At 69.0% G+C, this 57,671-nt stretch carries 55 protein-coding genes and 1 pseudogene (1 of these 56 running past the window's edge); 28 read left to right on the top strand and 28 right to left on the bottom strand.

Annotated features, from left to right (window positions below):
* The 9 genes from TY25_RS18950 to TY25_RS18990 form a co-directional block, all read right to left on the bottom strand.
* A partial coding sequence (locus TY25_RS18950; protein WP_042258090.1) for a TfoX/Sxy family protein occupies nt 1-258 on the bottom strand: 258 nt, incomplete at its 3' end.
* A gap of 36 nt (nt 259-294) precedes the next feature.
* Nucleotides 295-1,272, bottom strand: a complete 978-nt coding sequence (locus TY25_RS18955) for an alpha/beta hydrolase (protein ID WP_042258092.1) — start codon at nt 1,270-1,272, stop codon at nt 295-297.
* A gap of 40 nt (nt 1,273-1,312) precedes the next feature.
* Nucleotides 1,313-2,020, bottom strand: a complete 708-nt coding sequence (locus TY25_RS18960) for a DUF6875 domain-containing protein (RefSeq protein ID WP_042258094.1) — start codon at nt 2,018-2,020, stop codon at nt 1,313-1,315.
* Between the two features lie 58 nt (nt 2,021-2,078).
* A complete protein-coding gene (locus TY25_RS18965) occupies nt 2,079-6,230 on the bottom strand; it encodes a non-ribosomal peptide synthetase (RefSeq protein ID WP_226887190.1) in 4,152 nt (1,383 codons plus the stop codon).
* Nucleotides 6,231-6,445: 215 nt separating this feature from the next.
* A complete protein-coding gene (locus tag TY25_RS18970) occupies nt 6,446-7,249 on the bottom strand; it encodes a sirohydrochlorin chelatase (protein ID WP_042258164.1) in 804 nt (267 codons plus the stop codon).
* The gene (locus TY25_RS18975) at nt 7,246-8,502 is read right to left on the bottom strand and encodes a uroporphyrinogen-III synthase (protein WP_042258098.1); all 1,257 of its coding nucleotides are present in this window, start codon (nt 8,500-8,502) and stop codon (nt 7,246-7,248) included. The genes TY25_RS18970 and TY25_RS18975 overlap by 4 nt, the downstream gene beginning before the upstream one ends.
* A 31-nt stretch (nt 8,503-8,533) precedes the next feature.
* Nucleotides 8,534-8,935: a nitrite reductase small subunit NirD gene (gene nirD / locus TY25_RS18980; protein WP_014987763.1), complete on the bottom strand. Its 402-nt coding sequence runs from the start codon at nt 8,933-8,935 to the stop codon at nt 8,534-8,536.
* A 64-nt stretch (nt 8,936-8,999) separates the two neighbouring features.
* Nucleotides 9,000-11,534, bottom strand: coding sequence for a nitrite reductase large subunit NirB (gene nirB / locus TY25_RS18985; protein ID WP_042258100.1), 2,535 nt, complete (start codon nt 11,532-11,534; stop codon nt 9,000-9,002).
* 306 nt (nt 11,535-11,840) lie between these two features.
* Nucleotides 11,841-13,097, bottom strand: coding sequence for an MFS transporter (locus TY25_RS18990; RefSeq protein ID WP_081868959.1), 1,257 nt, complete (start codon nt 13,095-13,097; stop codon nt 11,841-11,843).
* A 65-nt stretch (nt 13,098-13,162) separates the two neighbouring features.
* On the opposite strand from TY25_RS18990, the gene TY25_RS18995 reads away from it, so the two are divergent.
* Entirely contained in the window at nt 13,163-13,870 is a 708-nt protein-coding gene (locus tag TY25_RS18995) for a FadR/GntR family transcriptional regulator (RefSeq protein ID WP_042258101.1), read from the top strand.
* Between the two features lie 177 nt (nt 13,871-14,047).
* Nucleotides 14,048-15,526, top strand: a complete 1,479-nt coding sequence (locus tag TY25_RS19000; RefSeq protein ID WP_042258103.1) for an MFS transporter — start codon at nt 14,048-14,050, stop codon at nt 15,524-15,526.
* A gap of 76 nt (nt 15,527-15,602) precedes the next feature.
* Here the strand turns inward: TY25_RS19000 and TY25_RS19005 are convergent, their stop codons facing one another.
* From TY25_RS19005 to TY25_RS19015, 3 genes are all read right to left on the bottom strand, one after another.
* On the bottom strand, nt 15,603-16,457 hold the full coding sequence (locus tag TY25_RS19005; protein ID WP_029897303.1) for a TIGR02569 family protein: 855 nt from the start codon (nt 16,455-16,457) through the stop codon (nt 15,603-15,605).
* A gap of 96 nt (nt 16,458-16,553) precedes the next feature.
* Nucleotides 16,554-17,720, bottom strand: a complete 1,167-nt coding sequence (moeZ, locus tag TY25_RS19010; protein WP_264294579.1) for an adenylyltransferase/sulfurtransferase MoeZ — start codon at nt 17,718-17,720, stop codon at nt 16,554-16,556.
* Nucleotides 17,721-17,834: 114 nt separating this feature from the next.
* The gene (locus TY25_RS19015; protein ID WP_370466204.1) at nt 17,835-18,884 is read right to left on the bottom strand and encodes a DUF3152 domain-containing protein; all 1,050 of its coding nucleotides are present in this window, start codon (nt 18,882-18,884) and stop codon (nt 17,835-17,837) included.
* 447 nt (nt 18,885-19,331) lie between these two features.
* Between TY25_RS19015 and fasR the strand changes: the two genes are divergently transcribed.
* Nucleotides 19,332-19,988: an HTH-type transcriptional activator FasR gene (gene fasR / locus TY25_RS19020; RefSeq protein WP_014987771.1), complete on the top strand. Its 657-nt coding sequence runs from the start codon at nt 19,332-19,334 to the stop codon at nt 19,986-19,988.
* A 77-nt stretch (nt 19,989-20,065) separates the two neighbouring features.
* Here fasR and TY25_RS19025 read toward each other — a convergent pair whose 3' ends face one another.
* Both TY25_RS19025 and TY25_RS19030 read right to left on the bottom strand, forming a co-directional pair.
* Nucleotides 20,066-20,293, bottom strand: a complete 228-nt coding sequence (locus TY25_RS19025; protein WP_014987772.1) for a DUF3107 domain-containing protein — start codon at nt 20,291-20,293, stop codon at nt 20,066-20,068.
* Nucleotides 20,294-20,437: 144 nt separating this feature from the next.
* The gene (locus TY25_RS19030) at nt 20,438-20,983 is read right to left on the bottom strand and encodes a YceI family protein (RefSeq protein ID WP_042258106.1); all 546 of its coding nucleotides are present in this window, start codon (nt 20,981-20,983) and stop codon (nt 20,438-20,440) included.
* Nucleotides 20,984-21,085: 102 nt separating this feature from the next.
* Between TY25_RS19030 and TY25_RS19035 the strand changes: the two genes are divergently transcribed.
* Nucleotides 21,086-21,919 carry a helix-turn-helix transcriptional regulator gene (locus TY25_RS19035; RefSeq protein ID WP_042258109.1) on the top strand — a complete coding sequence of 278 codons (834 nt, stop codon included), beginning with the start codon at nt 21,086-21,088 and terminating at the stop codon, nt 21,917-21,919.
* Between the two features lies 1 nt (nt 21,920).
* Here TY25_RS19035 and TY25_RS19040 read toward each other — a convergent pair whose 3' ends face one another.
* The 3 genes from TY25_RS19040 to TY25_RS19050 all read right to left on the bottom strand — a co-directional run bounded on the left by TY25_RS19040 (nt 21,921) and on the right by TY25_RS19050 (nt 24,676).
* Entirely contained in the window at nt 21,921-22,610 is a 690-nt protein-coding gene (locus tag TY25_RS19040) for a ferritin-like fold-containing protein (RefSeq protein WP_042258111.1), read from the bottom strand.
* Between the two features lie 71 nt (nt 22,611-22,681).
* A complete protein-coding gene (locus TY25_RS19045) occupies nt 22,682-23,749 on the bottom strand; it encodes an alpha/beta fold hydrolase (protein WP_042258113.1) in 1,068 nt (355 codons plus the stop codon).
* A 69-nt stretch (nt 23,750-23,818) separates the two neighbouring features.
* On the bottom strand, nt 23,819-24,676 hold the full coding sequence (locus TY25_RS19050; RefSeq protein ID WP_042258167.1) for an SCO6745 family protein: 858 nt from the start codon (nt 24,674-24,676) through the stop codon (nt 23,819-23,821).
* 449 nt (nt 24,677-25,125) lie between these two features.
* Between TY25_RS19050 and TY25_RS19055 the strand changes: the two genes are divergently transcribed.
* The 6 genes from TY25_RS19055 to TY25_RS19080 all read left to right on the top strand — a co-directional run bounded on the left by TY25_RS19055 (nt 25,126) and on the right by TY25_RS19080 (nt 30,543).
* Nucleotides 25,126-26,808, top strand: coding sequence for a DEAD/DEAH box helicase (locus TY25_RS19055; protein WP_042258115.1), 1,683 nt, complete (start codon nt 25,126-25,128; stop codon nt 26,806-26,808).
* A gap of 27 nt (nt 26,809-26,835) precedes the next feature.
* Nucleotides 26,836-28,071, top strand: a complete 1,236-nt coding sequence (locus TY25_RS19060; protein WP_042258118.1) for an Rv3212 family protein — start codon at nt 26,836-26,838, stop codon at nt 28,069-28,071.
* A 102-nt stretch (nt 28,072-28,173) separates the two neighbouring features.
* Complete coding sequence (locus TY25_RS19065) at nt 28,174-28,680, top strand: nitroreductase/quinone reductase family protein (RefSeq protein WP_042258120.1); 507 nt, start codon at nt 28,174-28,176, stop codon at nt 28,678-28,680.
* Between the two features lie 67 nt (nt 28,681-28,747).
* Complete coding sequence (locus tag TY25_RS19070) at nt 28,748-29,359, top strand: acid phosphatase (RefSeq protein WP_042258121.1); 612 nt, start codon at nt 28,748-28,750, stop codon at nt 29,357-29,359.
* Nucleotides 29,356-29,841 carry a GNAT family N-acetyltransferase gene (locus tag TY25_RS19075; protein ID WP_029897327.1) on the top strand — a complete coding sequence of 162 codons (486 nt, stop codon included), beginning with the start codon at nt 29,356-29,358 and terminating at the stop codon, nt 29,839-29,841. Before TY25_RS19070 ends, TY25_RS19075 begins: the two co-directional genes overlap by 4 nt.
* A 9-nt stretch (nt 29,842-29,850) precedes the next feature.
* Complete coding sequence (locus tag TY25_RS19080; protein ID WP_042258123.1) at nt 29,851-30,543, top strand: endonuclease V; 693 nt, start codon at nt 29,851-29,853, stop codon at nt 30,541-30,543.
* A gap of 18 nt (nt 30,544-30,561) precedes the next feature.
* Here the strand turns inward: TY25_RS19080 and TY25_RS19085 are convergent, their stop codons facing one another.
* A complete protein-coding gene (locus TY25_RS19085) occupies nt 30,562-30,978 on the bottom strand; it encodes a hypothetical protein (protein ID WP_042258168.1) in 417 nt (138 codons plus the stop codon).
* Nucleotides 30,979-31,084: 106 nt separating this feature from the next.
* Between TY25_RS19085 and TY25_RS19090 the strand changes: the two genes are divergently transcribed.
* Nucleotides 31,085-32,029 (top strand): diacylglycerol/lipid kinase family protein, encoded by a 945-nt coding sequence (locus TY25_RS19090; RefSeq protein ID WP_042258125.1) that lies wholly within the window; start codon nt 31,085-31,087, stop codon nt 32,027-32,029.
* A gap of 252 nt (nt 32,030-32,281) precedes the next feature.
* The gene (locus tag TY25_RS19095) at nt 32,282-32,536 is read left to right on the top strand and encodes a WhiB family transcriptional regulator (RefSeq protein WP_011211115.1); all 255 of its coding nucleotides are present in this window, start codon (nt 32,282-32,284) and stop codon (nt 32,534-32,536) included.
* A 113-nt stretch (nt 32,537-32,649) separates the two neighbouring features.
* Here TY25_RS19095 and TY25_RS19100 read toward each other — a convergent pair whose 3' ends face one another.
* The gene (locus TY25_RS19100) at nt 32,650-34,164 is read right to left on the bottom strand and encodes a sensor histidine kinase (RefSeq protein WP_042258126.1); all 1,515 of its coding nucleotides are present in this window, start codon (nt 34,162-34,164) and stop codon (nt 32,650-32,652) included.
* 22 nt (nt 34,165-34,186) lie between these two features.
* Complete coding sequence (locus tag TY25_RS19105; protein ID WP_014987787.1) at nt 34,187-34,402, bottom strand: biotin/lipoyl-binding carrier protein; 216 nt, start codon at nt 34,400-34,402, stop codon at nt 34,187-34,189.
* Nucleotides 34,403-34,537: 135 nt separating this feature from the next.
* Here TY25_RS19105 and TY25_RS44780 point away from each other — a divergent pair, with 135 nt between their 5' ends.
* Nucleotides 34,538-34,612: a 50S ribosomal protein bL37 gene (locus TY25_RS44780; protein ID WP_022597109.1), complete on the top strand. Its 75-nt coding sequence runs from the start codon at nt 34,538-34,540 to the stop codon at nt 34,610-34,612.
* A gap of 88 nt (nt 34,613-34,700) precedes the next feature.
* Here TY25_RS44780 and rsrA read toward each other — a convergent pair whose 3' ends face one another.
* Entirely contained in the window at nt 34,701-34,997 is a 297-nt protein-coding gene (gene rsrA, locus TY25_RS19110; protein ID WP_014987788.1) for a mycothiol system anti-sigma-R factor, read from the bottom strand.
* Nucleotides 34,994-35,704 carry a sigma-70 family RNA polymerase sigma factor gene (locus tag TY25_RS19115; protein WP_280443126.1) on the bottom strand — a complete coding sequence of 237 codons (711 nt, stop codon included), beginning with the start codon at nt 35,702-35,704 and terminating at the stop codon, nt 34,994-34,996. Before TY25_RS19115 ends, rsrA begins: the two co-directional genes overlap by 4 nt.
* 225 nt (nt 35,705-35,929) lie before the next feature.
* Here TY25_RS19115 and ybaK point away from each other — a divergent pair, with 225 nt between their 5' ends.
* On the top strand, nt 35,930-36,424 hold the full coding sequence (gene ybaK / locus TY25_RS19120; protein ID WP_042258129.1) for a Cys-tRNA(Pro) deacylase: 495 nt from the start codon (nt 35,930-35,932) through the stop codon (nt 36,422-36,424).
* 72 nt (nt 36,425-36,496) lie between these two features.
* Nucleotides 36,497-36,772 (top strand): hypothetical protein, encoded by a 276-nt coding sequence (locus TY25_RS19125; protein WP_042258131.1) that lies wholly within the window; start codon nt 36,497-36,499, stop codon nt 36,770-36,772.
* A gap of 38 nt (nt 36,773-36,810) precedes the next feature.
* Here TY25_RS19125 and TY25_RS19130 read toward each other — a convergent pair whose 3' ends face one another.
* Nucleotides 36,811-37,587 carry an SOS response-associated peptidase gene (locus TY25_RS19130; protein ID WP_042258133.1) on the bottom strand — a complete coding sequence of 259 codons (777 nt, stop codon included), beginning with the start codon at nt 37,585-37,587 and terminating at the stop codon, nt 36,811-36,813.
* 205 nt (nt 37,588-37,792) lie between these two features.
* Between TY25_RS19130 and TY25_RS19135 the strand changes: the two genes are divergently transcribed.
* From TY25_RS19135 to TY25_RS19150, 4 genes are read left to right on the top strand one after another with little or no spacing between them, the layout of a single operon-like run.
* Complete coding sequence (locus tag TY25_RS19135) at nt 37,793-39,301, top strand: aldehyde dehydrogenase family protein (protein WP_042258135.1); 1,509 nt, start codon at nt 37,793-37,795, stop codon at nt 39,299-39,301.
* Nucleotides 39,302-39,340: 39 nt separating this feature from the next.
* Nucleotides 39,341-40,642: a 3-phosphoshikimate 1-carboxyvinyltransferase gene (gene aroA, locus TY25_RS44140; protein ID WP_042258136.1), complete on the top strand. Its 1,302-nt coding sequence runs from the start codon at nt 39,341-39,343 to the stop codon at nt 40,640-40,642.
* Nucleotides 40,639-41,625 carry a ribosome small subunit-dependent GTPase A gene (gene rsgA / locus TY25_RS44145; protein ID WP_042258170.1) on the top strand — a complete coding sequence of 329 codons (987 nt, stop codon included), beginning with the start codon at nt 40,639-40,641 and terminating at the stop codon, nt 41,623-41,625. The genes aroA and rsgA overlap by 4 nt, the downstream gene beginning before the upstream one ends.
* Nucleotides 41,626-41,658: 33 nt before the next feature.
* A complete protein-coding gene (locus TY25_RS19150; RefSeq protein WP_042258137.1) occupies nt 41,659-42,135 on the top strand; it encodes a hypothetical protein in 477 nt (158 codons plus the stop codon).
* A gap of 31 nt (nt 42,136-42,166) precedes the next feature.
* On the opposite strand, the gene TY25_RS19155 is transcribed toward TY25_RS19150, so the two are convergent.
* The 3 genes from TY25_RS19155 to TY25_RS44685 all read right to left on the bottom strand — a co-directional run bounded on the left by TY25_RS19155 (nt 42,167) and on the right by TY25_RS44685 (nt 46,723).
* A complete protein-coding gene (locus TY25_RS19155; protein WP_042258140.1) occupies nt 42,167-42,568 on the bottom strand; it encodes a nuclear transport factor 2 family protein in 402 nt (133 codons plus the stop codon).
* Nucleotides 42,569-42,834: 266 nt separating this feature from the next.
* Complete coding sequence (secA, locus tag TY25_RS19160) at nt 42,835-45,699, bottom strand: preprotein translocase subunit SecA (protein WP_081868963.1); 2,865 nt, start codon at nt 45,697-45,699, stop codon at nt 42,835-42,837.
* A 235-nt stretch (nt 45,700-45,934) separates the two neighbouring features.
* The gene (locus TY25_RS44685) at nt 45,935-46,723 is read right to left on the bottom strand and encodes an Rv3235 family protein (RefSeq protein ID WP_369405386.1); all 789 of its coding nucleotides are present in this window, start codon (nt 46,721-46,723) and stop codon (nt 45,935-45,937) included.
* Here TY25_RS44685 and TY25_RS19170 point away from each other — a divergent pair.
* The 7 genes from TY25_RS19170 to TY25_RS19200 all read left to right on the top strand — a co-directional run bounded on the left by TY25_RS19170 (nt 46,655) and on the right by TY25_RS19200 (nt 54,209).
* Complete coding sequence (locus TY25_RS19170; RefSeq protein ID WP_042258143.1) at nt 46,655-48,070, top strand: WS/DGAT/MGAT family O-acyltransferase; 1,416 nt, start codon at nt 46,655-46,657, stop codon at nt 48,068-48,070. The two genes, TY25_RS44685 and TY25_RS19170, sit on opposite strands and share 69 nt — an antisense overlap.
* Before the next feature lie 10 nt (nt 48,071-48,080).
* Nucleotides 48,081-48,620 (top strand): DUF6912 family protein, encoded by a 540-nt coding sequence (locus TY25_RS19175; protein WP_014987801.1) that lies wholly within the window; start codon nt 48,081-48,083, stop codon nt 48,618-48,620.
* A gap of 112 nt (nt 48,621-48,732) precedes the next feature.
* Nucleotides 48,733-49,932, top strand: coding sequence for a ferredoxin reductase (locus TY25_RS19180; protein WP_042258144.1), 1,200 nt, complete (start codon nt 48,733-48,735; stop codon nt 49,930-49,932).
* A 105-nt stretch (nt 49,933-50,037) separates the two neighbouring features.
* Nucleotides 50,038-51,477 carry a fatty acid desaturase family protein gene (locus tag TY25_RS19185; RefSeq protein ID WP_042258145.1) on the top strand — a complete coding sequence of 480 codons (1,440 nt, stop codon included), beginning with the start codon at nt 50,038-50,040 and terminating at the stop codon, nt 51,475-51,477.
* Between the two features lie 279 nt (nt 51,478-51,756).
* Entirely contained in the window at nt 51,757-53,013 is a 1,257-nt protein-coding gene (locus TY25_RS19190; RefSeq protein WP_042258146.1) for a fatty acid desaturase family protein, read from the top strand.
* Between the two features lie 134 nt (nt 53,014-53,147).
* The gene (bluB, locus tag TY25_RS19195; RefSeq protein ID WP_042258172.1) at nt 53,148-53,768 is read left to right on the top strand and encodes a 5,6-dimethylbenzimidazole synthase; all 621 of its coding nucleotides are present in this window, start codon (nt 53,148-53,150) and stop codon (nt 53,766-53,768) included.
* 198 nt (nt 53,769-53,966) lie between these two features.
* Entirely contained in the window at nt 53,967-54,209 is a 243-nt protein-coding gene (locus tag TY25_RS19200; protein ID WP_042258147.1) for a hypothetical protein, read from the top strand.
* A gap of 457 nt (nt 54,210-54,666) precedes the next feature.
* On the opposite strand, the gene TY25_RS19205 is transcribed toward TY25_RS19200, so the two are convergent.
* Together TY25_RS19205 and TY25_RS19210 are read right to left on the bottom strand one after the other, a co-directional pair.
* A complete protein-coding gene (locus TY25_RS19205; protein WP_042258148.1) occupies nt 54,667-55,149 on the bottom strand; it encodes a GNAT family N-acetyltransferase in 483 nt (160 codons plus the stop codon).
* Nucleotides 55,150-55,195: 46 nt separating this feature from the next.
* Nucleotides 55,196-56,489 (bottom strand): annotated as a pseudogene (locus TY25_RS19210) (acetyl-CoA C-acyltransferase).
* A gap of 323 nt (nt 56,490-56,812) precedes the next feature.
* Between TY25_RS19210 and TY25_RS19215 the strand changes: the two are divergent.
* Nucleotides 56,813-57,520 carry a helix-turn-helix domain-containing protein gene (locus TY25_RS19215; protein ID WP_029897372.1) on the top strand — a complete coding sequence of 236 codons (708 nt, stop codon included), beginning with the start codon at nt 56,813-56,815 and terminating at the stop codon, nt 57,518-57,520.
* A gap of 1 nt (nt 57,521) precedes the next feature.
* A protein-coding gene (locus tag TY25_RS40630) for a hypothetical protein (RefSeq protein ID WP_052383069.1) crosses the window boundary here: on the top strand, nt 57,522-57,671 show its beginning. Its footprint extends 282 nt past the window's final position; the window shows 150 of its 432 coding nt (coding positions 1-150); its start codon is at nt 57,522-57,524; the stop codon falls past the right edge of the window.

Below are 57,671 nucleotides of genomic sequence, written 5' to 3' on the forward strand. Positions count from 1 at the left end.
CGCCTCGGCGGTGACGCGCAACCAGCCGACCATCTCCCGCCCGCCCATCACCATGGGCCGCACGATGTCCCGCGCGAGCAGGTCGTCGTGCTCGCGCGGGTCGACCCGGACCAGCAGCCCGCCCTGCCCGCTGGCCGCCACCGCCATATTGCCGCCGATCAGGAAGGCCAAGCCGCCGAACATCTTTCGTTCCGACAGCGCCGGCCCCGGGGTGATCATCAGCCGGATGCGATCGGCCAATTCCTCGTCATACGCCATGGCGGCATTGTCTCCCCGGGCACCGACAGGTTCCGGTCAAGCACCGATGGCCGCGGCGAACAGCGGCCAGGACAGGTGCACGTCGTCCTGCCAGTAGGTCCAGGCGTGCGTGCCCGCCGGACGCAGGTTCGCGGTGACCGGGATGCCGAGCTGATGCAGCCGATCCACGAACGGCCGGGTGCAGCCGCCGACGACGGTCTCCATCACACCGCCGACCAGGACCCGATCGATCAGCCGAACCGGATTCCCGTCGATCCCGGTGTCGCTGATGCTGTCGTGCTCGCCGGGCGCACCGGTGCCCGAGGAGACGTACAGCGCCACCCCGCGCAGGCGATCAGCCTGCACTGTCGGATCGTGCGCGAGCCACGCCGGATGGTCCGGCGCGCCCCACATGTTCGCCGCGTTCGCGCCGAACACCGCGAGCTGCGAGGTGACCAGCGCCTGCGCCCCGGCGTCGCTGGTGCGCGGGCAGCCGCTGTAGGCCCCGACCGCCTGGTACATGCCGGGCGCGCCGATCGCCAGATTCAGCGCCGAGGTGGCCGACATGGAAAGTCCCGCAACGGCATTGCGCCCCGTCATGGCGAATCGCGATTCCAGCAGCGGCGGGAGCTCCCTGGTGAGGAAGGTGGTCCACTGATTGCGGCCGAGCGCGGGATCGTCCTGCAGCCAGTCGGTGTAGAAGCTGGCCCGCCCGCCGATCGGCACGATCACGTTGACGTTCTTGTCCGCGAAGAAGTCCGCGACGTCGGTGCGGCGCATCCACGGCCCGCCGTCCTCGCCACCGTCGACGGCATTGAGCAGATACAGCGCGGGTGCGCCCGCGCCGGGATGCGACATCCACAGGGTGATCGGCTTGTTCATCGCGGCGGAATGCACGACCACCTCTAGTTGCCGTCCGCCGAGCGGCCGCACGTCGAGGATGCGGGAATCGGGATCGGCGCCCGCCGTCACGGCCGGGACGATCGCGGCGAGCAGCACGAGCAGGGAAACCAGGCAACGCATCAGCCGGCGCATGATGTCGAGTATCTATCAGCCGGATCGCGACCCGTGGCATTCAGCGGGCGTGTTCGTCCGGCGAGTGAACACGCAGGTCGGTGATGCCATCGTCGGCGACCCCGGTTCGTTGCAGCCGTTCGGCTATCGACCAGCGAAGACGGCGCGGCAGATCGGGCGCCACCTGGGTCAGGTAGGCGTACAGCCATTCGGTACGTTCGACGAGGAACGGGAAGTCGGTGTTCATCATCTTGCGGATCACCAGCATCGGCAGCGGCGCGTCGAGCGGGCGGAAGTCCTTGTTCCACAACCCGGATACGCCGCAGCCCGGATAGAACTGGCCGAGCATCAGCCCGTCGGCCACCACGGCGGTCTTGCGCGCCTGATGCACCGCGTCGACCGGACCGTACCGGGTGAGGTCGGGGAACAGCGTGATGGCGGCCAGCATGCCGGCGTCGCGTCCCGCGGCGGCGCGCAGCGCGCGATAGATCTCGAAGGCGTCGTCCACCGCGGCGGTCATGGTGTCGACGGCCGGTTGCGCGCCGGGCACGACGGCCACCCACAGGCTGTGGTGCGTCATCGTATGGCGCACAAAAGGACACACCGGCCCGTCCCGGCCCAGGGCGGGATCCGGACGGGCCAATCGGTCGGCGAGATACCGTAACAGCTTGTCCGCATGCGGGTTTCGCTCCGCCCAAGCGGCCGGGTCGTCGTAGACATTGCACCATTCGAGGCCGGTACGCGGCCCTACCCGGGTGCGCGGGCTCACGACCGGCCCTCGCCCGGGGTGGCGAAACCACCTGTGCGCGGACCGAAATACACGTGGTTCACTGTTCCCGTGCCGCCGTCACGGTTACCGCCGTGCGTTCCAGATGGCGGGCCAGGATCGGCCCGATCACGGCGACGACATCGGAATTGGTGAGCTGAGCATGCGTCGCCGCCACCGGATGTTCGATGAGATCGCCCGTGACGTAGGGCCGCCACATCTCGGCACCGAACAGCTCGGTCATCCCGCGGGTCGCCGAAAAGTACAGCAGGTCACCGTCGTACACACCGGGGCGGTAGCCGTGCGCGAGGGCCACACCGTCCACGTAACCGCGGTGCAGCCGCTCGAGCTGGAGCGCGGACAGACCGGTGCCGAACGACGCACCCGCGCGCGCCAATTCGGCGGCGGCCTCGTCGGCACTCAGCTCCGGGGCGGCGTCGGCGTCCAGTGGTTCGTCACCGAGCAAGTGGGTCAACAGATCTCGCATCCGGGGCACCGGCGGCGGTGCGGCACCGTCCGGGACGACGACGCTGTCCAGCATGGCCAGCGCGCCGACGGCGGCGCCGCGCGCCCGCAGCCGCACCGCGATCGCGTGCGCGATCTGCCCGCCGAGCGACCAGCCCAGCAGGTGATACGGGCCCTCGGGTTGGGCGCGAACCATCGTCGCGACATAGCTGTCGGCCAGTTCGTCGATGGTGCCGATGGTCTCGCCCTGGCCGGTCAGCGTCGGCGCCTGCAGCCCGTACACCGGCCGGTCGGTGATGTAGCGGGCCAGCCCGGCATAGCACCAGGCCAGCGGCACCGCGGAATGCACGCAGAACAGCGGTGGCCGAGTACCGTTGCCGCGCAGGGCGAGTAGCACACCGAGCGCGTCGTCCGCGGTGTCCGCGCCGTCGTAGCCCGAGATGCGCGCCGCGAGTGCGCCGACCGTCGGCGTGGTGTACAGCCAGCGCACGGTGACCGGAACGCCGGTGGCGGCCGCCAGCTCGGCGGAAACCGCCACGCCCAGCAGGGAATTCCCGCCCAGTTCGAAGAAGTCGTCGACCAGGCCGACCCGCGACTGCCCGGTCGCCCGCTCGATCTGCGCGGCGACCAACCGCTCGGTGTCGGTCTCGGGCGCGACGTAGGGACGGGGCGCGGCCACCGGTGGCGGCAGCGCGCCGCGATCCAGTTTCCCGTTGCCCGACACCGGCAATCGATCGAGTTCGACGAGCGCCGCGGGCACCAGCGCCGCGGGCAGCATGCCGCGCAGTCGGCGTGCGGTCGTCGCCGGATCGAACCGCGCGCCCGGCGCGGGCACCACATAGGCGACCAGGCGCGCCTCGGATCGTCCCGGGTCGGCGACGGTCACCACGGCCTGCGCGATCTCGGGGCCCGCGAGCAGGGCCGATTCGATCTCGGCGGGCTCGATCCGCCGCCCGCGCACCTCGACCTGCCCGTCTATCCGGCCGAGGAATTCGAAGGCGCCGTCGGGGCTCGCGCTCACCAGATCGCCGGTGCGATACAGCCGTTGGCCGATGCCGAACGGGTCGGCGATGAAACGCACCGCGGTGCCCGCCGGATCCCGCAGATAACCGTCGGCGACCCCGATGCCGCCGAGATACAGCTCGCCCCGCGCGCCGGGCGGCACCCGGACCAGCCGCGAATCGAACACCACCGCAAGCACTCCCGGCAGCGCCGCACCGATCGATACCGGTTCGCCGGGACGCATCGCCTCGGTTTGCGTTGCCATGACGGTGGTTTCGGTCGGCCCGTACCCGTTGAACAGGCGCACGTGCGGCGCCCATGCGCGGACCAGCTCCGGCGGGCACGTCTCACCGCCGACCACCACGGCGCGCAGCCCCGGTACCGCGGTCGGTGACAAGGTCGCGAGCACCGCGGGCGTGGTGAGGAAGTGGGTGGCGCCGCTGTGCTCGAGCAACCGTGCGAGCGCGCCGCCTGCGACCACGGCGGGCGATGTCACCACCAGTCGGGCGCCGGCCGCGAAACAGCTCAGCAGCTCGAGCAGGTGCGCGTCGAACGACGGCGCGTGCGCATGCAGCACCACCGAATCCCGTTCCACCCCATAGTGTCCGAGGATGTAGTCGGTCAGCGAGCCGAGACCGCGGTGGGTGACCAGCACCCCTTTCGGCACTCCCGTGGTGCCCGAGGTGTAGATCAAGTAGGCGGGGTGGTCCGGCCGTAGCGAGCGCGGCCGCTCGGCATCGTCGATCGGTGTACCCGGCCGGCGCACCACCTGTGTCACCGCACGGACATCGTCGAGCAGCTGCCACTGCACGCTGCACCGGACCGCGCCCACCAGCTCCCCGGTGTCGCAGGGCAGCAGCTTGCGCACCGAGGTGACCGTAAGCCCTTGGCGCGCGCCGGAATCCGCGATCACCGCGGCGATCCGCGCGGGCGGGTCGGCCGGGTCGATCGGGACGAAGCAGGCGCCGGATTTGGCGACGGCCCACAGCGCGAGCACCGACTCCAGCGAGCGCGGCACGGCCACGGCGACGAACTCGCCGGGCCGCGCTCCGGCCGCCATCAGCTGCCGGGCCCACCGGGTCGAGCGCTCGTCGAGTTCGCGATAGGTCATGGTGCGCGTGCCGTCCTGCACCGCGACGGCGTCGGGCACCAGCCCCGCGCGCAGCAGATCGGGCAGCACCCGGATCGGACCTCTCGGCTCGACGGCCACCGGCGTTGGCGGCGCGAGATCCAATGCCGGTGTAGGGCAGTCGGTTCCGGCAGCGAGGAAGCGCGCGAAGTAGTCCAGGAACATGCGATGCTGCCAGGCCACCAGGTCGTATCGGTAGCGCGCCGGGTTGGCGTGAAAATCGATGCTCACCGAGCGCTCGTCCGGACCGGCCTGGTAGCCGTTGACGAGCAGGTCTTCCACCGGCCCGAGCGAAAGCAGCCGCGCCTGCCCGGTCAGCGCGCCGAGACTGAGCGGCTCGGTGAAGCCGAGCACGTTGACCACCGGACCGAAGCCGCCGCGTTCGACGTGCTGCTGCCCGCGATCGCGCTGCATGTCCTCGTAGCGATACCGCTGATGCCGCAGCGCGCCGATCACGCGCGAACGCACCTGCGCGATCACCGTGCCGACCGTCGCGGTGTCCAGACCGGACAACCGCAGCGGCACCACGTTCGACATCGACCCCGCCGACCGGCGCAGCGCCGCGGTCGGGCGCGCGGTGACCGGCAGCGTCAGGGTGACCTCGTCGCGCCCGGTCATCCGCGCCAGATAGCAGGCGAACGCCGCGACCGCGAGTTCCGGGAAGGTGGCGCCGTGCGTGGCACGCGCGGCGGCGAGCAGTTCGGCCGTCGCGGCGTCCAGTGTCGCGCTCACCCGGTGCGGCCGAGGCTCGGGCGCGGCGGGACGACCGGCCAGGCCGACCGGTTCGGTGAGCGTGTGGAGCTGCTCGCGCCAATAGTCCCGGTCCGTCTCGGCGCGCGCCGAATCCTGGTATCGGCGTTCGTCTTCCAGCAGCTCCGGCACGGTGAGCGCCCGCCCGGCAGCTGATTGCGACACCTTCGACGACGTCAGCGAACTACTCACCGCCGCAACGTTTTCCATCGTCATACTGGCGTAGGAGCCGGTGCGCGGGGCACTGTCGGGAACGGCGCGCGCCGACCGGCGCAGCACCCGGGTGGTCGAGCGGCGGCGACCGGCCTCGGCGGGTCCACCGGTTTCGGTCGCGCAGTCGCTCACGGCGTCGAGCCGGTGCGCCGCAACGACTTCCGCGCGGTAGAGCTCACCGGTGCGCCGCAGCACCGCCGCCGCGCCCACCCCGTCCAGCACGATGTGATGGCTGCGCAGATACAGCAGGTGATGATCCGGTCCGACCTGGAACACCGTCGCGACGGTGAGCTGATCGGTGAGCGGGTCGAGCGGTGCGCTGTAGTCGCGCTCCATCAGCTCCAAGGCCGCGGCCATCGGGTCGGCCTGGTCGGTCAGCCGCATCCGCCGGATCGGCAGCTCCGCCGCGGCGGGCACGTACTGGCGCGGATATCCGTCGACCACCCGGAAACGCAGGTGCGGTGACTGCAGTTCGTGGGCCGCGCGCCGGGCGCAGCGCGACATCAGGCCGATCTCGAGCGGACCCGACAGATCCAGGTACATCGCGACCGTGATCGGCACCCCCGGATGCAACTGCTGGGCCACCCACCAGCGCAGCTGCGCCGTCGACAGCGGGTACATCGGCTGTGCCGTGGCGTCGGCTCCGGTCAACACGCCTCCCTGCGATTCGGAAAGCCACCGCTGAATCATCCAGGGGCAAACTTACGGCATCCAGGCGTGAACCCTCCGTAATTTCAGCACAATCGGCGCGTGCATGAGCGGCTACCTGCCCAGATGGTCTGATCCCGCCCATCGGCTCCCCATCGATGCCCGACCCCGGCCGACGGACGAGCACACCCGGCGCTATACGAAGAAGACACCGAGGCGTGTCAGCGCACGCGCGCCCGCACCAGTTCCCGCGCGGCGACGCGATACCGGTCGGCGATGAGCCGGACCACGGCGGGATGGACCCCGATGGGTTCGGCCACGCCGTCGGCCCCGGCGTCGTGCAGACGCTCGTGGAACAGCCCGTGCGCCAGCAGATAGGACGCGACGAAAACTCGCTCGGCCCCGGAAGCACGCAGCGCGGCAACGACATCCGCGACACGCGGCGCACCGGTGGCGATATAGCCGAGCCGGACCGGCGTGTCCAGCCGTTCGGCCAGCATCGCGGCGGCGCGGCGGACATCCTGGCGCGCACGGGGATCCGAGGAACCCGCGGCGGCGAACACGACCGCGTCCCCGGGCCGCCACCCCGCGGCGCGCAGCCGCATGGTCATGATCCGGGCCAGCGCCGGGTCCGGCCCCATAGCCGGGGTGATCGCCACCGCGCCGTGACCGCTGTCGGCCACTTCCCGCGGCACATCCTGATAGACGTGGTACCCGGAGGCGAGGAAGGCCGGAACAACCACGGCGGGAACGGATTCCCCCGCCGGGCCGGTCAGGTCGCGCAGCACCTCGGCCGGTGACGGGCCGAGCACATCGACGAAGGCCGTCCGCAATGCGGGCACGGCCGCCTGCTGCGGTCCGGGAACGAGGGGAAGGGGTTCCCGGGCCGCAGCGGCGGCGGCGTCGCGCCCCGAAACCGCGACGCCGAGTTCGTTGCCGACCGCTTCGGCCAGCGCGGCGATCATCTCGACGCCGCGTGCGCTCCTGGTGCCGTGCGCGACGAGCACCAGTGCGGGGGCGCTCACCACGCCCCAATGGTCTGGGCGTGCCGCAGTGGCGTGCCGAAACCGGGCATCTGCGGCCCACCGAGTTCGGGCCGCGGGTTGTTGTCGACGCATTCGGCCGCGTCCATGGCCAGCCGGTAGCCGCGCTTGACCACGGTCTGGATCGCCTTCGGCGCACCGAGTCCGGCGCGCAGCCGGGCGATCGCGGTTTCCACCGCGTGCGTGTCGTCACCGCCGCCGGGCAGCGCCGCGAGCAGGTGCTCCCGGGAGACCACCCGGCCGGGCTGCCTGGCCAGCGACCGCATCAGCGCCATCGGCGCGGGCGCCAGCTGGCGCACCTCACCGTCGACGACCACGCAGCCGCCGCGCACGCTCAGCGTGTGGCCCGCGGCGTAGATCCGGTTGGCCCGGCGCGGCAGTTCCTCGGCGACGTGCCGGGCCAGCGCACCGAGGCGGGCCCGCCCCGGCATGGAGGTCGGCACGCCCAGCTCTTCCAGCGGCGCCGCGGTGATCGGCCCGACGCACGCGGCCAGCACCCGGCCGCGCAGCGCGTGCAACAACCCGTCGAGCAACCCGGTTTCCTTGGCGCGCATCAACATCGACGCGACGGCGGGCGCGCTGGTGAACGTGACGCAGTCCAGGCTGTAGGTGACGATGGCCTCGATCAGCTGGTCCATCGGCTGCTGATCCGGCGGCGGCTCCCAGCGATACACCGGCACCGGCACGACATCCGCACCGGCGCAACGCAATACCTCGCAGAAGTCGGGCACCGGCTCCCACTCGGTGGTCGCGCCGTGCAGCTGCACCGCGATCCGCACCCCGTCCACGCCCTCGGCGAGCAGATGATCGAGCACCTCGGCCGAGGACTCGGACGCGGGCGACCACTCCTCGCGCAGTTCGGCCGCGCGGATGGCGCCCTTGGCCTTCGGGCCGCGCGCCAGCACCCGGGTGGACGCGAGCGTGCTCCGCAGTTGTTCCGCGATCCCCCAGCCCTCGGCCGCCTCCATCCAGCCGCGGAAGCCGATGCCGGTGGTGGCGACCACGATCTGCGGCGGATCGACGACCAGCTGGCGGGTCACCCGCTCCAGTTCGTCGTCATCGGCGAGCGGGATGATGCGAATGGCGGGTGCGAACACCACGCCGGCGCCCCGGCGGACCAGCAGGGTGGCGAACTCGTCGGCGCGTCGCGCCGCCGTGACGCCGATGGTGAATCCCGCGAGACAGGCGGTTGCGTCGGGAGTCGGCCCGCCGGTCACCCGGCCACCGCCCCCCATCGAGTCGCTTCGCGATGCTGTGCTCATTGGTTCATCCGTCCGAGGAAGCGAGCTCGGCAACCACCGGCTCGTTGGAAATCGACACGATGCCGTCGGTCACGCTCACCGCGTATACCGGCAGCATTGCCGATTCGTCGTCCAGGCAACGCCCGTCGACCAGTGAGAAGGCCTGCTTGAGCAGGGGCGACGCGACGACGGGCACGCCGCCGCGGTCGCCGACGATCCCGCGCGACATGACCGCCGCGCGTCCGAACGGATCTATGTTGCCCACGGCGTACAGCATGCCGTCGGGCAGTAGGAACAGGGCGGCCTGCCGGCCACCTTTCAGCAACACCGCGACGCCGCGGCCGGGGATCAGGTAGTCGAGCCGGCACGCCTGTGTCCAGCCGGTGGCGGTAGCAGCGGCAATGCCGGGGGTATCGATCACGGTCATCGGTGTCATCCTCCAAACGCCTTACTCATTGGTACCGGCGTCCTGTTTCTATGGGGTTAAGCCGTCATTTCCCGCGCGTAGCGACCGGAATATCCGGCATACCGAGTAACACCGGCACCTTCCGCTCGCCGCTTTCGTCGAAGGAGATGGTCGGATCGGCCTCGTCCGGGGCGTTCACGAAGGAGACGAACCGGGAGAGCTTTTCCTCGTCCTCGAGCACCGCGGCCCATTCGTCGCGATAGCCATCGATGTGCTGGGCCATGGTGGCCTCCAGCTCGTCGGCGATGCCGAGACTGTCCTCGCAGACCACCTGCTTGACGTAGTCGATACCGCCCTCGAGCGCCTCCTGCCACGGCGCGGTGCGCTGCAACCGGTCCGCGGTGCGGATGTAGAACATCAGGTACCGGTCGATGTACTTGATCAGCGTCTCGTCGTCGAGCTCACCGGCGAGCAGCACCGCGTGCTTGGGCGTGAGACCGCCGTTGCCGCCGACATAGAGGTTCCAGCCGTTCTCGGTAGCGATCACGCCGACGTCCTTGCCGCGGGCCTCGGCGCACTCGCGGGCGCAACCGGAGACACCCAGCTTCAGCTTGTGCGGGGAACGCAGTCCGCGATACCGCTTTTCGAGCAGCACCGCCATGCCGACCGAGTCCTGCTGACCGTAGCGGCACCAGGTGGAGCCGACGCAGCTCTTCACCGTGCGCAGCGACTTGCCGTAGGCGTGCCCGGACTCCATGCCGACATCGACCAACCGCTGCCAGATCAACGGCAGCTGCTCGACGCGCGCACCGAACAGGTCGATTCGCTGACCGCCGGTGACCTTGACGTACAGGTCGAAATCCTTGGCGATCTGGCCGATGGTGATGAGCTGATCCGCGGTCACCTCGCCGCCCGGCATCCGCGGCACCACCGAGTAGGTGCCGTTCTTCTGCAGGTTGGCCAGGAAGTGGTCGTTGGTGTCCTGCAGACCCGCCTGCTCGCCGTCCAGGATGTGCTCGCTCGAGGTCGAGGCGAGGATGGAGGCGACCGTCGGCTTGCAGATATCGCAGCCGGATCCCTTGCCGTACTTGGTGATCAGACCCGAGAACGTGCGGATGCCGGTGACCTGGACGATCTGGAACAGCTCGGAGCGGGACTGCTCGAAGTGCTCGCACAGCGCCTTGGACATCTCCACGCCGGACTGCTCGAGCAGCTTCTTGATCATGGGCACACAACCGCCGCACGACGTGCCGGCGGAGGTGCACTTCTTCACCCCGGCGATATCGCAGGCGCCCTCGGCGATCGCGCCGCAGATATCGCCCTTGGACACGTTGTTGCAGGAGCAGATCTGCGCGTCGTCGGGCAGCGCATCCGCGCTCAGTTCCGCGCCCGCGGGCGAGATCAGCGCGGCGGGCTCGGCCGGCAGCGGCCGCCCGACCAGCGGGCGCAGCGAGGCGTAGGCGGTCGCGTCGCCGACCAGGATGCCGCCGAGCAGGATCTGCGCGTCGTCGGACACGACGAGCTTGGCGTAGGTGCCCTTCGCGGCGTCGTGCAGCACGACCGACAGCGCGCCCTCGGTGGTGCCGTGCGCGTCGCCGAAGCTGGCCACGTCGACCCCGAGCAGCTTCAGCTTGGTCGACATGTCCGCACCGGGGAATTCGCCCGCGCCGCCGAGCAGGCGGTCCGCCACGATCTCGGCGGTGGTGTAGCCGGGCGCGACCAGGCCGTAGCAGGTGCCCTCGACCGCGGCGCATTCGCCGACGGCCCAGATGTTCGGATCGGAGGTCTGCAGGCCCAGGTCGGTGCTGATGCCGCCGCGGGGGCCGACCGCCAGGCCGCTGTCGCGGGCGATCTGATCCCGCGGGCGCACGCCCGCCGAGAACACGACCAGTGCGGCCTCGATCACCGACTCGTCGGACAGCGCGACCCGCACGCCCTGATCGGCGGCCTCGATCGAGGACGTGCCGACACCGGTGTGCACGGCCAGGCCGAGATCGGTGACCAGGCGCTCCAGGATCGCGCCGCCGCCCTCGTCGATCTGCGCGGGCATCAGCCGGTCGTTGTACTCGATCACGTGCGGCGTCAGGCCGAGCAGCCGCAGCGCGTTCGCGGCCTCGAGGCCCAGCAGGCCGCCGCCGACCACCACGCCCACCGCGCCGGGCCCGGCGGCCTCGGCAGCGGCCCGGATGCCGTCCAGGTCGTCGAGGGTGCGGTAGACGAAGCACTCGGGCAGGTCGTGCCCGGGGACCGGCGGCACGAACGGATACGAGCCGGTGGCGAGCACCAGCGCGTCGTAGGACAGGGTCTCCCCCGTCGACGTGGTGACCTTACGGGCGTCGCGGTCGATGCTCTCGGCGCGCTGGCCGAGGCGTAGCTCCACCAGCGCGTCGCCGGCGTACTCGTTGCCGGGCAGCGCCAGCTCCGCCGCGTCCCACCGGCCGACGTAGGAGGACAGGCCGACTCGGTCGTAGGCGGGCAGCCGCTCCTCGCTCAGCACCACGACCTGCCACTGCCCCGCCTCGTCCCGCGCACGCAACGCCTCGACGAACCGGTGCCCGACCATGCCGTGGCCGACGACGACGGCGGTCTTGCGTGCGGACGGTTCGAATGGGTGATTCATCGGGGTGCTCAAGAAGGGCCTCCAAAGATCCGGTTGGCCCAACGGTAGGAAACGGGTATTGCCGCAATGCTGCGCGAAATGACCGGCGCATCAACGGTTGCTCACGGTTATCCGAATCCGGGCGTGAGTTCGCCCGTAAGTTACGCCCATGTGACAGAGCGGTTTCCGGAGATCACCGAGACCCCACCACGGCCCCGTCCCGCAGGAGAGTCGCCCTCCGAGCATCCCCTCCCCCACTACGCGCCGCAACCCGGCCGACAACAACTTGTCAGCCGGGTTGCGGGTCTGCCAGGGGTGCCGCGGGGACTAGTTCCAGGTGTCCTCGAGCATGCGCGGCTTGCAGGCCTGCCACGCGCCGGCCAGCAGGACCAGGACGGCGACGGTGAGCAGAGCGAAGGGCGCGAGCCAGCCGTCGGTGGCCGAGTGCAGCACGCCGAACAGCACCGGGCCGACGCAGGCCACCGCGTAACCGACGCCCTGGGTGAAGCCGGACAGCGCCGAGGATCCGCCCGGGGTGTTGGTGCGCATGTTGATCAGGGTCAGCGCCATCGGGAAGGTGCTCGGGCCGAGGCCGAGCAGGACCACCCACAGGATCGGCACGCTCATCGGCGCGACGAGCAGCCCGACGAACGAGGCCAGGAAGAACCCGCCGCATGCGACCACGACCAGGAAGGGATTGCGGAAGCGCGCGACCACGGTCGGCGCGGTGAGCGCGGCGAACAGGCCGACCAGACCGAACACACCCAGCATGCTGCCCGCGAAACCGGCGCTGGCGCCGGCATCGGTGAGGATCTTGGGCAGCCAGGTGAACATCGCGTAGGTGATCAGCGAGGTCATGCCGAACATGCCGGCCATGCCCCAGGCCAGCGGTGAGCGCCAGACCCGGCCGGTACGCGGCGCCTCGGCGGGCAGTGCGGTGGTGTCCGCGACGTCACGGCCACGACGGTCGCGCAGCACACCGATCCAGGGCAGCGCCGCGGCGAAACCGAGGGCGGCCCACAGGCCGAGCGAGATCCGCCAGCCGAACGCGTCGGCCACCGGGACCGCGACGAACGCCGGCACCACGGTGCCGATCTGCACCATCATGATGTACAGCGAGCTGACCACCGCGAGCCGATCCGAGAAGTACCGCTTCACCAGCGGCGGGATCACTACGTTGCCGATGCCCATACCGGCCAGGGCCAGCGCGGAGAACACCAGCAGTTCGGCGGTGCCGGAGAGCAGGACCCGGACCAGCATGCCGGTGCCCGCCATCAGCATGGCGGTCAGCGCGGTCCGTTCCAGGCCGATCCGCTGCACCAGCACGGGGGTCAGCAAACCCGAGAGCGCGAACATCGCGGTCGGGATCATGCCGAAGACGCCGACCACGGCGGTGCCGTAGCCCACGTCGGCACCGATCCGTTCGGCCAGGGGGCTGAACGCCGTCACCGCGACACGCAGCACGAGCGCCGACATCACGATGGCAGCCAGAACGAGCAGACGCCCCTCCGTCAGGGCCCGCCGACGCTGCTCGACCAGCGCGGATTCGGTTCGGGTCGGAGTTTTCTGGAGGGTTGCAGTCACCGCGAAATCATAGGATGACCGGATGATAGGAGGCAACGATTTGTGATGAGCGGTACTCTGAGTCAGTGCAACCAGTCCGGCGCACCAGCCTCATTGCCCAGGTCACCGAGCAGCTGCGTGCCGAAATCCGTTCCAGCCGTTGGCCGATCGGCTCACGCATCCCCACCGAACCGGAGCTCACCGAGCTCACCGGGACGGGTCGAAACACCGTGCGCGAGGCCGTCCAAGCTCTCGTCCACGCGGGGATGCTCGAGCGACGCCAAGGTTCGGGAACCTATGTGATCGCATCCTCCGACCTCGGCGGCACTCTAGGCAAGTACTTTGCCGACGCCGAGGAGCGCGATGTGCTCGAGCTCCGCCTGGCGCTCGACACCACCGCCGCCGCGCTGGCCGCCCGCCGCCGCGACGACAGTGACATCGCCAACCTCCTGCAGTTGCTCGCCGAACGCGACAAGGCCTGGCACGACGACAGCCCGGCCGCGATCGAGTCCGACGTGGAACTGCACCGCGCGATCGTCGTGGCCAGCCATAACGCGGTGTACCTGGAGTTCTACGACTCCCTGCTGCCGATCATCGAACAGGTGATCCGAGCACGGACGCTGAAATCCGACGACTCCTACCCCGAAGAGCACGCCGAATTGGTGCACGCGGTGATCGACGGCGATCCCGAACGCGCCTCCTCGGCCGCGAGTTGCTTTCTGAACTCGCTGATCGCGGAGTACCCGGACGCCATCGATAACACCGATATCGCGCGCGACGAACCCACCGGATAACCGACTCACCACGCCCTGGCTCACGCTGTGAGCCGGAATTGCCTGGAACGTCACGCACCGCCACGGTGCCGCAACACCCGGCCCCTACGTTGTGACGGGATAACCCAGGCAACTCGACGCCACCCGCGGCAGTGCCGCCGCGCGGACGGCCGGTCGAGCGCATATGAGAGGAAGCCGATGACTGCGACCGCAGCCGCCACCGGCACCGAATCCGACACCTTCGAGCATCAGACCAGGGGCCGCTGGCTACCGACCTGGGAGCCGGACAACCAGAAGTTCTGGGAGTCGGGCGGCGCGCGCACCGCGCGCAAGAACCTGATCTTCTCGGTGTTCGCCGAGAACCTCGGCTTCAGCGTCTGGGTCATCTGGGGCACGGTGGTGACCAGCATGGGCGCGGCCGGCTTCGGCTTCCTCGCCGGCCTCGGCAAGGGCGATCCCACCGCGGTGAGCAACGCGCTGCTGCTGTCCTCGACCCCGACGCTGGTCGGCGCGGCCCTGCGCATTCCGTACACCTTCGCCATCCCGAAGTTCGGCGGGCGCGCGTTCACCGCGTTCAGCGCGGCGATGCTGCTCGTGCCGACGCTCGGCCTGGCCTACTTCGTCAACCAGCCCGGCACGCCGATGTGGGTCTTCCTGATCCTGGCCGCGCTGGCCGGTGTGGGCGGCGGCAACTTCTCCTCGTCGATGTCGAACATCAACTTCTTCTTCCCCGAGGGCAAGAAGGGCGCGGCGCTCGGCATCAACGCGGCGGGCGGCAATCTCGGCGTGGCGCAGACCCAGCTGATCCTGCCGCTGATCATCACCCTCGGCACGCACCTCACCGCGAAGGACCCGGCCGGCTACCGGTTCGGCATCACCCTGTCCATCCTGGTGTGGGTGCCGTTCATCCTGGCCGCGGCCTTCGGCGCGCTGCGCTATATGGACAGCATCGCCACCGCCAAGTCCGACGGTAAGTCCTATCGGCTCGCCCTGACCAACCGGCACACGTGGGTGATGGCGGTGCTCTACATCGGCACCTTCGGCTCGTTCATCGGGTTCTCGTTCGCGTTCCCGACGTTGATCAAAGCCAACTTCCCCGAGTTGGCCAAGATCGGCTGGATCAGCACCATCGGCAACCTGGCCTTCCTCGGCGCGTTCGTCGGCTCGTTCAGTCGTCCGTTCGGCGGCTGGGTCGCGGACAAGGTCGGCGGCGCGAAGATCACCCTGTTCGTGTTCGGCGGCATGGCCGTCTCGGTCGCCTTCATCATGGCCGCACTCGAGCTGAAAAGCTTTCCGCTGTATCTGATCTCGTTCCTGGTGCTGTTCGTGATGACCGGCATCGGCAACGGCTCGACCTACCGGATGATCCCGACCATTTTCAGCGCGATCTCCAAGAAGTACGCCGCCGAGCACGGACTCGACCTCAACGAGTCGGCGGCCTCGGCCCGGCGGCAGGCGGGCGCGGCGATCGGGGTGATCGGCGCGGTCGGCGCCTCGGGCGGCTGGCTGCTACAGCAGGCGCTACGCCTGTCCAATACCCACTACCACACCATGGCGCCCGCGTTCTGGGCCTACGCGGTGACGTTCCTGGTGATGGGCGCGCTCACCTGGTGGTGCTATCTGCGGTCCTCGTTCGCGGTCGGGCGGATGCCGTCGCTGGCCTACGCGAAGGTGTAACCCGCACCGCTCATTTCGCCGCCGACCGTGGAAAACCGGCATCGCAACGGTTTTTCGCGGTCGGCGGTTTTCTGGGCTAGACCATCAAGCGGACCATGTCCGCAGTGCGCGCCAGACCGGGGAACGCCTCCGGCGTCGACCGCGGGTGCAGCGCGTGCACCGCGAGCCGGAACATGACCGCGCGCAACAGCATCTGCGGCCACTCGGGCAGATCCCGCCAGCGGTCCAGCAGTCCGTCGTCGGCGCCGCCCCAGGCCAGCGCGTCCACCACGATCACCCCGGCCGCCCACGGCGCGGGACGCCAGTACGGCGTGATGTCGGTCAGGCCGGGCGTGTAGACCCCGGCGAACAGCACGGTGCCGAACAGGTCACCGTGCACCAGCTGGGCGGGCGTCTGCACCGGTTTGCGCAGCGTGGCCAGCTGACCGATGAGTTCCATGCTGCGCTGACCGTCCGGCGAAGCCTGGGTGGGCAGCATGCCGCCCGCGCGTAAAGTGCGCAGCGGCACCGCTTCCCAGGCGGCCCGGTCGGCGGCGACGAACACGTCCACGTCCACCCACGGCACCACCGGCTGCTGCACCAGGAACCGCGGCCGCTCGAGCTGTGCGGTGGCCTGATGCAACCGCAGCGAGACCGAGACCACCTCGTCGTGCCGCGGTTCCGGGACACCCTCGAGGTAGGTGTCGGCCCGCCAGCCCGAGACGACATAGCGACCGTCGGTGGCGCGCACCGGGCGGGCCAGGCGCAAGCCGTCCACCTGCAGCGTCTCGCGCACCTTCGCCGACCACGCGGCCCGCGCGTGGTCCGCGACCGGGCTCAGCACCACATCCCCGTACCGCCAGCCGCCCTCCCAGTCGCCGACGGCCACGGGCGTCACTTCACGCAGACCGAACGTGGCTCGCACGTGCTCGGGGGGTTCCACAGAAGTCACGGCCGTACCGTACCGCCGGGGTGGACGCCGTACAGCACGCCGCGCCGATACGCAACCCCGCCGGTCGGACGGGGTGCACGCACGACGCCGAGCGAATCAGTAGACGGGCAGCGAGGGGTCGATCTGCCGGGCCCACGCGATGACGCCGCCCTGCAGATGGGTGGCGTCGGCGAAACCGGCGCGCTTGAGCGCGGCCAGCGCCTCGGCCGAACGGACACCGGTCTTGCAGTGCAGCACGATCGGACGATTCTGCGGCAGCTCGGACAGGGCCTCACCGGACAGGATGCGGTCCTTCGGGATCAGCTTCGCGCCGTCGATGTGCACGATGTCCCATTCCACCGGCTCACGCACGTCGATCAGCTCGATCTCCTTACCCGCGTCGAGCAGTTCCTTCAGCTCGCGCGCGGTCACCGTGGCATCGGCCGCGGCGGCCTGCCCCTCCTCCGAGACCACACCGCAGAACGCCTCGTAGTCGATCAGTTCGGTGATCGGCTGCCGTTCCGGGTCGCGGCGCAGCTTGATGGTCCGGTAGTTCATGTCCAGTGCGTCGTAGACCATCAGACGGCCGAGCAGCGGCTCACCGATCCCGGTGATCAGCTTGATGGCCTCGGTGACCATCACCGACCCGATCGACGCGCACAGCACGCCCAGCACGCCGCCCTCGGCGCAGGAGGGCACCATGCCCGGCGGCGGGGCCTCCGGGTAGAGGTCGCGGTAGTTGATGCCGCGCCCGTCCGGCGCGTCCTCCCAGAAGACCGAGACCTGACCCTCGAAGCGGTAGATCGAGCCCCACACGTAGGGCTTGCCCGCCAGCACCGCCGCGTCGTTGACCAGATAGCGGGTGGCGAAGTTGTCGGTGCCGTCGACGATCAGGTCGTACTCGGCGAACAGCTCGACCGCGTTGTCCGGCTCCAGGCGCAGCTTGTGCAGGCGTACCTCGATGCCGGAGTTGATCTCCAGGATCGAATCGCGCGCGCTGTCCGCCTTCGGCCTGCCGATATCGGACTCACCGTGGATGATCTGGCGCTGCAGGTTCGAGGCGTCCACCTCGTCGAACTCGACGATGCCGAGGGTGCCCACGCCCGCCGCGGCCAGATACAGCAGCGCCGGGGAGCCCAGCCCGCCCGCGCCGATGACCAGCACCTTGGCGTTCTTCAGCCGTTTCTGCCCGTCGACGCCCAGATCGGGAATGATCAGGTGACGGCTGTAGCGGGCGACCTCGTCCTTGGTCAGCTCCGCGGCCGGCTCGACCAATGGTGGCAGGGACTTTGGTGATGACACGTCCAGGACTCCTCGAATCGAATGGGTCGATCTCGTTGTGCAACGCCCGCGACCAGACCGTTCTTCCCGATCTATCGTCGCCTACCCGCCGCGCGCTCAGCCGCGAGGGTAGGGCCAGGGGTTGAAGCGGCAGTGCTTGCCGTCCATCGGGACCACGCCGCCGGGCTCGAGGACGGCGATGTCGTTGTTCTTGGTGCCGAAGGTCTGCTGCATCATCACCGGCGCCAGGCCGCCGTCGGTCTCGCACGGCTGGTGCTGGTGGTAGCCGATGGCGTGCCCGACCTCGTGATTGATCTGGTACTGCCGGTAGGAACCGATATCGCCCTCGAAGGCGATCGCACCGCGCACCCAGCGGACCTCGGAGAGCACCACCCGGCCGAGATCGGCGTTGTAACAGGACGAGTCGATCGGAATTTCGAAACCACAAGCCTTGCGGGTGGATTCGCGGGACGTGAGCGAAATGCGGAATTCGGCGTCGCCCTGATCGACGCGCCGGAACGCGAATTTGGGGTCGTGCGTCCAGCTTTTCGGGTTGGCGAGCGTGGACTCGATCAGCTTCGCCACCGATTCGTCGCCGCCGAATCCGGAAGTGTCCACCCCGTCCTCGATTTCGACGGTGTAGCGGAAAACCGAATCGGTCCCGGTGCCGACCTGTGCGGTCGAACCGGGAACCATATGCCAAGTGCCGGCACCGGTTTCGGCGAAACTGCCGCCCTGCGGCAACGCACCGGTCGGCAAATCCGCGGGGAAATGACCGTCACCGCTGGGCAAGCCGATGATGCCCGCGTTGCGGGTATGCGGACTCAACTGTCCCAAGCCCGGCGTGTTTGCGGCGCCGACGATCGGATCGCCGCCGCGCACCGCGTCCACGATCACCAGCACCGTGACCGCGAAGAGCACCGGTAACGCGTACGCCCGCCAGCCATAGGTGGACACGAAACGGCCCAGCGCGCTCTGCTTCTTGGCGGTGCGCTCGGGGCGCTCCCTGGTGCGGCCCTCGTCCGGCGCGGTGGGATCCCAGCGGGCGCGCAGCGGTTGATGGGAGCGATCGGGCCGGTCGTACAGGCCGAGCGGGTCGTAGATCTCGACACCGTTGTGGTCACGCCGCGGTGCCGACGAATCGGACTGCGGTGCAAGGGGATCCACGACAGGCTCGACACCGCTGCGCCGGGCCGAGCCGGGCCTGCGACGCGGCGGAGTGCCGACATCGAGCCGGTCCTCGGCGTCGAGCGGGGGCACGGCGCCGGATGCGCCGGCCCGTGCCTGCCGACCGGACCTCGGCACGGGTTCGGAGACCACGGAACCCGGTGCACCGGGACCAGCACGGCGGCGCGCATCGCGCCCGCCGCCGGACACAGCCGGCGGGCCGGAGTCCGGTCCCCCGAGACGGTCGGCGCGGAATCTCACGCCCACCAGCGTCTCACAACGCGCAAGTGCCGCCGTCGGGCACGCCACCTCCGGCGCCGGGTGCGACATTTCTCACCGCGTCGAATCAGTTCTCCGGGCCCGGTCTGCGGGCGGGCAACAACCGAGTATCGTTCTTGGGATACCCGGTGCACACCCCTTGCCGGGGAATCAACTGGGAGAGCCGAAATGACTGACCTCGTGGACCGGATGACGTCCCGTAGAACGTCGTCCGAGCCCGCCAAACGCGGCACCCGGCTTCCGCGCGACGAGCGACGTCTCCAGCTACTCGCGGCGGCCAGCGAAGTCTTCGTCCAGCGCGGATACCACGCCGCAGGCATGGACGAGATCTCGCAGTGCGCGGGCGTGAGCAAGCCGGTGCTGTATCAGCACTTCACCAGCAAGCTGGAGCTGTACCTGGCGGTCCTGCAGAACTACGTGGACATGCTGGTCTCCAGCGTCCGGCAGGCGCTGCGGTCGACCACCGACAACCGCCAGCGCGTCCGAGCCGCCGTACAGGCCTACTTCGATTTCGTCGACAACGAGATGCAGGGCTTCCGCCTCGTCTTCGAATCCGACCTGACCAGCGAGCCGCAGGTGCAGCGCCGGGTCGAGCAGGCCACCGAGGCCTGCGTGGACGCGGTGTTCGACCTGGTGGCCCACGACTCGGGCCTCGACCCGTACCGGGCCCGCATCCTCGCGGTCGGCCTGGTCGGCGCGAGCCAGTTCACCGCGCGCTACTGGCTGGAGGCGGACCGGCCCATCCCCAAGGAAGAAGCCGTCGACACGACCGTCTCCCTCGCCTGGGGTGGTCTGTCCCACGTGCCCTTGCACCCGATCGACTGAGCAGAGCCCGGACACGAACGAGCCCCCGCACCCGAAGGTGCGGGGGCTCGTTGCGGTTCGGGCCGCGGCCGGAAACCTCAGACGGTGGCGAAGCCCACGCGACCGCTCTGCGGGGTGCCGATCTCGACGTAGGCGACCTTCGACGCCTGGATCAGGAACTTGCGTCCCTTCTCGTCGGTCAGGGACACGACGCCGCCACTGCCGTTCAGCGCACCGGCCACCAGCGCCTCGACCTCGTCCGGGGTCTGCGAGCTGATGATCAAGAGCTCGCGTGGGCTATCCGAAATACCGATCTTGACCTCCACGGCCAACCTCCGAACGTAAGAGTCCTGTGCTGTCGTCCCAAGGCTAATGCAGGGGGATCATCCGGTCGGCAGACGGTGCCTGCGCTCTCAGCGAAACAGAAAAGGCCCGCACGCCGCTGTGCAGGCCTTCGTCGGCGCGGGGGCCTACTTGGGCTCGACGAGCTGGATCTCCAGCTCGATGTTCACCTTGTCGCTGAGCATGCCGGGCAGCGCGCCGCCGACGCCGAAGTCGGTGCGCTTGATGGTGCCGGTGGCCGAGAAACCGGCGTGGTTGTCACCGGTGGCGCCGAACTCCTGCACCCCGCCCCATTCCACGTCCAGGGTGACGGGCTTGGTGACGCCGCCGAGCGTGGCCTCGCCCTCGACCTCGAAGGACTCCGCGATCTGCACCGGCGCGGTGGCGCGGAAGGTCAGCGTCGGGCGGTTGGCCACGTCGAGGAAGTCCGCGGTGCGGATGTGCGCGTCCCGGTCGGGGTTGCCGGTATCGAACGAGTCGAGGTAGATCGTGGCGCCGAGTTCGGCGCGACCGGCCTCGTCGACCACGAATTCGGTCTCGAACTTGGTGAATCCGCCGCGCACCTTGGAGATGCCGAGGTGGCGGACGGTGAAGGCCACCGAGGAGTGCGCGGTGTCCAGGGTCCAGGCGCCCGCCTTCAGCTGGGCGGTGGTCGATTCGGAAGAAGTAGTCATGCCCTAGACCCTGGCCGGACCACGGTCCGTTAACCAGACCGCCGTTATCCTGGACCTGACAGGGCGAGGGTAAGCCTCCCAGGAAACGGCACGATGGAGCCCATGGCACGCAACGGATTCGCGGAGTTCCTCATCGCACGCCGGGCCGAACTACGGCCCGGCGACGTCGGTATGCCGGAGGGCAGGCGGCGCCGGACCCCAGGACTGCGCCGCGAAGAGGTGGCCGTCCGGGCCGGGGTGAGCGCGGACTATCTGGCCCGGCTCGAACAGGGCCGCGACACCAATCCGTCCGTCGCCGTGGTCGACGCGCTGGCCGACGCGCTGCTGCTGCGCGGCAACGAACGCCACCACTTCAGCATGCTCGCCCTGGCCTCCGGCAACGAATCCAACTGCCCGGGCAGCGAATCCGCCGAAGAGCAGGTCGCGGACACGATCCAGTCGATCCTGCGGGCGCTGCAGCCGACCCCGGCCTTCGTGATCGGCCGGCGGTTGAACGTGCTGGGCTGGAACGCCGCCTGGGCCGAATTCGCCGCGCCGCTCGGTCTGCTGGAGGGGGACAGCCAGCCGAACCTGGCCTGGTACACCTTCCGGCATCCGACCGCGCGGACCGTGCTGCGCAACTGGTCCGAGGCGGCTGATATCTTCACCGCCGCGCTCGCCCGCGCGAAACTCCGCTGGCCGGGCGATGATTCGCTCCTGAAGACGATCGACGCGCTGCGCCGCCAACCGGAGTTCGCGGCGCGCTGGAAGCCGCACCACGTGGGCGCGCGCATCTCCGGCATGCTGCAGCTGGACCACCCGGTGCACGGGCGGGTCGATGTGCCGTTCGAAACCTTGGAAGCCGATCGCGATCAGAGCGTCATCGTCTGGCTGGTCGACCAGGCCCAGACGCAGACCCAGGGCCTGCGTCTGGTTCGTCCGGCCGCGAACGAGTAGGTCAGAGACCGAGCTTGGCCATGCGCTCGGCATGGCTGGTCTGCATGCGCTCGAACAGCGCGGCGATGCCGTTCAGGTCGCCGGTGGCGCTGAGCACCAGCTCGGTCAGCTCGTCGCGCTGGGCCATCACGTACTGCGCCTGGGTGATCGCCTCGCCCAGCAGGCGCCGGCCCCAGAGGGTGAGCCGGTCGCGCTCGGAGCGACTGGTCTCGACCGCGCGACGCACCTCCTCCACCACGAACTCGGAGTGGCTCGTCTCTTCGAGCACGTCCCGGACGACGGCCGCGACCTCGGGCGCGAGCGCCCCGGCGATCTCGGTGTAGAAGTCGGCGGCGATGCCGTCGCCGACGTAGAACTTCACCATCGACTCGAGCCAGGTCGACGGGTCGGTGGAGGCGTGGTAGGCGTCGAGCGCCCGGACGAACGGGGCCATCGCGTCGAAGATGTCGACGCCGCGCTCGGCCAGCGCCGACTCCAGCGCATTGAAGTGGCCCATCTCGGCGGAGGCCATCTTGGCGACCGCTACCTTGCCGCGCAGCGTCGGCGACAGCTTGGCTTCCTCGGCCAGCCGATAGAACGCGGAGATCTCGCCGTAGGCGAGCACCGCGAACAGATCGATGACTCCGGGATGGTCGGCGGGGATGGAGTCTGCGGACGAAACACCCGGCGCGGCAGGTGACTGTGCTCCCATGACCCCAGACTAGTACTCCGCCGCGCTCGTGCCCGCCGTCGGCGGCACCTCCGCCGGAATTCCACGCGCGCTCATGCCGATTCGGCCAGGAACTTGTCCAGATAGGTCCACGTGGTGCCGCGCGCCTCGGGGCCGGTGAGGATGCCCAGGTGGCTACCGGGCGAGGTCTCGTAGCGGACCGAGGCGGCGCCGGTGAGGTTGCGCGCGCCCGCCTCGACCGCGGCCGCCGCGGTGATCACGTCGCTCGGCCCGCCGACCAGCAGCACCGGCGCGCTCACCTGCGCCAGCTCGATGCGCCGCGCGCCGAGCCGGACCACACCGCGGCCGATGTCGTTGTTCAGGATCAGCCGGCCCCACAGCTGACCGTAGAAGCGGCCGGGGTAGCCGGGCATCTCGGCCATGAAGCGGTCGATGGTCTCCATCCGGGCCAATGTCTCGGTGCGCGCGATATTGCTCGCGACGAACCACGGCCGGGTCAGCTCGCGATCCCACGCGGTGACCTTGTAGGCGATCCTGGTCAGCGAGGCGGGCACACCACCGGCCGCGCGGACCAGCGTCGAGGTGCCGATCCCGCCCGTGAACCGGGCGACCGCGCGCAGCTGCGGGATACCGGTCATCTTGTCGTAGTCCAGCGGCGAGCCGACCGCGGTGATCGACCGGATCGGCAACTCGGCGTGCGCGGCGGCGGTGAGCAGCGCCAGCGTGCCGCCGAGCGACCAGCCGACCAGATCGACCGGCACGCCGCCGCGATCGGCGGAGGTGCGCAGCACCGCCTCGGGCAGGATCTCATCGATCCAGTCCTCGAAGCCCATCCGCCGGTCGGCGAAGGTGATCTCGCCGTAGTCGATGACGTAGGGCGCGCGACCGGTCTCGAGCAGGAACCCGGCCAGGCTCTGGTCCGGACGCAGGTCGAAGCAGGTGGCCGGGGCGGCCAGCGGCGGCACCAGCAGGACGGCCGAATCCGTTGCAGTGGAAGCGTTTTCGGCCGCACCGGGGCGATGCTCGAACCGGCGCAGCTGGCGATGCGGCTCGTCCCACAGCACCGTCGACGGGGTGGGATCGGGCGCCTCGACGCCCGATCCGAAGGTCAGTGCCCACGCGTTGCGCGCGGCGATCGTGACGGTGTCCGCGATATTCACACCGAGAATGTCTCACATCTCGGTACCGGCGGTAACAGGCAAGTCCGGTTTGTGGCGAACACCCCTTCGTCAGCCCCGGCCCATCGCGACCGGGGTGACGGGCGGCAGCACCGTCTCCCGCACCTTTCGCACCAACGGCGCGAGCGAGGTCGTCAACTCGGCGACGCCGCCGGCCGACAGCGCGGCCAGGCCCCCGTTCCACGCCGCCTTGTCGGTACTGGCCTCCACCCGGGTGAGCAGTTCGCCGCCGCTGCCGGTGAGCGCGGGATTGCTCGGCTCCCCCCGCACCAGTCCCCTGGCCCGCAGATCGTCACAGGTGTCGGCCCAGTCGCGCTCGGACAGACCGCGCGCGGGCCGCATCACCGATTCCGGCGCCTTGCCCGCCGCCACCTGCATGATCAGCGCCTCGCGACCGGTCAGGCCGTGCGCCACCAGCGCGGCGACATGCCCGTCGCCGCGGTGCTCGCGCAGCGAACTGGCCAGCTGCCACAGCGCGCCGACCGGATCCGCGGGCAGCGGCAGCGCCGCGTTCGCCGCGAACAGCGGCCTGCCGGTCGGATCGGCGTCACGCTGCACCGGAACGAGCAGTTCCACCGCGCGGGCGCATTCCGCCTCGCCCGCGCCGAGCCCACGCAGCAGCGCCGCGGAGAAATCGAGACGTACCTCCAGACACTGCTGCGGGGTCGCCCGCGCCCAGGCGTCCGGCACCGCTTTGCGCACCATATCCGGATGAAAACCGGCAAACGTCGCCGCCACTGTGGCGGCGGTCACGGCGCCGAGCGGTGCGGCCCGAAATGCGAAGTACGTTTGCCAGTAACCGCGCAGCCCGATCGCGACGCCCGCCTCCTTGACACCGGCCCCGAAATAGACCACATCGTGTAGCGGTTCGAGCGTCGTCCAGATTTGCCGCGCAGGATGAATTGCCATGTCGCGCAGCGTACGTCGAGGAACGGCGCGGGGATACCGTAGTTCGGATTCCGAATAAACGGCGGTGGCAATTCGAGCCGCGCACAATATCACGCTACAATCGCAGCGGACAACGAAATGTTTCGCTCGACGGAGTTGCCAGATCTGTGCGTCGACCGCCACCGCGGTACTCCGCAGATCGCCCGCACCGAGTTGTCGAGCAGCGGTTTCGTCGTCCAGGAAAATGTGCGCGCACCAGATCCGCATCGCCGATGCGCCGCGCCGATGTCTCCCGAGGTAGCTGCCACAAGCCGCGGCACCCGACGACATCCGGAGCGTGGCCGGGCGAGTATCACAGGCGGAGACGTGGTAGTCGTGGGCCGACCGGTCCGCCCCACCTCGTGCGCGCGTGACGCGATTACGAGGAAGGCACGAACCTGAGCAAGATCACCGTTGAACAGGAACCCGGGGTGGCGGACACGCTGTTGACCGCCGAACTGGACGAAACCCATACCGCACCGACATTTGCCGAATTGGGGGTGCGCGCGGAAATCGTGCGCGCGCTCGACGAGATCGGCATCGAACGTACTTTCGCCATTCAGGAACTCACCCTGCCGTTGGCGCTCGCCGGTGAAGATCTGATCGGTCAGGCGCGCACCGGCATGGGCAAGACCTTCGGCTTCGGCGTGCCGCTGCTGCACCGCATCGCCACCGCCGATACCGGCACCACCCCGCTCGACGGCACGCCGCGGGCGCTGGTCATCGTGCCGACCCGCGAGCTGTGCATCCAGGTCACCAGCGACCTGGAGAACGCGAGCAAGTACCTGACCAACCACCAGGGACCGCTGAAGGTGGCCTCCATCTACGGTGGCCGCCCCTACGAGTCGCAGATCGCCGCGCTGCGCGCCGGCGTCGACGTCGTGGTCGGCACGCCGGGCCGGCTGCTGGATCTGGCGAACCAGAATCATCTGATCCTGGGCAAGATCGGCGTGCTGGTGCTGGACGAGGCCGACGAGATGCTCGACCTGGGCTTCCTGCCCGATATCGAGCGCATCCTGACCATGGTTCCGGACAAGCGCCAGACCATGCTGTTCTCGGCCACCATGCCGGGCCCGATCATCACCCTGGCCCGCACGTTCCTGACCCGCCCGACGCACATCCGGGCCGAGGAACCGCACGATTCGGCCGTGCACGATCGCACCGCGCAGTTCGTCTACCGCGCGCACGCGCTGGACAAGAGCGAACTGATCGCCAAGGTGCTGCAGGCCGAGGGCCGCGGTGCCACGATGGTCTTCACCCGGACCAAGCGCACCGCGCAGAAGGTCGCCGACGATCTGGCCGAGCGCGGTTTCTCGGTCGGCGCCGTACACGGCGACCTCGGCCAGATCGCCCGGGAGAAGGCGCTCACCAAGTTCCGCAAGGGCGCCATCGACGTACTCGTCGCGACCGATGTGGCCGCGCGCGGCATCGACATCGACGATGTCACCCACGTCATCAACTACCAGTGCCCCGAGGACGAGAAGACCTACGTGCACCGGATCGGGCGCACCGGCCGGGCCGGGCGCACCGGTGTCGCGGTGACGCTGATCGACTGGGACGAACTGGCCCGCTGGGCGAGCATCGACAAGGCGCTCGGCCTCGGCATCCCGGAACCCGTCGAGACCTACTCGCGCTCCCCGCACCTGTTCAGCGATCTCGGCATCCCCGAGGGCGTCTCGGGCACCGTGCGCAAGGCCAAGCCGGAACGGGAAGAGGACGCGGTCGTCGTCGACCGCCCGGCGCGTACCCCGCGCAAGCGCAACCGCAAGCGCACCGTGCGCGGACAGCCGGTCGAGGGCGCCGAGACGAACGGCGACACCCCGGTCGACGAGCACAGCGCCGACGACGCCGCCCCCGACTCGGACGAGAACGGTGACAAGCCCGCGCGGCGCAGGCGCAGGCGGCGCAAGTCCGCCGGCGACGCCGAGGCTGGCCCGGACACCGCGACCGAGACCGCGGACGCGTCCGAGACCACGGAGGCGGCCGAGACCGCGGAGGCCGAGTCCGGCGAGCAGCCCGCCCGGCGCAGGCGCCGTCGCCGCAAGCCCGCTGCCGACGGCAATTCGACCGAAAGCGCAGGCAGTTCGGTCGAACATGCCACGGCTTCGGTCTGACCGACCGGATCCGCTACTCTCGCAATCGTGCTCGCACCCGAGCGGCGAACGCGCGCCGACGTAATCTCCGCTGTCGCGATCGCCGCACTCGTGGTGGTCGCGGCGGTGGTGGTGTGGGCGCGCGGCGATGCGCGGGGCACCGAATCGGTGACCGCCACCTCGCCCGTGCCGACGCCCGCCGCGACCGATCAGCTGCCCACCTCGTTGCGCGAGCTGTGGCACGCGCCGAACGCCGCGAGTGAACGGGCGCTGGTCTCCGGCGGCGTCGTCGTCACCGGTGACGAGGGCACCGTCACCGGCCACGATCCGCGCACCGGCGACGAGCTCTGGTACTACCGGCGCGATATGCCGCTCTGCGGGATCGAGGGTCAGTTCACCACCGTGGTCGCGGTCTACCGGGACCAGCGCGGATGCAGTCAGGCCACGCTGCTGGCCGGCGACAACGGCGCACGCCGCACCGCGCGGACCAGCTACATGGATCCGTCGGTGCGCCTGTCCGTCGACGGCACCTACACGCTGGCCCAGGGTCCGAAGCGGCTGGAGATGTGGCGTTCGGACCTGGTGCGCACCCTCGAATACGGGTTCGTCGACGCGCCGGTGAACGTGAAAACCCAACCGCGCAAAGGCTGCAACCTGCTGTCCTCGGGTTCGAGCCCGTCCCGGCTCGCCGTGCTGGAGCGCTGCCCCGAGGACGCGGCCGACCGGCTCACCGTGCTGAACCCGGCGCCGAAGGACAACACGGTGCCCGAGGAGCACGGTTCGCACGTATTGACCGGTCCCGGAAGCGATTCCGCCGACGCCAAGGTGCTCGCGGTGTCGGACAACCGGATCGTGCTCTATCTGCCCGGCACGCCGGGCGCGTCCGGCGCGCAACCCGCGGCGCCGCGCCTGGCCGTCTTCGACGCGACCGGCAATCCGATTGTGGTGCACCAGCTTTCGGCGCCGCTCAGTGCCGAGTCGACGACCACCCGAATCGGTTCGGCCTACCTGGTTTTCACCGGCAACAGCGTGATCGCCTTGAACGGCACCACGTTCGACCCGCTGTGGACCGCGGCGGGCGCGCTCGGCAGCCCGGCCATGATGGCGGGCCGGCTGCTGCTGCCGACGGCGGGCGCGATGGCGTTCCTCGATCCCACCTCCGGCGCCGAGGTCGGCCGGGTCCCGCTGACCCGCACCGACTACAGCGGAGCGCCCATTTCCCTCGCGGTGCTCGGCTCGACCATCCTGGAACAACGCGGCACCGAGGTGTACGCCCTCGGCTGAGCGCCCCCGGCGCCGTCGAGCTCAGCGCTGCGCCGGCGAACGCGGCACAGCCGCGATAATTCGGGGCGACCGCCTGTCGGTGCCGTGCGGCACACTACCGGCATGAGTGAAAACGACCCCACCGCGGCCGCGTCGAAAAGCGACATCACCTCGTTCGACGACCCCGACGCGCCTTGGAACCAGGAGTTCTCCGAAGCCGAGATGGCCAACTGGAACGACGGCGTGATCGAGGAGTTCCGGGCGGGCGCGGGCAAGGTCGGCGGTGCCTACGCCGGGGCCGAGCTCCTGCTGCTGACCACGACGGGCGCCAAGAGCGGCAAGCAGCACGTGGTCCCGCTCGGGCTGCTGCGCCGTGGCGAGACCATCTACCTCAGCTCCTTCATCGAGGACAAGTACCCGGCCTGGTATCACAACGTGAAGGCCGATCCGCGGGTCACCGTCGAGCTCGGCGGCACGACCTATCGCGGCACCGCGAAGGCCCTGGAGGGCGCGGAGTACGACGAGTTCGCGGCCTGGGCGCTGGCAGAGAACCCACTGCTGGCGGACTATCAGTCCAAGATCACGCGCCCGCTCCCGCTCGTCGTGCTGACGCTCGAGCCACAGGACTGACCGGGCCGACGCCTCGGTGGTAACGGCCGGAGCACGCGCCGGGCCGGGCGTGAACCATGATGGATCCATGTCCGTACTCGACGATGCCCGGCTGGTACTGCTCCGACACGGCGAGACCGCCTGGTCCACCGGGCGCCGGCATACCGGCAACACCGACGTGCCGCTCACCGAGCACGGCGAGGAACAGGCTCGCGCCGCCGGTCCGCTGCTGGCGGCGCTGCGGCTGCGTGACCCGCTGGTACTCACCAGTCCGCGCCGGCGCGCGGTGCGCACGGCCGAGCTGGCCGGGCTCACCGGCACCGCGGTCGACGACGATCTCGCGGAATGGGACTACGGCGACTACGAAGGCCTGACCACGCCCGAGATCCGCGAGACCGCCCCCGGCTGGACCATCTGGACCGGTACGGTGCCCGGCGGCGAGTCCGCCGACGCGGTGCGCGCCCGAGCCGATCGAGTGCTCGCCTCGGTGGAACCCCAACTGCCCGAACGCGATATCGTGCTCGTCGGGCACGGGCACTTCTCCCGGGCGCTGATCGCCCGCTGGGCCGAATTCGAGCTCACGGAGGGCCGCCGGTTCGCCATGTCGACCGGCGCGCTGACCGTGCTCGGCTACGAACACGAGGTGCGTACCGTGCACGCGCACAATCTCGTTCCCACCAGCAACGGAGCAATACTGTGACTGTAGAACTGCGCCGCGCCGTCCCCGCCGATGTGCCGGGACTGGTCCGGCTCGTCGAGGATCTGGCCGAGTACGAGAAGGCTCGCGACGAGTGCACGGTCACCGAAACCCAGCTCGACACCGCCCTGTTCGGACCCGAACCGAAGGTCTTCGCGCACGTGGTGAGCGAGGACGGGGAACTGGTCGGCTGCGCGATCTGGTTCCTCAACTTCTCCACCTGGGACGGCGTGCACGGGATCTATCTCGAGGACCTCTACGTCAAGCCGCAGACCCGCGGCAAGGGCTACGGCAAGGCCTTGCTCACCGCGCTGGCGCAGGAAGCCGTCGAGCACGGCTACAGCCGCCTGTCCTGGTCGGTGCTGACCTGGAACACCCCGTCCATCGAATTCTACGAATCCCTCGGCGCCGCAGCGCAAGACGAGTGGGTCGGCTATCGCCTTTCCGGCGAGGCGCTCGATCGGCTGGCCAAGGACGGGCAGTAGCGCACCACCATGACATGGCTCGCACATCTCGACGAGACCACCTGGCCGACGACGCCGGACGAGGCCATCGCGATCCAGGACGAACTGCGTCCCAAGGTCGAAACCACCGGCCCGGCAAGCGAATTCCGGATGATCGCCGGGCTCGACTGCGCCTACGCCGACACCGGGGCGGTCGCGGCCGCGGTGGTCGTACTGGACGCGACCACACTGGAGACCGTCGAAACGTCTGTCGCGCACGGGGTCTCACATTTCCCGTACTACCCCGGCTTGCTCGCCTTCCGCGAATTGCCCACCACCATGCGGGCTTTGGCACAACTCGCCGCCGCTCCCGACCTACTGGTCTGTGACGCACAGGGTTTGGCGCATCCGCGTCGCCTCGGCTTCGCGTGTCATATCGGCGTGCTCACCGGCGTACCGGCGATCGGCGTCGCGAAGTCGGTCTGGGGCGATTACGCCGAACCCGGGCCCGAGCGCGGCGCGCGCACCGACGTCACCATCGACGGCGAGGTCGTCGGCAGCGCGTTGCGCACCAGGGCGGGGGTGAAACCCGTCTTCGTCTCCATCGGCCATCGCATCGATCTGGACACCGCGTGCGCGCAGGTGCTCGCGCTCACCCCGGCGTACCGCCTGCCGGAGACCACGCGGCGCGCGGACGCGCTGTGCCGCACGGCGCTCAAAGGCGCGGTGGCCGGCCAGGGGTGAGGACCGGACCGAACGGCGTCAGTCGGGTTCGACGCCGTAATCCTCGGCCATCCACCGGGTGGACGGCGGCGCGAACAGCAGGATCAGGCTGCCCAGCGCCACGACGCCGAGGGCCGCGCCGAGCAGCGGCTGGTGCGAGTCGGTGAGCAGCGACCAGGTGACCGGCAGCAACAGCAGTTGCGCGATGACCGCGATCGCGCGGCCCCACCGCTTGCCGAGCAGTAAGCCGATGCCCGCCGCGAGCACGGCGCCCCCGAGGATGCCGAACCAGGCGGCCGTGCCGTACCCGCTCGTCGCCGTCTGGTCGGCGCCGAGCAGGCCGCGCACGATCAACACCAGCGCCACGATCACCGCGACGCCGCCCTCCAGTGTCACCAGCGCGCCCGCGCCACGCACCGTCGCCGGCACGCCCGCGGCACCGTCACCTCTACCGATTTCAGCCACCCGCCAAGCCTAGGTGCCGATGCCGCCGGCCCGCCTCGCGGCCGGTCCGGTTCAGCGGCTTTTCGGACCGGTTCGACGGCCAATTAAGCTGCGTGGCGTGCGGACCCTGCTGATCGTGAATCCGAATGCCACCTCGACGACGCCGGCGACTCGCGATCTGCTGGCGCACGCGCTGGAGAGCCGCACCCAACTGACCGTCGCGCACACCCAGCACCGCGGGCACGCCGCCGAACTGGCCCAGTGGGCCGCCACCAACGAGATGGACCTGATCGTCGTGCACGGCGGCGACGGGACGGTCAACGAGACCATCAACGGGTTCCTGCCGCTGCCCGAACTCAACGACGGCCAGGCCTGGCTGCCCAGGCTCGGCGTGATCCCCGGCGGGTCGGCGAACGTGTTCGCCCGCGCGCTCGGCATCTCCCCCGATCCGGTGACCGCCACCAATCAGCTCATCGATCTGCTCACCCTGGACCGGGACCGCCGCATCGGACTGGGTCTGGCCGATGATCGCTGGTTCACATTCAGCGCGGGCGTCGGCCTCGACGCCGATGTGTGCGAAGCCATCGATGAAAGTCGCGCCGACGGAAAAACCGCGACGCCCGCCCGATATCTTCGAACAACTGTGCGACAGTTTTTCCGTGCGCGGCGCAGGGAACCGTCGGTCCGGATCGAAATCCCGGGCCACGAACCGATCGCCGACGTGCATTACGCCTTCGTAACGAACACCACCCCGTGGACCTACCTGAACACCACCCCGGTGCACACCAACCCGGGCACCAGGTTCGAAACAGGTCTCGGCGTGTTTGCCGTGCGTTCGATGGCAGTACTGCCTACACTGCTGCTTGCCAGACAGCTTTTGGCTGTCGATGGAAACCCCAAGGCCCGCAATTTGTTTCGCGAGGACAACGTTCCGTCCGTGCGCGTCGAGACGAAGGAACCCATCGGTCTGCAAATCGATGGCGACTTTATCGGGAAGCGCAACGTGGTGGATTTCACGGCGGTGCCCGCCGTCCTGGACGTCGTGGCGCCGCGACCAGCCTGATGCAGAAAACGCACGAAAAACATCGTGGTTGCGCTGCGAAAACCGGGTAGAGCGAGTACAAAGGACCGGGCAGGTTCCCCCAGCGGGAGCCGTTGAGCGTGAGCTTCCCCACGGTGCACCAGATACCTATTGACATCTACGGTGTTCGTGAAAGCATTCACAAGCAACCGTGCGGAAACATTCGAGTCGCACAAGTGAACGATCCACAAACCGTCGGCGCCCTTTTGCGGCGCCCAGCAAAGGAGCAGAGGAATGGACTGGCGCCACAAGGCCATCTGTCGCGACGAGGACCCCGAACTGTTTTTCCCGGTGGGTAACAGCGGTCCTGCGCTCGCGCAGATTGCCGATGCCAAGCTGGTCTGCGCTCGCTGCCCCGTTACCGCTGACTGCCTGTCCTGGGCCCTGAAGTCCGGACAGGATGCCGGCGTGTGGGGCGGTATGAGCGAGGACGAGCGTCGGGCGCTGAAGCGTCGCAACGCGCGCACACGCACCCGCACCGTCGTCTGAGCAGACGTTCGGATTTACCGGACCTTTCAGCCCGGTCCGGTAAACGCATTTCAGCCCGGCACCCCAGAGGTGCCGGGCTATCTTGTGCCCCAACACATATGACGAAACCGTCGCTAACGCCCGGACCGCCGCCCGAGCGGCACGCGTAGCACCGCGTCGGTCCCGATGTCCGCACCGGGATGCAGGCCGATCGAACCACCGAGTTCGGCTGTCACCAGGGTCCGCACGATCTGCAGGCCGAGCCGATCCGAGGATTCCAGGCTGAATCCGGCGGGCAGGCCGCGACCGTCGTCGCTGATGATCACATCGAGCCAGCGGGCCGAACGTTCGGAACGGATTGTCACCGAACCGTTCTCGCCCGAATCGAAGGCATGCTCGATCGCGTTCTGCACCAGCTCGGTCAGCACCATCACCAGCGGCGTCGCCCGCTCGGCGGAGAAGACGCCCAGCGAGCCGGCCCGGCGCACCTTGATCCGCGCGGTGTGCACCGTCGCCACATCCGCCATGATCGGCAGCAGCCGGTCGACCACCTCGTCCAGGTCGACCTCTTCGTCCACCGACATCGACAGCATCTCGTGCACCGACGCGATCGAGGTGACCCGGCGCACCGACTCGGTGAGCGCGACCTGCGCCTCCTCGTTCTCGGTCCGGCGGGCCTGCAGGCGCAGCAGCGCGGCGACGGTCTGCAGGTTGTTCTTCACCCGGTGGTGGATCTCCCGGATGGTGGCGTCCTTGCTGAGCAGCGCACGATCGCGCCGCTTGACCTCGGTGACGTCGCGGACCAGCACCGCGGCCCCCGCGAGTTCGCCGTGCGGGCGCAGCACCAGGGTGCGCAGCAGCACGGTCGCGCCGCGCGCCTCCACCTCCATCCGGCGACCGGTGCGCCCGGCCAGCGCGGCCTGGATGTCGCCGACCACCTCCTGCGCGTCGAACGGGTCGGTGATCAGCGACCTGGTCAGCACCGCGAGGTCCTGACCCGCGAGGTCGGCCTGCAAGCCCATCCGGTGATAGGCCGACAGCGCGTTCGGGCTGGCGTAGACGACGATGCCCGCGGTGTCGAGCCGGATGAAGCCGTCGCCCGCGCGCGGGCTGGAGTGGGTGGCCGCGCGGTCCTCGGTGGTCGGGAAGGTGCCGTCGGCGATCATCTGGCACAGGTCGTCCGCGCAAGCGACATAAGCGATTTCGAGGGTGCTGCGGACCCGGGACCGCTGCACGTCGGTGTCCCGGCTGAGCACCGCGATCACGTCGTCGCCGCAGCGCACCGGGATGGCCTCGCGCACCGCGTGCACCGGGGTGGGGTGATAGACGCCGGAGGTCTCCACGTCGTGGTCCGCGCGCACGATCTTGCCGGACATCAACGCGTCGAACACCTGCGGATGATCGGCCTGCAACGCCAGCGTGCCGACCAGGTCCTCCTGGTGCACGGTGGGCGCGGTGGTCGGACGGCACTGCGCGACACACACGATGTCGGCGCCCTGCGCGATCGGTCCGGCGCCGACCCAGAGCAGCAGATCGGCGAAGGACAGATCGGCGAGCAGTTGCCAATCACCCACCACCCGCTGCAAATGGTCCACGGCGACGCCGGGTAAGTCGGTGTGTTCGGCTAGCAGTTCACTGAGGGTCGCCATGGGGTTCTACCGCCGCAATCGCTCAGGAGATCACAGCGATCAGATGGCCCGCCTTGATGGCGTCGCCCTCTTTGACGCCGATCGAGCTCACCGTGCCGCCGACCTCGGCCAGCACCGGGATCTCCATCTTCATCGACTCCAGGATGACCAGGGTGTCGCCCTCTTTCACGACGTCCCCCTCCTTGGCCACGACCTGATAGACCACCGACACCAGCTCCGCCAGCACTTCCTCAGCCATGACACCCCATTCACTCGGTTGGTTCGGACAGCGAGCTCGCCGGGAACGAACGGCCCTGCCGCGCGGCCTGCATCCGCTGGAACTACAGCCAACCACACATGAAACAATGGCCTTCAATCAGAAGGGAGACTACCTATGGGTAAGCGCGGACGTAAGAAGCGTAGTCGCAAGGGCAACGCGGCCAACCACGGCAAGCGGCCCAACGCCTGAGCGTTGTGCTCGGCCGAAAAACGTAGAGCGGCACGCACTTCCCTTGCGGAAGGCGTGCCGCTCTAGTTGTTCCGGCTGTGGTTGTTCGCTAGGAGTCGGCGGCGTCGATCGAGGACTCCACCTTGGTCACCGTGACCGAACGGCGGATCTCGATGGTCAGCCGGTCCCGCAGGCCCTCGGGGGCGCGGTCACCGCCGCATTTGCGGCTCAGCAGACCCTTGATCTTCTCCTCGATGCCGTAGGCCTCGATGCAGGGCGAGCAGTGGTCCATGTGGTGCTGTAACCGGGCACGGGTCTCGTCGTTGCACTCGCCGTCCAGCATCAGCCAGATGTCGGTGAGAACGGCGGTGCAGTCGAGGTCCATGTCGGGGTCCCGCTCAGTCACTGCTTAACCTCCTGGCGTTCCCCCGAACGGTTGAATCCACGCTCGCGCGCCACGTCGGCGAGCAAACCCTTGAGCTGCTTGCGGCCGCGGTGCAGCCGGGACATCACGGTACCGATGGGGGTGCCCATGATGTCGGCGATTTCCTTATATGGGAAGCCCTCGACATCGGCGTAGTACACGGCCATCCGGAATTCCTCCGGCAGCTCCTGCAGCGCGGCCTTGATGTCGTCGTCCGGCAACGCGTCCAGCGCCTCGACCTCGGCCGAACGCAGACCCTGTGACGTGTGCTCGGCGGTTGCCGCCAGCTGCCAGTCGGTGATCTCGTCGGTCGGATACTGCGCGGGCTGGCGCTGCTTCTTGCGGTAGGAGTTGATGTAGGTATTGGTCAGGATCCGATACAGCCAGGCACGGAGGTTGGTGCCCTCTTTGAAGGACTTGAACCCCTGGAACGCCTTGACGTAGGTCTCCTGCACCAGGTCCTCGGCGTCGGCCGGGTTCCTGGTCATCCGCAGCGCGGCACCATAGAGCTGGTCGAGCAGCGGGAGCGCGTCGCGCTCGAACCGCTGGGCCAGCTCCGTATCGTCGACCGCGGCGGCACCGACACCGTCGGTCACCACGTCATCGTCGCTCGTCACACCTGTCCCTTCGATCGCCGTACCTGCCAAATCTACCGGCAACGGCAAGGCGACCGGGAATCCGGCATCCATCGGCGACGTCGTCGTCCGCACCGGACGTTCGTCGAGCAGCAGTGGCACCGGCATCTCCTTCACGTCGTTCACGGGGCCTCATCGGCGGACGGTGGGCTCTTCGTCCCAGCCGGGCGCTGTGTATTCGCTTGCAACATGCGCGACACGTCCTCTGTTCCCACCGCAGCCGCCGCGCGCCGGAAAACCGGTGCCACACGGCCAGGACGCGCCGTTAAGGTGTGCGCCATGGCAGGAGCCTCTACACCGGCGGTGCGTGTGCTGACCAAGGCGCGAGTCGAACACCGCGTGCACGCCTACACCCACGATCCGCGGGCCGACTCGTTCGGGACCGAGGCGGTGGACGCGCTCGCGGACCACCTCGGGGTGGTCGCGGCGCAGGTCTTCAAGACCTTGGTGCTCGAACTGTCCACCGGGACGCTCGCGGTCGCCGTGCTGCCGGTGCCGAACACGTTGTCGCTCAAGGCCGCGGCGGCCGCGCTGGGGGCGCCGAAGGCGAGCATGGCGGACAAGGTGAAGGCCGAGCGGAGCACCGGCTACGTGCTCGGCGGGATCTCCCCGCTCGGACAGCGCAAACCGTTGCCGACCGTGATCGACGACTCCGCCCTGTCCTGGGACCGGATCCTGTGCAGCGCCGGACGGCGCGGGCTCGAGCTCGAGGTGGCCCCCGCCGAGCTGATCCGGCTGGCCGCGGCGGTGACCGCCACGATACGGACGGTGTAAAACCGGGAATTCGCGACAACCTGTGCGTCAATGGACGAGCCAGATTCGTCCGACTCGAGGATGTGATGCGAAATGTCCGCGCCACTGCGTGTGCGCTCCATGATCGTCGCCCTGCTCGGAACCTTCGCCTTGGCCTGCGGCGTGGCGGCGCCGGGCAGCGCCGTGGCCCAGCCGGCCCCGCCCGCCGCGACCCAGATCGATGACAGCGCCACCGAGAGCCCGGACAAGCAGGCCGACAAGGCCGAGAAACTCGGCGGCACCGTGACCACCAAGGTGATCGACCTGGTCACCGGCATCGTGAAATGCGGGTTGAACATCGCGAGCCCGTCGGTGAAGTGCTCGATCTGACCGAGTCCTGCAGGTGACGAGTCGCAGAGCCGAGCGGATCAGAGCAAGCTGATCTGCTCGGCTTCTTCCTTCGCCGACACCGGCGCGAGCAGTTCGGGCCCGTTGTTCTTCACGCTGTTCACCAGCGACGGGACCGGCCGCGCCACGATGCCCGCGATGACCTCCTCGCCGGGCGTCTCCAGCAGGTTCGCGGGCGCGGGGTGGTCCGGATCGAGCCAGGCGTCCCAGTGCTCGCGCGGCATCGGCAGCGGCATCCGATCGTGGATGCGGGTCAGGTCGCCGATCGCGTCGGTGGTCAGGATGGCGCACGACAGCAGCGGCTCGCTGTCGGGCAGCGTGCGATCACGCCAGACCGACCACAGTCCCGCCATGTACAACCGCGAGCCGTCGGCCTGCGCCATGAAGAACGGATGCTTGGCCACCTTGCCCTTGGCGCCCGCCTCGGGTTCGACCACCCATTCGTACCAACCGTCCATCGGCACCAGGCAGCGCCGGTACTTCACGGCGTCGCGGAACGAATTGGTGGTCGCGGCCTTGTCCGCGCGGGCGTTGAACAGCGGCTTGCCCTTCACCGGTACGCCCGGCTCGGCGGCCTTGGTCCACACCGGGATCAGCCCCCAGCGCATCCGGCGCAGGCGCAGCTTCGGCTCGTCGTCCTTGCGACCGTGCTCGTGCCGCTCGACCACGGTGAGGATCTGGGTCGTCGGCGCGACGTTGTAATTGGTGTAGTTGCTCGCGGTGTCGGTCTCATCGATCGCATCCAGCTCGACCGCGAGCCGGCCGGGATCTGTCGTGGTCGCATATCGTCCGCACATATCTCGATACTTCCACCCCGCACCGACAACCTCATGGACAATTGGTCCATAGCTGGTGACCTGTTGAGAGTTTTGACCTAACATTCTCTCAGAGGATGGGGGTTCATCGTGCCCGTCCGCTGACGCATGCGCACCGACCGGCCACCGCCTGGACACCGCGGGCCCCGTCGCCCGAGCATCCACCGGCAAGAGGAGAAGACTCACCGTGACATCCACCGACATCAAACCGGCCGACCACGACACGGCACTCACGTCGGTCAATCCCGCCACGGGCGAGGTCATCGGCACGTACCCGATCGCCGACGAGGCGGCGGTGCGGGCGGCCGTGGCGAAGGCCAGGACCGCCGCCGCCACCTGGGGCGCGCTGAGCTTCGACGAGCGGCGCACCCACCTGCTGCGCTGGTCGAGCCGGCTGGTCGCGGATTCGGACGAATTCTGCCGGCTGATCCACGCCGAGAACGGCAAACCACTCGACGACGCCTTCCTCGAACTGATGCTCGCGCTCGAGCACATCGCCTGGGCGGCCAAGAACGCCAAGAAGCTGCTCTCGCCGAAGAAGGTCGCACCCGGCGCGTTCATGTCGAACTTCGCCGCCCGGGTCGAGCAGCGCCCGCTCGGGGTCGTCGGCGTCATCGGCCCGTGGAACTATCCCGTCTACACCCCGAACGGCTCCATCGGTTACGCGCTGGCCGCGGGCAACACCGTGGTGTTCAAGCCGAGCGAATACTCCACCGGCATCGGCAATTTCCTCGCCGAGGCGTTCGCCAAGGCCAATCCGGAACTGCCCGAAGGCGTGTTCATCAGCATCAACGGTTACGGTGCGACCGGGGCGGCGCTGGTCAAGGCCGATATCGACAAGATCGCGTTCACCGGCTCCACCGCGACCGGCAAGCGGATCATGGCGGCGGCCGCCGAGAACCTGACCCCGGTGCTGCTCGAATGCGGCGGCAAGGACGCGGTGATCGTCGCGGGTGATGCCGACGTGAAGGCCGCCGCCGACGCGGTCGCCTGGGGCGCCACCGCCAACAGCGGGCAGACCTGCGCGGGCGTGGAGCGGGTGTACGTCGACCGGTCGGTGCGCGAGGAATTCGTCGCCGAACTCAAGAAGATCCTGGAGAAGGTCGGCCCCGGCGCGGGCGAGGGCGCGGCGTACGGCCCGATGACCATGCCGAGCCAGATCGACATCGTGCGCAAGCACATCGACGACGCGCTGAAGAACGGCGGCACCGCCGTGCTCGGCGGCCCGGAATCGGTGAAGGCGCCGTTCATCGAACCGGTCGTGCTGCTCGACGTGGACGAGAACTCGCAGGCCGTACAGGAGGAGACCTTCGGCCCGACGGTCACCATCCGGACCGTGAACGGCGTGGACGAGGCGGTCGAGCTGGCTAACAACAACCGGTACGGGCTGTCCTCGGCGGTCTACTCGAAGAAGAACGGGCTCGACATCGCGCGCAGGCTGCACGTCGGAGCCACCTCGGTGAACTCGGTGCTCGCCTTCGCGGCCATTCCCGGCCTGCCGTTCGGCGGCGTCCGCGACTCCGGCATCGGCCGCATCCACGGCGAGCCGGGCCTGCGCGAGTTCTCTCGCCCGCACGCGATCGCGGTGCAGCGCTTCGCGATTCCCGGCATGGCGCTGCTCAGTTACTCGCGTACCCAGTCCACCATGAAGCTGCTGCGCAAGCTGGTCCCCTTCATCCACGGACGGCACAAGTAGCGAACACCGCCCGCGTGTCCGTCGGGGCGAGCTGAGAAGATGGAACACGTGAGTTTCTGGCCAGCGCCCCATGTCGATGTCCCTGTGCACGCGACCGTGACCCTGCCCGGGTCGAAATCGATCACGAACCGGGCATTGATCCTGGCCGCCCTGGCGGACGGGCCCTCGACCCTGTCCGGGGCGCTGCGCAGCCGCGACACCAACCTGATGATCGCGGCGCTCAGTGCGCTGGGCGCGGTCGTCGAGGGTGACGGTGACACGCTCACCGTCACCCCGGCCACGCTGCGCGGCGGCACCGTGGACTGCGGGCTCGCGGGCACCGTGATGCGGTTCCTGCCGCCGGTGGCCGCCCTGGCCGCGGGCGAGGTCGCCTTCGACGGCGACGCGCAGGCCCGGGTCCGCCCGCTCAGCACGATCCTGGCCGCGCTGCGCCACCTCGGCGCCGAAATCGACGGGGACGCACTGCCTTTCACGGTGCACGGCAAAGGCGCGCTGCGCGGCGGCACCGTCACGATCGACGCGTCCGGGTCCTCCCAGTTCGTCTCGGGTCTGCTGCTGTCCGCGGCTCGGTTCGACGAGGGTCTGACCGTGCACCACGACGGCAAGGCGCTGCCCTCGATGCCGCACATCGAGATGACCGTCGAGATGCTGCGCCGCGCGGACGTACAGGTGCAGACGCCTGCGGACAGCCGCCAGGCCCAGACCTGGGTCGTCACGCCGGGCCCGATCCGCGCGGTGGAATGGGATGTCGAACCCGACCTGTCCAATGCGACACCGTTTCTCGCGGCCGCCGCGGTCACCGGCGGCGAGGTGCGCATCCCGCATTGGCCGCGGCTGACCACGCAACCGGGCGACGTGATCCGGGAGATCCTGGTGCGGATGGGCGCCGAGGCACGCATCTTCGACGGCGTGCTCACCGTGCACGGCCCGGATCGGCTGGCCGGCATCGACATCGACCTGCACGACGTCGGCGAGCTCACGCCCACCGTCGCCGCGCTGGCCGCCCTGGCCGACTCCCCCTCCGTGCTGCGCGGCATCGCGCACCTGCGCGGCCACGAAACCGACCGCCTCGCCGCGCTGTCCACCGAGATCAACCGGCTCGGCGGCAAGGTCACCGAGACCGAGGACGGACTCGAGATCGTGCCCGCCACACTGCACGGCGGACGCTGGCACTCCTACGCCGATCACCGGATGGCAACCGCCGGAGCCATTCTCGGCCTGCGCGTGCCCGGCATCGAGATCGAGGACATCGGCACCACCGCGAAGACGCTGCCGAATTTCGTCGCGCTGTGGCAGCAGATGCTCGACTCCACGTCGGCCGATCAGGAGGCGGCGCACTGAGAAAGCGCGAGTACGACGAATCCGACGTCCGGGTGCGCCCGGGCAAGAGTTCGCGACCGCGCACGAAAACCCGTCCGCAGCACAATGATGCCGAACCCGCCATGGTGGTGTCGGTGGATCGGGGCCGCTGGGGCTGTGTGCTCGGCGGGGATCCGGGCAAGCAGATCGTCGCCATGCGGGCCAGGGAACTCGGCCGCACGCCCATCGTGGTCGGCGATCAGGTGGACGTGGTCGGCGACCTGTCCGGCAAACCCGATACGCTGGCCCGCATCGTGCGGGTCACCGATCGCCGAACGGTGTTGCGGCGCACCGCCGATGACACCGATCCGTTCGAACGCATCGTGGTCGGCAACGCCGAGCAGCTGTTCATCGTCGTCGCCCTCGCCGACCCGCCGCCGCGCACCGGTTTCGTCGAGCGCTGCATGGTCGCGGCGTTCGCCGGTGGGCTGCGGCCGGTGCTGTGCTTGACCAAGCACGATCTGGACGCCGCATCCGAATTCGCGGCCGCCTTCGAGGATCTCGATCTCACCATCGTCTACGGCGGGATCGAGGATCCGCTGGAACCGGTGCTCGAACTGCTGCACGATCGGCTCACCGCGTTTATCGGACACTCCGGCGTCGGCAAGTCGACGCTGGTGAATCGTCTTGTGCCGGACGCGTATCGGGCCGTCGGCGCGGTGTCCGGAGTCGGCAAGGGCAAGCACACCTCCACCCAGTCGGTGGCGCTGCCGCTGCCCGCGGGCGGCTGGGTGATCGACACCCCCGGCGTGCGTTCCTTCGGCCTGGCCCACATCACCCCCGACGACGTGGTCGCCGCCTTCAGCGACCTCGCCGCCGCCATCGAGGACTGTCCCCGCGGCTGCACCCACCTCGGCCCGCCCGCCGACCCGGAGTGCGCCCTGGACCAACTCCCGGGCAAAGAGCGCCGCGTCGCCGCCATCCGCGTCCTGCTCAACGCCCTGAACAGCAACGAAAACTATTAGCCGCCAAGCACTCCCGGCTCTACACTGCCGTCCATGCGTTACGTCGATCTGAATGCGACGGTCGGCGAGATCACCGGGGTGATCAGCCCCGAGCCCTACCTGCGGCGGCTGCCCGAGCTGGCCGCCGAGTTACCAAAGGGCGCAAGGGCTTTCGCTACCGATCCGGAGCATTACGACTTCTACGGCAAGCGCTGCGTGAAAGACTTGAAGTTCCTGGACATCCGGGACACCGACACCGGGGTCGAGCTCCGGCTCCGGCACAACTGCTGGAAACACGACGAAGACCTGATCATCCGCTACACCGCGCCGACGGACCGCGTCGTCACGCTCGGCGATCCGGGACGAACCGGATTCCACGAACTGATCCTCGACGAAATCCTGCCGCATCCGGACGGCTGCACTCACGAACTCGTCTTCCACACCGGCACCGTCATGGTCACCTGCGCGGATCTCGCCGCCGACTGGACCGCGGCGGACTGTGCCGACCTGCCGCGGCGCCGGGACCATTGATCAGCTGGGGACCTTCCCCAGTGATCATCTTTCAGTCGGAGAGCGCGGCGCGCGACTGGTCCTGACCGTCGGGCTGGCCGGGCGCGAACGGCCACTCCTCGAACCAGGTGCAGCGGCCCTGGTCGTCGAAGCGCAGTATCCACAGGTCGCGCCAGCGAGCCGGTTGCTCGGGATAGTCGACCTCGGCTCGGACCACCGCGGTGACACCGTCGACGGCGACCACTTCGGGCTCGATCGTGAACGACTCGTCCGGACCGTCGCGACCGGCCTCCCAGAACTTCGCGAGCTCGGGTAGCCCCGTGAGCGGTTCGGCCCACGGGGAAACGAGATATCCGATGTCAGGGGCGAAAAGGTCGCCGAGGTGCTCGGTACCCGGCTCCCGCCAAGCCCGTTCGTACGCGCCGACCCATGCCTGCACTGTGCTCCGGTCCACGCCGGGCCAAGTTACGCCGCTTCCCGCTCCCGCGTGCGCATTCCGCCGCAAATCCCCCACCCCAACGCACCGACCCGCGGGGCCGCGGTCAGCTTCGGCGCCTGATGCAGGCTGATCCGGTTCCCGTCCGGGTCGAACCGGCGGAGCTTCGGCTCCGTACCGAGCCACTGACCGAAATCACCAACTGGGCAACGGGTTTGCTCGTGCCGGAGAAACAGAAAACGCCCCGGGCCGAAGTCCCAGGGCGCTTTCGTGTTCGAGTTATCTCAGTGCCGGCGGCGCGGCTTGGGGGCGCGCTTGGGCTTGGACTGGGCGCGGGCGGCCTCGCGGCGTTCGCGCCGGGTGGTGTTGCCGGTGTCCTCGTCGCCGTACTCCTCGGCGTCGCTGTGCACCGCGCGGCCACCGCCCTCGGTGGGGCCCGAGTAGCTGAAGCCACGACGGTTGGGGTCGTCGATGCCCTTGGCGCGCAAGGCCGCCGGGGCGGCGCTACCGTTGCCGGCCGGGGCCTCCTCGGTGGGCAGCGGACGCGGCGCGGACATCGCGCCGACCGGCGAGCGCAGGCCCGCGTCGATCGAGACGCCCTCGGGCTGCGGCTGCTGCACCTCGACCTGCAGGTTGAACAGGAAGCCGACCGACTCCTCCTTCAGGCCCTCGAGCATCGCCGAGAACATGTCGAAGCCCTCACGCTGGTACTCCACCAGGGGGTCGCGCTGCGCCATCGCGCGCAGGCCGATGCCCTCCTTGAGGTAGTCCATCTCGTAGAGGTGCTCGCGCCACTTGCGGTCCAGCACCGAAAGCAGCACCTGCCGTTCGAGATTGCGCATGCTGCCCTGACCGGCCAGCCCGTCGATCTCGGCCTCGCGCCGCTCGTAGGCGTCGTGCGCGTCGTCGAGCAGCGCGTCCAGCAGTTCCTCGCGGGTCAGGTCACCGGCGTCGCCGACGGCGGTCTCCCCGGTCAGATCCTGGTGCCGGATGCGCACCGGGTACAGCGTCTTGAGCGCGGTCCACAGCTTGTCCAGATCCCAGTCCTCGACGTACCCCTCGGCGGTGGCGCCGTCGACATAGGCGGTGATCACGTCGGTGATCATCTCCTGGACCTGGCCCTCCATGTCCTCGCCGCGCAGGATCCGGTTGCGCTCGCCGTAGATGACGGTGCGCTGCTGGTTCATCACCTCGTCGTACTTGAGCACGTTCTTGCGGATCTCGAAGTTCTGCTGCTCGACCTGGGTCTGCGCGCTCTTGATCGCCTTGGAGACCATCTTGGCCTCGATCGGCACATCGTCGGGCAGGTTGAGCCGGGTCATGATCGCTTCCAGCGCGGCGCCGTTGAAGCGGCGCATCAGCTCGTCACCCAGCGACAGGTAGAACCGCGACTCGCCGGGGTCACCCTGACGGCCGGAACGACCGCGCAGCTGATTGTCGATACGACGCGACTCGTGCCGCTCGGTGCCGAGCACGTAGAGCCCGCCCGCCTCGCGCACCCGGTCGGCGTCGGCCTTGGTCTGCGACTTGACCTGCTCCAGCGTCGGCAACCAGGCCTGCTGGTAGGCGTCCGGCGTCTCCACCGGGTCCAGGCCCTCCTTGCGCAGGATGAGGTCGGCGATGATGTCCGGGTTGCCGCCGAGCACGACGTCGGTACCGCGGCCGGCCATGTTCGTCGCGACGGTCACCGCGCCCGGCCGACCGGCCTCGGCGATGATCGCGGCCTCGTTCTCGTGGAACTTGGCGTTCAGCACGGTGTGCGCGATGCCGCGCTTGGTGAACTGCTTGGACAGGTACTCCGAGCGCTCGACGCTGGTGGTACCGATCAGCACCGGCTGGTCGCGTTCGTGCCGTTCGGTGACGTCGTCGACCACGGCCGCGAACTTGGCCTCTTCGGTCTTGTAGATCAGGTCGGACTGGTCCTGACGGATCATCGGCTTGTTCGTCGGGATCGGGACCACGCCGAGGTTGTAGATCTGGTGCAGCTCGGCGGCCTCGGTCTCGGCGGTACCGGTCATGCCGGACAGCTTGTCGTAGAGGCGGAAGTAGTTCTGCAGCGTGATCGTCGCGAGGGTCTGGTTCTCCGGCTGGATCTCGACGGCTTCCTTGGCCTCGATCGCCTGGTGCATGCCCTCGTTGTAGCGACGGCCCACCAGGATGCGACCGGTGAACTCGTCGACGATGATCACTTCGCCGTCGCGGACGATGTAGTCCTTGTCGCGGGTGTAGAGCTCCTTGGCCTTGATGGCGTTGTTCAGGTAGCTCACCAGCGGCGAGTTGGCCGCCTCGTACAGGTTGTCGATGCCGAGCTGATCCTCGACGAACTCGACGCCCGCCTCGTGCACGCCGATGGTGCGCTTCTTGATGTCGACCTCGTAGTGCAGGTCCTTCTTCAACAGCGGTGCGATGCGCGCGAATTCGGCGTACCACTTGCTGGAGGCGTCGGCCGGGCCGGAGATGATCAACGGGGTGCGCGCCTCGTCGATCAGGATGGAGTCGACCTCGTCGACCACGGCGAAGTTGTGCCCGCGCTGCACCAGATCGTCGAGCGAGTGCGTCATGTTGTCGCGCAGGTAGTCGAAGCCGAACTCGTTGTTCGTGCCGTAGGTGATGTCGGCGCCGTAGGCCACCCGCCGCTGCGCGGGCGTCATGCCGGACAGGATCACACCGACCTCGAGCCCGAGGAAGCGGTGCACGCGGCCCATCCACTCGGAGTCGCGCTTGGCGAGATAGTCGTTGGTGGTGACGATGTGCACGCCGTCGCCGCTGATCGCGTTGAGGTAGGCGGGCAGCACCGAGGTGAGCGTCTTGCCCTCACCGGTCTTCATCTCGGCGATGTTGCCGGTGTGCAGCGCCGCGCCACCCATGATCTGCACCTTGTAGTGCTTCTGGTTCAGCACCCGCCACGAGGCCTCCCGGCCCACCGCGAAGGCCTCGGCCATCAGCGCACCGAGCGGGTCCGAGTGCCCCTCTTCGACCATGTCGGAGTAGCGCTCACGGAACTCGTCGGTCTTGCCGCGCAGCTCGGCGTCGGTGAGCTGTTCGTACTCCGACTCGAGTTCGAGAACCTGGTCGGCGAAGTTGGCGAGCCGCTTGACCATGCGGCCCTCACCAATCCGTAGCAACCTCGTCAGTGTCAGCGCAGGCACGGGTCTCGTCAGTCCTCTGGTCGGTGTGTCAGTCGTGTCGATCGGCGCCGGGCCGAGGGTGGACACCCGGCCGGCGTGCGGGCTCGCGCGCCGGGCGCGGATTCCGCTGCACGGTTCATGGTAATGCGGTGCCGATCGTAGGCGTCGACAAGCAGCGGTGTTCGGTCACACCGCAGGAACGAGCCTGCGTAGTCACCCGGCACCGGGGCACCTGCCGTGTCGTCCGCCCTGGTACTCACAGTACGCGGAACGCGGTCAGCTGCCAGCCCGCCCGATGCAACGCGACCCGCGCGGCGACCGCGAAGATCCGGTGGCCACGTTGGTAGGTGCCGTAGACCTCGGCGGTTTTCGGCCCGGCGGGTTCGACGCCGATCTTGGTCAGCTGCGCGGGCCCGAGGGCGGCGGCCCGCGGTGCGGTCCGGGCCAGCGTCTCCAGCGCGGCGAACACCGACGCGGAGGTCAGCGGCCGCACCTGCGCCACCGCCCGCTTGCCGTCGAGCACCTCGAGCACCAGCCGCAGCGAATTCTCCGCGAATCGATGTGCCGCCGAACCTGTTTCGGTCTCGGTCCCGTACGATGTAAGGCGTCCGTCGTGCCGGGCGCGTCGACCCGCGGCCCGTGCGGAAGACCCGCTGTGTGACGGCATGCGACGGCAGGGCAACGCGGCTCGTGGTGACGAAGCGGCAGATCGTGGCTGCTCCCCGGCCGCGCGATCCCGGTCCAGTGGCGGTTCGATATGTGGCGCGGGCGAAAGCGACGGTCGCCGACTGTGCATCCCATGTCCCCCTGTGATCGAATCGAGTCCCCGAGCTCGAATCAGACAGCCTGCCACGGAAGCCAGGACGGGTAAAGGGGAATGTCGATATCGCCGGATACGCCACAGCGGACGAGCTGAATCGCTGGGGCGACAGCACAATGGGCGTGAGACGGCATCGGAAAAGGAGCACCGGGCAGCGTGATCACGAGACTGACCCCGCAGGACGCGTCCTTCTACCGGCTCGAGTCGAGCAGTAATCCGATCCATATCGGCTCCCTCGCGATCCTGCGGCACACCGATCCCGATTCGGCTGCCCCCGCGCTCGACTACGACCGGCTCGTCGATCTGGTCGAGGCCCGCCTCTCGCTGGTGCCCCGCTATCGCCGCAAGGTGCGCGAGATCCCGCTCGCGCTCGGGCGCCCGGTCTGGGTGGAGGACAGCGCCTTCGACATCACCTATCACATCCGCCGTTCCGCGCTGCCCGCGCCGGGCACCGACGCCCAGCTGCACGAGCTGGTCGCCCGGCTGTCCTCGCGCCCGCTCGACCAGACCCGGCCGCTGTGGGAGATGTACCTGATCGAGGGTCTGTCCGACGGCCGCTGCGCGCTGTTCACCAAGACGCATTCCGCGCTGGTCGACGGCGATACCGCGCTGGAGATCGGGCACGTCGTGCTCGACGCGGGCCCCTCGCCGCGCGAACTCGCCGACGATGCGTGGCGCGCCCCACGCGAGCCCGACGATATGGAACTGCTGCTCGGCGCGCTGACCCACCTGGCCGCGCAGCCGCGCGAAGCACTCGAGGTGGCCCGGCACGCGGGCGGGCAGGCGTTCGCGGTGATCGGCGCCGCCGGGCGGGCGGTGGACTCGGTGGTCACCGCGGTGCGTGCGGCGGCGAGCGGCACCCCGGACAGCCCGCTCAACGCGCGCATCTCGCGCAACCGGCGCTTCGATGTGGTGCGGACCGAACTGGAGGACTACCGCAAGATCCGCAAGCGCTTCGACTGCTCGATCAACGACGTCATCCTCGCGGTGGTCACCGGCGCGTTGCGCAACTGGCTGCTGTCGCGGGGCGAGACGCTCACCGAGCCGACCACGCTGCGGGCCGTGGTGCCGATGTCGGTGTACGTCGACGGGGTGGACGGCGCCCGGCTCAACCCGGCGAGCGAGGTGTCCTCGTTCCTGATCGACCTGCCGGTCGGCGAGCCCAATCCGGTGATGCGGCTCTCGCACATCGCGCACGCCACCGAGGCCAACGGCAGGCAGCGGCGCGGGGTGCGGGCCCGGACCCTGGTCCATCTCGCCGGGTTCGCTCCGGCGAGCCTGCATGCGATGAGTGTGCGTGCGGCGAGTACGTTCGCAGAGCACACGTTCAATCTGGTGATCACCAACGCGCCGGGTCCGCAGACGCCGATGTATATCGGCGGCGCGCGGATGCTGGAGATGTATCCGGTGTCGCCGCTGCTGCGCAACCAGGCCTCGAGCATCGGGATCACGTCCTACGACGGACGGGTCTTCTACGGACTCAACGCCGACCGCGACGCGATGGCCGACATCGGCGTGCTGGCCGCGTCGGTGCGCGATTCCATGGAGGAGATGCTCGGTGCCTGCGTCTGATCAGGAGAAAATGCGGGTCTACATTCCCGCTACGGTGCCGATGCTGCGCGAGCTCGTCGCGAACCGGGAACTACGCCCGGTCGGCGGGACCGCGTTCGCGGTGACCCCGGCGCTGCGCGAGGCCTACGCCTCGGGTGACGACGAGGAGCTGGCCGAGGTGGCGATGGGCGAGGCCGCGCGGGCCTCGCTGCGCCTGCTCGCCGCCGAACGCGACGATCTCGACGAACCGGCCGACGACGCCGAACCGGTGCCCACCGGCCGGCCGGTCTATCGGCGCGCGGTGATCGCCGCCGACGTGACCGGCGCCAAGTTGCGGCCCGATCTCGACGACGCCGTGGTGAAGCTGCCGGGACTGCTGACCTACGACCAGATCGGCAGCGTGCACGTCGACCTGGCCCAGGCCGAACCGGAGGTGGCCAAGGCCGTCGACGTGGTGGACGCCGCGGACCTCGGCGACACCGACGCCGAATTCGTGCTCGGCGACGCCGAGGACCACCAGCTCGCCTGGTATGCCGCGCAGGAACTGCCGTTCCTGCTCGAATTGCTCTGAGCCGCGATCACCGCACCACGGCCCCGAGGCGCTCCCCGGCCGAACCTACGATGCCGTAACCTTGCTGTGGCGTGGGCAGCGCATCCGACGAACAGGAAGACGAACGGCAGCGATGAGCTCGAAAAATGGGGGATTCTCCGTGCGCGGCGTGCGGGAGTGGCTGGAAGCTCCGGCCGCGAGCGTCGCCGAACGCGGCGGCAAGTTGAACGTGCTGCGGGGAGCCGTGGCCCGGGTCACCACCCCGTTGCTGCCGGACGACTACCTGCACCTGGCCAACCCGCTGTGGTCGGCGCGCGAGCTGCGCGGCCGAATCGTGGACGTGCGCAAGGAAACCGCCGACTCGGCCACCCTGGTGATCAAGCCGGGCTGGGGCTTCGACTTCAAATACGAACCCGGTCAGTACATCGGCATCGGCGTGCTCGTCGACGGCCGCTGGCACTGGCGTTCCTATTCGCTGACCTGCCCGCCGAACTGGTCGGACCCGGGCGTCGGCGGTAAACGGGTCATCTCGATCGCGGTCAAGGCGATGCCGGAGGGTTTCCTGTCCAGCCACCTGGTCAGCGGTGTCCCGGTCGGCACCGTGGTGCGCCTGGCCGCGCCGCAGGGCGGTTTCGTGCTGCCCTACCCGCCGCCGGAGCGGGTGCTGTTCCTCACCGCGGGCAGCGGCATCACCCCGGTCATGGCGATGCTGCGGGCGATGGACCGGCGCGATCTGGTCACCGACGTGGTGCACCTGCACTCCGCGCGCACCGCGCAGGACGTGATGTTCGGCGCCGAGCTGCGCGATCTGCACGACCGGTATGCCACTACCCACCCCGCCGACTCCGTCGGCGACCGTCCCCCGGCGAGTTTCACCTCCCACCTGCACCTCACCGGCGAGCAAGGCAAGTTCGCGCTGGCCGACCTGGACACGAAGTTCCCCGACTGGCGCGAGCGCCAGACCTGGGCCTGCGGCCCGGCCGCGATGCTCGACGAGATCGAGCACCACTGGCGCGAGGCCGGCCTGGCCGACCAGTTGCACGTCGAGCGATTCGAGATCGAGCGCTCCGCGGTGGGCGAGGGCGGCACGGTCAGTTTCGGCAAGACCGGGCGGACGGTCGAGGTGGACGGCGCGACCAGTCTGCTGGAGGCGGGCGAGTCGGCCGGCGTGCAGATGCCGTTCGGCTGCCGGATGGGCATCTGCCAAACCTGTGTCGTGACACTGAGTTCCGGCTACGTGCGCGATCTGCGCAACGGCGACGAGCATCGCGAAGGCGACAAGGTGCAGACCTGCATCTCCGCTGCGGCGGGGGACTGCACGCTCGACGTCTAGACGACGCCACGGCGCGCCGGGCAACGCGGCCCGGCGACGACGACACGGCAGCACGGGGCACCCTTGGGTACCCTCGAAGCAAATCGAGTAGGGAAAGGACCCCCGGTGGCCATCACCGATATTCAGGCGTTCGCCCATCTCACGGCGGCCGACATCGAGACACTGGGGCAGGAACTCGATTCGATCCGGCGTTCGGTGGAGCAGTCGCGCGGCGCACGTGACGCGAAGTACATCCGGCGCACCATCGCCGCGCAGCGCGGCCTCGAGGTGGCCGGGCGTGCGGTGCTGTTCGGCAGCCGCAACCGGTGGGCCTGGCTCACCGGCACCGCGTTGCTGTCGGTCGCCAAGATCATCGAGAACATGGAGCTCGGGCACAACGTCAGCCACGGGCAATGGGACTGGATGAACGATCCGGAGATCCACTCCAGCTCCTGGGAGTGGGATATGACGGGGCCCTCGTCGCAGTGGCGGCGGGCGCACAACTACTCCCACCACACCTATACCAACGTGCTCGGCAAGGATGAGGACCTCGGCTTCGGCATCCTGCGGATGACCCGCGACGAGCCGTGGAAGCCGATCCACCTGGTGCAGCCGGTGGCGAACCTGGTGCTCGCGGCCACCTTCGAGTGGGGCATCGCGCTGCACGACTGGAGCATCGAGAAGGAACTGGCCGACACCCCGCGCTGGGAAGTGATGTCGCCGCCGAACGTGGAGTTCGGTCGCAAGATCGCCCGCCAGGTGACCAAGGACTTCCTGCTCTACCCGGCGCTCACCGGCCCGGCGTTCAAGTCGACGCTGAAGGCGAACGCGACCGCGAATCTGATCCGCAACCTGTGGGCCTACGCCGTGATCTTCTGCGGCCACTTCCCCGACGGCGCCGAGAAGTTCACCATCGAACAGCTCGAGGGTGAGACCAGCGGCGAATGGTATCTGCGGCAGATGCTCGGCAGTGCCAATTTCAAGGCGGGTCCCGCCATGGCGTTCATGAGCGGCAATCTCTGCTACCAGATCGAACACCACCTGTTCCCGGACCTGCCGAGCAATCGGTACCCGGAGATCGCGGTGCGGGTGCGCGAACTGTGCGACAAGTACGACCTGCCGTACACCACGGGCTCGCTCGGCAAGCAGTACCTGCTCGCCTTCCGGACCATCCACAAGCTGGCCCTGCCGGACCGCTTCCTGAAGGCCACCTCCGACAACGCGCCCGAGACCTCCTCGGAACGCAAGTTCGCGGGCATCACGCTGCCGTCGCTGCCCAGCGCGGAGACGGCGCACTGGCTCGGCGTCGACCCGGAAACCGGGCAGCGCCGCGGCCTGCGCTCTGCCCTGCGCGAGGCCAAGGTGGTGCTGAAGGAGAAGGCCCAGCAGGAGAAGGAGATGCTGCGCGAGGCCAAGCGCGCCCTCAAGGAGAAGGCCGAGCACGAAAAGGTGGTGCTGCGCGAGGCCACCCAGGCCCTGCAGGACCGAGCCCGCCAAGAGCAGGCTTCGCTGCGCCGAAAGGCCGTACGCGAGAGGGCTTTGTGGCGACTGCGGCGTAGCCGCTAGCCGACCCGGGACACCGGTACCCGCACCCGGGTACCGGTGCGCACTCCGCCTGCCGGGAGACGAAGCACACGGCTTGCGCGGAGCGGGCTCGCGGGTGCAAACCGAGCGTCCGCGTGACTGACGGCCGCGATGGAAGGCTATGCGGGAGAAGGCTTTACGCCGCACTGCGGACGCCGCCCAATTACCATCTTCCGATCGTGTTCGCAATGCGGGATTTGCCACACCGCGGTGGCGCAGCTCGTAACCTACGGTCACGTAACTTACGGTACTGTAACCGCCATGGCGATCTCGGATGTCAAGGAATACGCACACCTCACCGAGGCCGACGTGGAAGCACTCGGCGCGGAGTTCGACGCGATTCGTCGCGATATCGAGGAATCGCGCGGTGCGCGCGACGCGAACTACATCCGTAACGTCATCCGGCTCCAGCGCGCCCTCGAGATCGGCGGCCGCGGCGTCCTGTTCGCCAGCTTCCTACCGCCCGCCTGGATCGCCGGCGTCGCCATGCTCAGCACCGCCAAGATCATCGAGAACATGGAGATCGGGCACAACACCATGCACGGCCAGTGGGACTGGATGAACGATCCGGAAATCCACTCCAGCTCCTGGGAATGGGACAACGCGGGCGCGGCCAAGCACTGGAAGCACACGCACAACTACCTGCACCACAAGTACACCAATGTGCTCGGCATGGACGACGACATCGGCTACGGCCTGCTGCGCGTCACCCGCGACCAGCGGTGGAAGCCGTTCAACCTGGGCAACCCGATCTACAACCTGGTGCTGCAGCTGCTGTTCGAATACGGCGTCTCGATCCAGCACATGGAGCTGGGCAAGCTGGCCGCGGGCCGGTTCAAGCCGGGCACGCCCGAGCGCGCCGAGTTCGACCGCAAGCGCACCGAGGCGCTGACCAAGATGGGCAAGCAGATCCTCAAGGATTACGTGATCTTCCCCGCCCTCACCGGTCCGGCCTTCCTCACCACGCTCACCGCCAACCTGGCCGCCAACGCCATCCGCAACGTGTGGTCCAACGCCGTGATCTTCTGCGGTCACTTCCCCGACGGCGCGGAGAAGTTCACCAAGGCCGATATCGACAACGAGACCAAGGGCCAGTGGTACCTGCGGCAGATGCTCGGCAGCGCCAACATCTCCGGCGGTCCGCTCACCCACTTCATGACGGGCAATCTGAGCCACCAGATCGAACATCACCTGTTCCCCGATCTGCCGAGCAACCGGTACGCCGAGATCGCGGTCCGGGTCCGGGAGCTCGCCGAGAAGTACGACCTGCCCTACACCACCGGCTCGCTGCCGGTGCAGTACTTCAAGGCCTGGCGCACCATCCTCAAGCTCTCGCTGCCGAACAAGTACCTGCGCGACACCGCCGACGATGCGCCCGAGACCGCCTCGGAACGCAAGTTCGCGGGCAACACCGTCGCCACCATCGACCCGGTCACCGGTAAGCGGCGCGGCCTGCGCACCGCCCTCGCCGCCGGACGCCGCCGCCTGAACCGCCGCACCCCCGCATACGCGGGCTGAACCGCCTCCCCCCGCACCCTTTCCGTCCTCTCGCACCCGTTTCCGCTGGGCACAGCGGGTGCGCGAACACGGAAAGGGTGCGTGTTCGTTGCGGCGGACCCGGCTGGTTGACTGAGCGCGTGGGTGCTGACGGTCTGAGTGTTTACGACGCGATCCGGTTGCGGCGCGACGTGCGGGCGGAGTTCACCGGCGAGGTGCTCGACGACAGCACGCTGTGGCGGTTGCTGGAGGCCGCGCACCGGGCGCCCAGCGTCGGTAATTCGCAGCCCTGGGATTTCGTGGTGGTGCGGGACCCGGCCACGCTGCGCGCCTTCGCCGCGCACGTGGCGGACAAGCGCGTCGAGTTCCGCGACGCGCTCCCGCCGGAGCGGGCCGCGACCTTCGAACCGATCAAGATCGAGGGCATCGTCGAGAGCGGCACCGGGATCGTGGTGACCTACGATCCCGGCCGCGGCGGACCGCAGGTGCTCGGCCGCGCCACCATCCCCGAGACAGGCGTCTTCTCCGCGGTGCTCGCGATCCAGAATCTCTGGCTCGCCGCGACCGCCGAGGGCATCGGGGTCGGCTGGGTGTCGTTCTACGCGCCCGAATTCCTCGCCGAACTCGTCGGGCTGCCCCCGGGCGTGCATCCGGTCGCGTGGCTATGCGCCGGACCGGTGCACAGCTTCCAGCAGATCCCCGATCTGGAACGCTTCGGCTGGCGCACCGGGCGTCCGCTGGCCGAGGCCGTGCACCACGAGGTCTACCGAAAGTAGTTCGCTGTATTGCATTTTGATGCACACTCCGGCGCGTCGTGCGGCGTGTCCCAGTGCATCCGCGCAGAATGTCTGCGTCCCCGCGCCACGACCGGAGGCATGGGGGTCGGGGTCGTGGGGTTCAGCTGCTCATCAATTGGGTACGTCCTTGTACGCACCCATCTCGGATGCAGCGTTCTTCGGCTCAGGAGGTTTGCCATGGCCAATGTCGACGCCGTCCGGCTGTCGAACGAGCTTGGCATCGATCTGGCACACGCAATGCTGCGCCTGCGCAGGGAGGGCCGCCCCGGCGAGTCCAACCACGACACGTGCCTGCGGATCATCGCCGACGAGGTCCGCAAACCGCAGACCCCGAAGCGCGACACCCACGTGTTCCGGACACGTCCCGCGGCGGACGGCACATTGCCGCTGCTACCACCCACCCGCGCCCGGCACCGCTGACCCGTACCCGGATCGCCCGAAAAGCGCAGTGCGCCAGCCCGAAGCACCGCGCCGACCGAACGCTGCGCCAGCCCGAAAACTCTGCGCCAACCCGAAAACTCTGCGCCAACCCGAAACCACTACGCCTACCTGAAAGCGCTGCGCCGTCCGGAAACCACTGCGCCAGCCGAAAACGCTGCGCCAACGAGGCACCGCCCCAACCCGGCACCACTGCGCCAACCGAAACGCTGCGCCAGCCTGAAGCACTACGCCAACCCGAAACCACAGCGCCAACCGAAACGCTGGGCCAGCCTGAAGCACTACGCCAGCGAAGCACTGCGCCAGTCCGAAAGCACAGCGCCAGCGAAGCACTGCGCAAGCCCGAGAGCACTGCGCAAGCCCGAGAGCACTGCGCAAGCCCGAGAGCACTGCGCCGACCTGAAAGGCACTGCGCCAGGTGTGATCCCAGGGTGGGCGCTCACCAGCGCAGCACGACCTCGTGCTCGTTGTCCAGGATCCGTCCCGTCGGCACGAAACCCAGCGACCGATAGAACCCCGCGGGACTGCCCGGCCCGGTCGCGTAGCTGGTGTACAGCTCGCGTGTGCCCTGCGCCGTCAGCCGATCGATGAGCGCGCGCAGCGCCGCCCGCCCGATCCCGCGTCCCTGCGCCGGGCCCGCGACCATGAAGCGCCACAGGAAAACACCCCGCAGGTCGGGGTGGTCCTCGTCCAACCCGAGATGCACCATCAGGAATCCGGCGGGCGCCTCGTCGGCGTAGACGGCGCGAAACCACAGGCAGTCCGAAAAGTGGGCCTCGGCAATGGAAATGCCGTTGTCGATCACCATGGGACGCTGCTGCGCGCTCAGCGTCTCACTCAAACTGCATACCGCGTAGAGGTTCTCGCGGTCGATACGGCGCAGCTCGATGCGCCGCGGCGCGGCCCCGGTCGATTCGGTCATACACCTTGGTACTGCGCCGACCGGGGCCCGCTCAACCGGTTTTCGGTCAGACCCGTTCCAGCACGGCCGAGGCGCCGATGCCGCCCGCGGCGCAGATGCCGAGCAGCGCGGCGTTCTTACCGGTGCTGGCCAGTTCGTTCGCCATCGTGGTCACCATTCGCGCGCCGGTGGCGCCGAACGGGTGACCGAGCGACACCGAACCGCCGTGCACATTGAGCTTGTCGATATCCACCTCGCCGACGGCGGTTTCCCGGTCGAGCCGCGTCTTGGCCCACTCGGCGCTGGCCAGCGCCGACAGCACCGAGAGCGTCTGCGCCGCGAAAGCCTCGTGGATATCGACGAAATCGATGTCGCCCAGCGACATTCCGGCCTTGTCCAGCGCCCGCGGCATGGAGATCGCCGGGCCGATCAGCACCTGGTCGGTGGGGTCGACACTGACGTAGCTCCACGAGCGGAAGGCGGCAAGCGGCCGGTAACCGAGCGCGGCGGCCTTCTCCTCGCTCATCAGCAGCACGGCGGACGCGCCGTCGGTGAGCGGGCTGGCGTTGCCCGCGGTCACCGTGCCGTTTTCGGCGAAAACCGGCTTCAGTTTCGACAGTTTTTCGATGCTGGTGTTGCCGCGGACCAGTCCGTCGCGGTCGATCTCGACGCCCTCGGGCGTGCGGACCCGCAGCACCTCGTCGTCGAACCGGCCCGATTCGATCGCGGCGGCGGCCCGATTATGCGAGCGGGCGGCGAACTCGTCCTGGTCGGCGCGGCTGATGCCGTGGATGCGGGCCATCTTCTCGGCCGACTCCCCCATCACCTCGCCGGTGGTGCGTTCGGCGATCTTCGGCCGGCTCGGCAGGATATCGGTGAACGGCGCCAGCTGGCGGATCGCGGTCAGGTAATCCTTCGGCTTCGGTTTGCCCAGCGCCAGCGGCGCCGCCGCGTGCACCACCGACTGCGGCAGTTTCACCTCGGCGTTGGAGGTGGAATCGCTGCCGCCGGCGATCATGATGTCGTATTCGCCGCGCTCGATCGCGGCCACGGCGGAGGTGACCGCCTGCAGGCCGGACGCGCAGGCCCTGGTCACGGTGTGGCCCTCGCAGCCGGGGTCGAGCGCGAGGTCCAGGGCGATCTCACGGGCGATGTTCGGCGCCGCGCTGGGCAGGATGACCCCGCCCCAGACGATGGCCTCTACCTGGGCGCCGGGGCAGCCCGGTGCGCTCCAGCAGGCCCCGGACCGCGGCATCGGCGAGCGCGATGGAATCCATCCGGGTGTATCCGGTGAACGCACGCACGAACGGCGTGCGCGCACCGGACACGATAACGGCACGGCGAGCAGCCTTGGTGGCCATGCGATTTCCTTTCGAGAGATCTATGGCCACCAAACTTACTCCTAAGTAAGTTCACCGTCGACCCCCTTCGCCGACGGTGACCCGTGCGCAGCAGCGGCGATCCCCTCCACCGTCGCTGAAACCCGGCCTGCCACGCGCCGTTGCGCAACAGACCGGAGGCGCCCGTTCCGACGAACGCCCCTGCTCGTCCCGGAACACTCCGCAAGACCGATGTCGGCTGAAACTTCGGCGCGTCAGAACAGTAGCAATATTTCTACTGATTTTTCAAACCTTTTCTATTGGTTTGCTTTCTGTCGCGGTCGGGCTCTACTCTGAAGCTCACTATGCATAGCCCTTCGGAGCTGTCGCGGCGCCAGAAGCGATTCGGCCGAATCATCAAGGAGCGCCGGGACGAGCTCGGCCTCACGCAGTTACAGATCGGCGACCTCGGGGGACCTTCGGCACCGACGATTCGCAAGATCGAAGACGGCGACGCCGCGATCAGCACGACCACGCTGAACAAACTCGATGCGCCGCTGCGCTGGCTCCCGGGGAGCGCCGCGCGCACCTACGCGGGCGGCACCCCGGCCGCCGACGAGCCCGCACCCGCCGCGCGGCAGCCCGGCGAGTCCGTCGTGGCCGGGCCCGATTCGATCCGCTTCGAACTGGCCGACCTCACCGGTCTGCTCGCGGCCGCGGGCCGGCTCAACGACGCGGTCGAACACGGCCGGACCACCCACCCGCAGGTGGTCGCCGCGATCAGCGAACTCAACCAGGTGGTTTCCAAGCTGTCGGCCCGCTACGCGACCGCCATGCTGGAACGCAACGGCGGCCCGGGCAGGCAGCTGCACCCGCTCGTCGAAATGGCCTTCGCGCACCTGCTCGAGGTGCCCGCGGAGACCAGCGACACCACCGAACTTCACGAACGGCGATACCGGCGCTGGCTGGCCGGACGATCAGAGGACGTCGATGCTGCGACAGAAGCACAGTTCCGGGCACGCTGGCTGGCGGCCAACGTGGACACGACCGCGAGTCGAAACGGCGGGTACTGAGGTGACGGAGAAGACCGACGACGCGCCGAGCGGCGCGACTCTCACGCTGAGTCACAAGATCAATCGACTGTTCGCCGTCGTGCATCCGCGCTCGGCCCCCGAGCGCAGCACCGCGACCGTCGCCGAACAAGCCGGCGAGTACCTCAGCCGG

Source organism: Nocardia brasiliensis NBRC 14402, assembly GCF_000308475.2.
GTDB lineage: Bacteria > Actinomycetota > Actinomycetes > Mycobacteriales > Mycobacteriaceae > Nocardia > Nocardia brasiliensis.

Bases quoted from the DNA above. Each gene is read 5' to 3' on its own strand.
- TY25_RS18955 (WP_042258092.1), bottom strand. From the start codon at position 1,272: ATGCGCCGGCTGATGCGTTGCCTGGTTTCCCTGCTCGTGCTGCTCGCC.
- TY25_RS18975 (WP_042258098.1), bottom strand. From the start codon at position 8,502: ATGGGGGGCGGTGGCCGGGTGACCGGCGGGCCGACTCCCGACGCAACC.
- nirD (WP_014987763.1), bottom strand. From the start codon at position 8,935: ATGACCGTGATCGATACCCCCGGCATTGCCGCTGCTACCGCCACCGGC.
- nirB (WP_042258100.1), bottom strand. From the start codon at position 11,534: ATGAATCACCCATTCGAACCGTCCGCACGCAAGACCGCCGTCGTCGTC.
- TY25_RS19000 (WP_042258103.1), top strand. From the start codon at position 14,048: ATGACTGCGACCGCAGCCGCCACCGGCACCGAATCCGACACCTTCGAG.
- fasR (WP_014987771.1), top strand. From the start codon at position 19,332: ATGACTGACCTCGTGGACCGGATGACGTCCCGTAGAACGTCGTCCGAG.
- TY25_RS19030 (WP_042258106.1), bottom strand. From the start codon at position 20,983: ATGACTACTTCTTCCGAATCGACCACCGCCCAGCTGAAGGCGGGCGCC.
- TY25_RS19035 (WP_042258109.1), top strand. From the start codon at position 21,086: ATGGCACGCAACGGATTCGCGGAGTTCCTCATCGCACGCCGGGCCGAA.
- TY25_RS19040 (WP_042258111.1), bottom strand. From the start codon at position 22,610: ATGGGAGCACAGTCACCTGCCGCGCCGGGTGTTTCGTCCGCAGACTCC.
- TY25_RS19050 (WP_042258167.1), bottom strand. From the start codon at position 24,676: ATGGCAATTCATCCTGCGCGGCAAATCTGGACGACGCTCGAACCGCTA.
- TY25_RS19065 (WP_042258120.1), top strand. From the start codon at position 28,174: ATGAGTGAAAACGACCCCACCGCGGCCGCGTCGAAAAGCGACATCACC.
- TY25_RS19070 (WP_042258121.1), top strand. From the start codon at position 28,748: ATGTCCGTACTCGACGATGCCCGGCTGGTACTGCTCCGACACGGCGAG.
- TY25_RS19080 (WP_042258123.1), top strand. From the start codon at position 29,851: ATGACATGGCTCGCACATCTCGACGAGACCACCTGGCCGACGACGCCG.
- TY25_RS19095 (WP_011211115.1), top strand. From the start codon at position 32,282: ATGGACTGGCGCCACAAGGCCATCTGTCGCGACGAGGACCCCGAACTG.
- TY25_RS19100 (WP_042258126.1), bottom strand. From the start codon at position 34,164: ATGGCGACCCTCAGTGAACTGCTAGCCGAACACACCGACTTACCCGGC.
- TY25_RS19105 (WP_014987787.1), bottom strand. From the start codon at position 34,402: ATGGCTGAGGAAGTGCTGGCGGAGCTGGTGTCGGTGGTCTATCAGGTC.
- TY25_RS19115 (WP_280443126.1), bottom strand. From the start codon at position 35,704: ATGGATGCCGGATTCCCGGTCGCCTTGCCGTTGCCGGTAGATTTGGCA.
- ybaK (WP_042258129.1), top strand. From the start codon at position 35,930: ATGGCAGGAGCCTCTACACCGGCGGTGCGTGTGCTGACCAAGGCGCGA.
- TY25_RS19125 (WP_042258131.1), top strand. From the start codon at position 36,497: ATGTCCGCGCCACTGCGTGTGCGCTCCATGATCGTCGCCCTGCTCGGA.
- TY25_RS19130 (WP_042258133.1), bottom strand. From the start codon at position 37,587: ATGTGCGGACGATATGCGACCACGACAGATCCCGGCCGGCTCGCGGTC.
- aroA (WP_042258136.1), top strand. From the start codon at position 39,341: ATGGAACACGTGAGTTTCTGGCCAGCGCCCCATGTCGATGTCCCTGTG.
- TY25_RS19150 (WP_042258137.1), top strand. From the start codon at position 41,659: ATGCGTTACGTCGATCTGAATGCGACGGTCGGCGAGATCACCGGGGTG.
- TY25_RS44685 (WP_369405386.1), bottom strand. From the start codon at position 46,723: ATGGATCGGATTACTGCTCGACTCGAGCCGGTAGAAGGACGCGTCCTG.
- TY25_RS19175 (WP_014987801.1), top strand. From the start codon at position 48,081: ATGCGGGTCTACATTCCCGCTACGGTGCCGATGCTGCGCGAGCTCGTC.
- TY25_RS19180 (WP_042258144.1), top strand. From the start codon at position 48,733: ATGAGCTCGAAAAATGGGGGATTCTCCGTGCGCGGCGTGCGGGAGTGG.
- TY25_RS19190 (WP_042258146.1), top strand. From the start codon at position 51,757: ATGGCGATCTCGGATGTCAAGGAATACGCACACCTCACCGAGGCCGAC.
- TY25_RS19200 (WP_042258147.1), top strand. From the start codon at position 53,967: ATGGCCAATGTCGACGCCGTCCGGCTGTCGAACGAGCTTGGCATCGAT.
- TY25_RS19205 (WP_042258148.1), bottom strand. From the start codon at position 55,149: ATGACCGAATCGACCGGGGCCGCGCCGCGGCGCATCGAGCTGCGCCGT.
- TY25_RS19215 (WP_029897372.1), top strand. From the start codon at position 56,813: ATGCATAGCCCTTCGGAGCTGTCGCGGCGCCAGAAGCGATTCGGCCGA.